Annotated in this window: 70 protein-coding genes (2 of these 70 running past the window's edge); 15 read left to right on the top strand and 55 right to left on the bottom strand. The window is 37.7% G+C overall.

Features of this window, described 5'->3' with window-relative positions; all coding sequences use genetic code 11:
• The 3 genes in view from B5488_RS01800 to mraZ are tightly spaced (at most 12 nt apart) and all read right to left on the bottom strand, a layout consistent with a single transcriptional unit that may run on beyond the window.
• Positions 1-227: the 5' portion of an FtsL-like putative cell division protein gene (locus tag B5488_RS01800; RefSeq protein ID WP_079733714.1), read on the bottom strand. 91 nt of this gene lie to the left of the window's left edge; only the first 227 of its 318 coding nucleotides appear in the window; its start codon is at positions 225-227; its stop codon lies off the left edge, out of view.
• A 12-nt stretch (positions 228-239) separates the two neighbouring features.
• Complete coding sequence (rsmH, locus tag B5488_RS01795; protein WP_079733713.1) at positions 240-1,136, bottom strand: 16S rRNA (cytosine(1402)-N(4))-methyltransferase RsmH; 897 nt, start codon at positions 1,134-1,136, stop codon at positions 240-242.
• Entirely contained in the window at positions 1,123-1,590 is a 468-nt protein-coding gene (gene mraZ / locus B5488_RS01790; protein ID WP_079733712.1) for a division/cell wall cluster transcriptional repressor MraZ, read from the bottom strand. The genes rsmH and mraZ overlap by 14 nt, the downstream gene beginning before the upstream one ends.
• Positions 1,591-1,870: 280 nt before the next feature.
• Here mraZ and B5488_RS01785 point away from each other — a divergent pair, with 280 nt between their 5' ends.
• Together B5488_RS01785 and yihA are read left to right on the top strand one after the other, a co-directional pair.
• Entirely contained in the window at positions 1,871-2,638 is a 768-nt protein-coding gene (locus tag B5488_RS01785) for an alpha/beta fold hydrolase (protein ID WP_079733711.1), read from the top strand.
• Between the two features lie 66 nt (positions 2,639-2,704).
• A complete protein-coding gene (gene yihA, locus B5488_RS01780; RefSeq protein WP_079733710.1) occupies positions 2,705-3,322 on the top strand; it encodes a ribosome biogenesis GTP-binding protein YihA/YsxC in 618 nt (205 codons plus the stop codon).
• A gap of 4 nt (positions 3,323-3,326) precedes the next feature.
• On the opposite strand, the gene B5488_RS01775 is transcribed toward yihA, so the two are convergent.
• From B5488_RS01775 to gldB, 3 genes are all read right to left on the bottom strand, one after another.
• The gene (locus B5488_RS01775) at positions 3,327-3,686 is read right to left on the bottom strand and encodes a GTPase (protein ID WP_079733709.1); all 360 of its coding nucleotides are present in this window, start codon (positions 3,684-3,686) and stop codon (positions 3,327-3,329) included.
• Between the two features lie 74 nt (positions 3,687-3,760).
• Positions 3,761-4,099, bottom strand: a complete 339-nt coding sequence (gene gldC / locus B5488_RS01770; RefSeq protein WP_079733708.1) for a gliding motility protein GldC — start codon at positions 4,097-4,099, stop codon at positions 3,761-3,763.
• Positions 4,099-5,058, bottom strand: a complete 960-nt coding sequence (gene gldB, locus B5488_RS01765; protein WP_079736493.1) for a gliding motility lipoprotein GldB — start codon at positions 5,056-5,058, stop codon at positions 4,099-4,101. The genes gldC and gldB overlap by 1 nt, the downstream gene beginning before the upstream one ends.
• A 105-nt stretch (positions 5,059-5,163) precedes the next feature.
• Between gldB and nadE the strand changes: the two genes are divergently transcribed.
• Positions 5,164-5,955: an NAD(+) synthase gene (gene nadE, locus B5488_RS01760; protein WP_079733707.1), complete on the top strand. Its 792-nt coding sequence runs from the start codon at positions 5,164-5,166 to the stop codon at positions 5,953-5,955.
• 113 nt (positions 5,956-6,068) lie between these two features.
• A complete protein-coding gene (locus B5488_RS01755) occupies positions 6,069-6,707 on the top strand; it encodes a response regulator (RefSeq protein ID WP_079733706.1) in 639 nt (212 codons plus the stop codon).
• Here the strand turns inward: B5488_RS01755 and dnaG are convergent.
• The 4 genes from dnaG to B5488_RS01735 form a co-directional block, all read right to left on the bottom strand.
• Entirely contained in the window at positions 6,700-8,664 is a 1,965-nt protein-coding gene (gene dnaG, locus B5488_RS01750) for a DNA primase (protein WP_079733705.1), read from the bottom strand. The two genes, B5488_RS01755 and dnaG, sit on opposite strands and share 8 nt — an antisense overlap.
• 188 nt (positions 8,665-8,852) lie before the next feature.
• A complete protein-coding gene (locus tag B5488_RS01745) occupies positions 8,853-9,908 on the bottom strand; it encodes a hypothetical protein (RefSeq protein ID WP_079733704.1) in 1,056 nt (351 codons plus the stop codon).
• Between the two features lie 55 nt (positions 9,909-9,963).
• Positions 9,964-10,818 carry a hypothetical protein gene (locus B5488_RS01740; protein WP_079733703.1) on the bottom strand — a complete coding sequence of 285 codons (855 nt, stop codon included), beginning with the start codon at positions 10,816-10,818 and terminating at the stop codon, positions 9,964-9,966.
• Positions 10,796-11,365 (bottom strand): RNA polymerase sigma factor, encoded by a 570-nt coding sequence (locus tag B5488_RS01735; RefSeq protein WP_079733702.1) that lies wholly within the window; start codon positions 11,363-11,365, stop codon positions 10,796-10,798. The genes B5488_RS01740 and B5488_RS01735 overlap by 23 nt, the downstream gene beginning before the upstream one ends.
• Before the next feature lie 133 nt (positions 11,366-11,498).
• Here B5488_RS01735 and rluF point away from each other — a divergent pair, with 133 nt between their 5' ends.
• The 4 genes from rluF to B5488_RS01715 all read left to right on the top strand — a co-directional run bounded on the left by rluF (position 11,499) and on the right by B5488_RS01715 (position 14,275).
• Positions 11,499-12,293: a 23S rRNA pseudouridine(2604) synthase RluF gene (gene rluF, locus B5488_RS01730; RefSeq protein WP_079733701.1), complete on the top strand. Its 795-nt coding sequence runs from the start codon at positions 11,499-11,501 to the stop codon at positions 12,291-12,293.
• Positions 12,294-12,382: 89 nt separating this feature from the next.
• Positions 12,383-12,805, top strand: a complete 423-nt coding sequence (locus B5488_RS01725) for a VOC family protein (protein ID WP_079733700.1) — start codon at positions 12,383-12,385, stop codon at positions 12,803-12,805.
• Between the two features lie 18 nt (positions 12,806-12,823).
• The gene (locus B5488_RS01720; RefSeq protein WP_079733699.1) at positions 12,824-13,843 is read left to right on the top strand and encodes an AI-2E family transporter; all 1,020 of its coding nucleotides are present in this window, start codon (positions 12,824-12,826) and stop codon (positions 13,841-13,843) included.
• Between the two features lie 30 nt (positions 13,844-13,873).
• Positions 13,874-14,275, top strand: coding sequence for a YkvA family protein (locus B5488_RS01715; RefSeq protein ID WP_317041958.1), 402 nt, complete (start codon positions 13,874-13,876; stop codon positions 14,273-14,275).
• Between the two features lie 94 nt (positions 14,276-14,369).
• Here the strand turns inward: B5488_RS01715 and B5488_RS01710 are convergent, their stop codons facing one another.
• The 4 genes from B5488_RS01710 to argS all read right to left on the bottom strand — a co-directional run bounded on the left by B5488_RS01710 (position 14,370) and on the right by argS (position 19,209).
• Positions 14,370-15,281, bottom strand: coding sequence for a bifunctional 5,10-methylenetetrahydrofolate dehydrogenase/5,10-methenyltetrahydrofolate cyclohydrolase (locus B5488_RS01710; protein WP_079733698.1), 912 nt, complete (start codon positions 15,279-15,281; stop codon positions 14,370-14,372).
• 36 nt (positions 15,282-15,317) lie between these two features.
• Positions 15,318-15,689: a four helix bundle protein gene (locus tag B5488_RS01705; protein WP_079733697.1), complete on the bottom strand. Its 372-nt coding sequence runs from the start codon at positions 15,687-15,689 to the stop codon at positions 15,318-15,320.
• 56 nt (positions 15,690-15,745) lie between these two features.
• A complete protein-coding gene (ffh, locus tag B5488_RS01700) occupies positions 15,746-17,074 on the bottom strand; it encodes a signal recognition particle protein (protein ID WP_079733696.1) in 1,329 nt (442 codons plus the stop codon).
• Positions 17,075-17,427: 353 nt separating this feature from the next.
• Entirely contained in the window at positions 17,428-19,209 is a 1,782-nt protein-coding gene (gene argS, locus B5488_RS01695) for an arginine--tRNA ligase (RefSeq protein ID WP_079733695.1), read from the bottom strand.
• Between the two features lie 181 nt (positions 19,210-19,390).
• On the opposite strand from argS, the gene B5488_RS01690 reads away from it, so the two are divergent.
• Positions 19,391-19,816 carry a hypothetical protein gene (locus B5488_RS01690; protein WP_079733694.1) on the top strand — a complete coding sequence of 142 codons (426 nt, stop codon included), beginning with the start codon at positions 19,391-19,393 and terminating at the stop codon, positions 19,814-19,816.
• Between the two features lie 6 nt (positions 19,817-19,822).
• On the opposite strand, the gene B5488_RS01685 is transcribed toward B5488_RS01690, so the two are convergent.
• Entirely contained in the window at positions 19,823-20,026 is a 204-nt protein-coding gene (locus tag B5488_RS01685) for a hypothetical protein (protein ID WP_079733693.1), read from the bottom strand.
• 69 nt (positions 20,027-20,095) lie between these two features.
• Here B5488_RS01685 and B5488_RS01680 point away from each other — a divergent pair, with 69 nt between their 5' ends.
• Together B5488_RS01680 and B5488_RS01675 are read left to right on the top strand one after the other, a co-directional pair.
• Entirely contained in the window at positions 20,096-21,541 is a 1,446-nt protein-coding gene (locus B5488_RS01680) for an SDR family oxidoreductase (RefSeq protein ID WP_079733692.1), read from the top strand.
• A gap of 72 nt (positions 21,542-21,613) precedes the next feature.
• The gene (locus B5488_RS01675; protein ID WP_079733691.1) at positions 21,614-23,104 is read left to right on the top strand and encodes a BCCT family transporter; all 1,491 of its coding nucleotides are present in this window, start codon (positions 21,614-21,616) and stop codon (positions 23,102-23,104) included.
• Positions 23,105-23,204: 100 nt separating this feature from the next.
• Here the strand turns inward: B5488_RS01675 and ctlX are convergent, their stop codons facing one another.
• From ctlX to rpsL, 39 genes are all read right to left on the bottom strand, one after another.
• Complete coding sequence (ctlX, locus tag B5488_RS01670; RefSeq protein ID WP_079733690.1) at positions 23,205-24,131, bottom strand: citrulline utilization hydrolase CtlX; 927 nt, start codon at positions 24,129-24,131, stop codon at positions 23,205-23,207.
• 4 nt (positions 24,132-24,135) lie between these two features.
• Positions 24,136-25,062: a dimethylarginine dimethylaminohydrolase family protein gene (locus tag B5488_RS01665; RefSeq protein WP_231919786.1), complete on the bottom strand. Its 927-nt coding sequence runs from the start codon at positions 25,060-25,062 to the stop codon at positions 24,136-24,138.
• A 68-nt stretch (positions 25,063-25,130) separates the two neighbouring features.
• Positions 25,131-26,414 (bottom strand): citrate synthase, encoded by a 1,284-nt coding sequence (locus tag B5488_RS01660; RefSeq protein ID WP_079733688.1) that lies wholly within the window; start codon positions 26,412-26,414, stop codon positions 25,131-25,133.
• A gap of 199 nt (positions 26,415-26,613) precedes the next feature.
• Positions 26,614-27,900, bottom strand: coding sequence for a phosphopyruvate hydratase (eno, locus tag B5488_RS01655; RefSeq protein ID WP_037319286.1), 1,287 nt, complete (start codon positions 27,898-27,900; stop codon positions 26,614-26,616).
• A gap of 249 nt (positions 27,901-28,149) precedes the next feature.
• Positions 28,150-28,833 (bottom strand): hypothetical protein, encoded by a 684-nt coding sequence (locus B5488_RS01650; RefSeq protein WP_106197118.1) that lies wholly within the window; start codon positions 28,831-28,833, stop codon positions 28,150-28,152.
• Positions 28,815-29,354 carry a DUF3575 domain-containing protein gene (locus tag B5488_RS01645; RefSeq protein WP_079733686.1) on the bottom strand — a complete coding sequence of 180 codons (540 nt, stop codon included), beginning with the start codon at positions 29,352-29,354 and terminating at the stop codon, positions 28,815-28,817. Before B5488_RS01645 ends, B5488_RS01650 begins: the two co-directional genes overlap by 19 nt.
• A 112-nt stretch (positions 29,355-29,466) precedes the next feature.
• A complete protein-coding gene (carA, locus tag B5488_RS01640) occupies positions 29,467-30,579 on the bottom strand; it encodes a glutamine-hydrolyzing carbamoyl-phosphate synthase small subunit (protein WP_079733685.1) in 1,113 nt (370 codons plus the stop codon).
• A gap of 166 nt (positions 30,580-30,745) precedes the next feature.
• On the bottom strand, positions 30,746-31,255 hold the full coding sequence (rplQ, locus tag B5488_RS01635) for a 50S ribosomal protein L17 (RefSeq protein WP_079733684.1): 510 nt from the start codon (positions 31,253-31,255) through the stop codon (positions 30,746-30,748).
• 147 nt (positions 31,256-31,402) lie between these two features.
• Positions 31,403-32,395, bottom strand: a complete 993-nt coding sequence (locus B5488_RS01630; RefSeq protein ID WP_079733683.1) for a DNA-directed RNA polymerase subunit alpha — start codon at positions 32,393-32,395, stop codon at positions 31,403-31,405.
• Between the two features lie 20 nt (positions 32,396-32,415).
• Positions 32,416-33,021, bottom strand: coding sequence for a 30S ribosomal protein S4 (gene rpsD / locus B5488_RS01625; protein WP_079733682.1), 606 nt, complete (start codon positions 33,019-33,021; stop codon positions 32,416-32,418).
• Between the two features lie 87 nt (positions 33,022-33,108).
• Complete coding sequence (rpsK, locus tag B5488_RS01620; RefSeq protein WP_079733681.1) at positions 33,109-33,495, bottom strand: 30S ribosomal protein S11; 387 nt, start codon at positions 33,493-33,495, stop codon at positions 33,109-33,111.
• Positions 33,496-33,503: 8 nt separating this feature from the next.
• The gene (gene rpsM, locus B5488_RS01615) at positions 33,504-33,878 is read right to left on the bottom strand and encodes a 30S ribosomal protein S13 (protein WP_075324938.1); all 375 of its coding nucleotides are present in this window, start codon (positions 33,876-33,878) and stop codon (positions 33,504-33,506) included.
• Between the two features lie 2 nt (positions 33,879-33,880).
• The gene (gene ykgO, locus B5488_RS01610) at positions 33,881-33,997 is read right to left on the bottom strand and encodes a type B 50S ribosomal protein L36 (RefSeq protein ID WP_013305171.1); all 117 of its coding nucleotides are present in this window, start codon (positions 33,995-33,997) and stop codon (positions 33,881-33,883) included.
• A 118-nt stretch (positions 33,998-34,115) separates the two neighbouring features.
• A complete protein-coding gene (infA, locus tag B5488_RS01605; RefSeq protein WP_013073244.1) occupies positions 34,116-34,331 on the bottom strand; it encodes a translation initiation factor IF-1 in 216 nt (71 codons plus the stop codon).
• A gap of 2 nt (positions 34,332-34,333) precedes the next feature.
• The gene (gene secY / locus B5488_RS01600) at positions 34,334-35,671 is read right to left on the bottom strand and encodes a preprotein translocase subunit SecY (RefSeq protein ID WP_075324939.1); all 1,338 of its coding nucleotides are present in this window, start codon (positions 35,669-35,671) and stop codon (positions 34,334-34,336) included.
• A gap of 11 nt (positions 35,672-35,682) precedes the next feature.
• Positions 35,683-36,135: a 50S ribosomal protein L15 gene (rplO, locus tag B5488_RS01595; RefSeq protein ID WP_079733680.1), complete on the bottom strand. Its 453-nt coding sequence runs from the start codon at positions 36,133-36,135 to the stop codon at positions 35,683-35,685.
• A 9-nt stretch (positions 36,136-36,144) separates the two neighbouring features.
• Positions 36,145-36,327, bottom strand: coding sequence for a 50S ribosomal protein L30 (gene rpmD, locus B5488_RS01590; RefSeq protein ID WP_075324941.1), 183 nt, complete (start codon positions 36,325-36,327; stop codon positions 36,145-36,147).
• 13 nt (positions 36,328-36,340) lie between these two features.
• Positions 36,341-36,865, bottom strand: a complete 525-nt coding sequence (gene rpsE / locus B5488_RS01585; RefSeq protein WP_075324942.1) for a 30S ribosomal protein S5 — start codon at positions 36,863-36,865, stop codon at positions 36,341-36,343.
• Between the two features lie 6 nt (positions 36,866-36,871).
• Complete coding sequence (gene rplR / locus B5488_RS01580; protein WP_079733679.1) at positions 36,872-37,225, bottom strand: 50S ribosomal protein L18; 354 nt, start codon at positions 37,223-37,225, stop codon at positions 36,872-36,874.
• A 12-nt stretch (positions 37,226-37,237) separates the two neighbouring features.
• A complete protein-coding gene (rplF, locus tag B5488_RS01575; RefSeq protein ID WP_079733678.1) occupies positions 37,238-37,780 on the bottom strand; it encodes a 50S ribosomal protein L6 in 543 nt (180 codons plus the stop codon).
• Positions 37,781-37,799: 19 nt separating this feature from the next.
• On the bottom strand, positions 37,800-38,198 hold the full coding sequence (rpsH, locus tag B5488_RS01570) for a 30S ribosomal protein S8 (protein ID WP_079733677.1): 399 nt from the start codon (positions 38,196-38,198) through the stop codon (positions 37,800-37,802).
• 66 nt (positions 38,199-38,264) lie between these two features.
• A complete protein-coding gene (gene rpsN / locus B5488_RS01565; RefSeq protein WP_079733676.1) occupies positions 38,265-38,534 on the bottom strand; it encodes a 30S ribosomal protein S14 in 270 nt (89 codons plus the stop codon).
• Positions 38,535-38,536: 2 nt separating this feature from the next.
• Positions 38,537-39,088 carry a 50S ribosomal protein L5 gene (gene rplE, locus B5488_RS01560; protein WP_079733675.1) on the bottom strand — a complete coding sequence of 184 codons (552 nt, stop codon included), beginning with the start codon at positions 39,086-39,088 and terminating at the stop codon, positions 38,537-38,539.
• 2 nt (positions 39,089-39,090) lie between these two features.
• On the bottom strand, positions 39,091-39,402 hold the full coding sequence (rplX, locus tag B5488_RS01555; RefSeq protein ID WP_079721827.1) for a 50S ribosomal protein L24: 312 nt from the start codon (positions 39,400-39,402) through the stop codon (positions 39,091-39,093).
• Between the two features lie 12 nt (positions 39,403-39,414).
• Positions 39,415-39,783 (bottom strand): 50S ribosomal protein L14, encoded by a 369-nt coding sequence (rplN, locus tag B5488_RS01550; protein WP_075324948.1) that lies wholly within the window; start codon positions 39,781-39,783, stop codon positions 39,415-39,417.
• On the bottom strand, positions 39,783-40,040 hold the full coding sequence (gene rpsQ / locus B5488_RS01545; RefSeq protein ID WP_037319236.1) for a 30S ribosomal protein S17: 258 nt from the start codon (positions 40,038-40,040) through the stop codon (positions 39,783-39,785). Before rpsQ ends, rplN begins: the two co-directional genes overlap by 1 nt.
• A gap of 18 nt (positions 40,041-40,058) precedes the next feature.
• On the bottom strand, positions 40,059-40,250 hold the full coding sequence (rpmC, locus tag B5488_RS01540; protein ID WP_037319233.1) for a 50S ribosomal protein L29: 192 nt from the start codon (positions 40,248-40,250) through the stop codon (positions 40,059-40,061).
• Between the two features lie 12 nt (positions 40,251-40,262).
• On the bottom strand, positions 40,263-40,682 hold the full coding sequence (gene rplP, locus B5488_RS01535) for a 50S ribosomal protein L16 (protein WP_079733674.1): 420 nt from the start codon (positions 40,680-40,682) through the stop codon (positions 40,263-40,265).
• A 19-nt stretch (positions 40,683-40,701) separates the two neighbouring features.
• Positions 40,702-41,421 (bottom strand): 30S ribosomal protein S3, encoded by a 720-nt coding sequence (rpsC, locus tag B5488_RS01530; RefSeq protein ID WP_079733673.1) that lies wholly within the window; start codon positions 41,419-41,421, stop codon positions 40,702-40,704.
• A gap of 7 nt (positions 41,422-41,428) precedes the next feature.
• Positions 41,429-41,836 carry a 50S ribosomal protein L22 gene (rplV, locus tag B5488_RS01525; protein ID WP_075324950.1) on the bottom strand — a complete coding sequence of 136 codons (408 nt, stop codon included), beginning with the start codon at positions 41,834-41,836 and terminating at the stop codon, positions 41,429-41,431.
• An 8-nt stretch (positions 41,837-41,844) separates the two neighbouring features.
• Positions 41,845-42,123, bottom strand: coding sequence for a 30S ribosomal protein S19 (rpsS, locus tag B5488_RS01520; protein WP_057482232.1), 279 nt, complete (start codon positions 42,121-42,123; stop codon positions 41,845-41,847).
• A gap of 7 nt (positions 42,124-42,130) precedes the next feature.
• Positions 42,131-42,958, bottom strand: a complete 828-nt coding sequence (gene rplB, locus B5488_RS01515) for a 50S ribosomal protein L2 (RefSeq protein WP_079733672.1) — start codon at positions 42,956-42,958, stop codon at positions 42,131-42,133.
• Positions 42,959-42,967: 9 nt separating this feature from the next.
• A complete protein-coding gene (gene rplW, locus B5488_RS01510) occupies positions 42,968-43,258 on the bottom strand; it encodes a 50S ribosomal protein L23 (RefSeq protein WP_075324952.1) in 291 nt (96 codons plus the stop codon).
• Positions 43,259-43,263: 5 nt separating this feature from the next.
• Positions 43,264-43,893 (bottom strand): 50S ribosomal protein L4, encoded by a 630-nt coding sequence (gene rplD / locus B5488_RS01505; protein WP_079733671.1) that lies wholly within the window; start codon positions 43,891-43,893, stop codon positions 43,264-43,266.
• The gene (gene rplC / locus B5488_RS01500) at positions 43,893-44,504 is read right to left on the bottom strand and encodes a 50S ribosomal protein L3 (protein ID WP_075324954.1); all 612 of its coding nucleotides are present in this window, start codon (positions 44,502-44,504) and stop codon (positions 43,893-43,895) included. Before rplC ends, rplD begins: the two co-directional genes overlap by 1 nt.
• A 162-nt stretch (positions 44,505-44,666) precedes the next feature.
• Positions 44,667-44,972, bottom strand: coding sequence for a 30S ribosomal protein S10 (gene rpsJ / locus B5488_RS01495; RefSeq protein WP_037319211.1), 306 nt, complete (start codon positions 44,970-44,972; stop codon positions 44,667-44,669).
• A 10-nt stretch (positions 44,973-44,982) separates the two neighbouring features.
• The gene (fusA, locus tag B5488_RS01490) at positions 44,983-47,091 is read right to left on the bottom strand and encodes an elongation factor G (protein ID WP_079733670.1); all 2,109 of its coding nucleotides are present in this window, start codon (positions 47,089-47,091) and stop codon (positions 44,983-44,985) included.
• Between the two features lie 5 nt (positions 47,092-47,096).
• Positions 47,097-47,573 (bottom strand): 30S ribosomal protein S7, encoded by a 477-nt coding sequence (gene rpsG, locus B5488_RS01485; protein ID WP_079733669.1) that lies wholly within the window; start codon positions 47,571-47,573, stop codon positions 47,097-47,099.
• A 23-nt stretch (positions 47,574-47,596) separates the two neighbouring features.
• The gene (gene rpsL / locus B5488_RS01480) at positions 47,597-47,971 is read right to left on the bottom strand and encodes a 30S ribosomal protein S12 (RefSeq protein ID WP_037319203.1); all 375 of its coding nucleotides are present in this window, start codon (positions 47,969-47,971) and stop codon (positions 47,597-47,599) included.
• Between the two features lie 417 nt (positions 47,972-48,388).
• Between rpsL and B5488_RS01475 the strand changes: the two genes are divergently transcribed.
• The 3 genes from B5488_RS01475 (at position 48,389) to rlmB (ending at position 53,703) form a co-directional block, all read left to right on the top strand.
• Entirely contained in the window at positions 48,389-51,430 is a 3,042-nt protein-coding gene (locus tag B5488_RS01475; RefSeq protein ID WP_079733668.1) for a TonB-dependent receptor domain-containing protein, read from the top strand.
• A gap of 11 nt (positions 51,431-51,441) precedes the next feature.
• Positions 51,442-52,863, top strand: a complete 1,422-nt coding sequence (locus B5488_RS01470) for a SusD/RagB family nutrient-binding outer membrane lipoprotein (protein ID WP_079733667.1) — start codon at positions 51,442-51,444, stop codon at positions 52,861-52,863.
• A 99-nt stretch (positions 52,864-52,962) separates the two neighbouring features.
• Positions 52,963-53,703, top strand: a complete 741-nt coding sequence (gene rlmB / locus B5488_RS01465) for a 23S rRNA (guanosine(2251)-2'-O)-methyltransferase RlmB (RefSeq protein WP_079733666.1) — start codon at positions 52,963-52,965, stop codon at positions 53,701-53,703.
• Positions 53,704-53,719: 16 nt separating this feature from the next.
• Here rlmB and B5488_RS01460 read toward each other — a convergent pair whose 3' ends face one another.
• The gene (locus B5488_RS01460; protein ID WP_079733665.1) at positions 53,720-54,478 is read right to left on the bottom strand and encodes a rhomboid family intramembrane serine protease; all 759 of its coding nucleotides are present in this window, start codon (positions 54,476-54,478) and stop codon (positions 53,720-53,722) included.
• An 86-nt stretch (positions 54,479-54,564) separates the two neighbouring features.
• On the opposite strand from B5488_RS01460, the gene B5488_RS01455 reads away from it, so the two are divergent.
• On the top strand, positions 54,565-55,792 hold the 5' portion of the coding sequence (locus B5488_RS01455; RefSeq protein ID WP_079733664.1) for a replication-associated recombination protein A. It continues 47 nt past the right edge of the window; the window shows 1,228 of its 1,275 coding nt (coding positions 1-1,228); its start codon is at positions 54,565-54,567; its stop codon lies off the right edge, out of view.

Genomic DNA, 55,792 nt, shown 5'->3' with positions numbered 1-55,792 from the left:
ATTTTAATTCGCATAAGCGCTGAACGACGATCTACAAACTCACTTTTTAGTTCCCTTACTTCGGTATGAAGTTTTGCTATTTTATGCACCTTGCTTTCTGCACTATGCGAACTGGCAATCATAATAATAGCGAGCAGCGTGCAAAAAACTATAAAGCGCCAGTTATTTACCGCATCCCTGCTAATAAGAAAATTAGCCCGTAGTATGTTGTAAAAACCTTTTTTCATAAGACCTGGAAACTATAATTTCTTAGCCACTCTCAACTTAGCACTTCTCGCCCTGTTATTTTCTTTAATCTCTTCAGCCGAAGGCACTATTAGTCCGCCAACTTTTTTAAAGGGAACCGAAATATTTCCGTAGAAATCTTTTTCAGGCTCGCCCTCAAACAAACCGCTTCTTATATATCTTTTCACCAATCTATCTTCCAGAGAGTGATAAGAAATAAGACTAATTCTCCCATTTTTTACCACCAGCTCTTCGGTTTGCTTTAAAAATTCCTTTAAAGCTTCAATTTCCTGGTTCACTTCAATTCTAATTGCCTGGTAAATCTGAGCCAGGATCTTATTTTCTTTTCCTTTAAAAAGGTGCGGTTTCAACAAATCGTTTAATTGTTCACTGCTTTCTACAGGTTTTTCTTTTCGGGCTTCAACAATTAAATTCGCCAGCTTCGGCGCATTCTTTAAATCGGCGTAATCGTAGAACAACATTTTAAGCTGTTCTTCACCATATTCATTAATCACTTCATAAGCACTCAGCTTGCTCCCCTGATTCATTCGCATATCAAGGCGCGCATCAAAACGTGTAGAAAATCCTCTTTCAGCTTCATTAAACTGATGAGAGGAAACCCCAAAATCACCAAGAATTCCGTCAACCCGTTTAATACCGTAAAACCTTAAGAATCTTTTCAGAAATCTAAAATTCTCGTGAATTAGCGTAAAGCGGGAATCCTCAATAGTGTTTTGCAAAGCATCCTGATCCTGATCAAAGCCAAAAAGCTTCCCTTCAGGTCCAAGCCTGCTTAAAATCTCCCGGGAATGACCACCACCACCAAACGTAACATCCACATACACGCCATCTTCCTTAATATTAAGACCGTCTACAGATTCTTTTAATAAAACCGGATTATGATATTGCATCTAAATCATCGTTTCCCATTACTTCTTCAGCCAATTCAGCAAAATCATCTGAAGTTTCATCAATGGTGTTTTCGTATTTATCTTTATCCCAGATCTCTATAATATTTACTGCAGAAGAAAGCACGATCTCTTTGTTGATCCCGGCAAATCCCACAAGATCTTTAGGAATTAAAAGCCTTCCATTAGAATCTACTTCTACCATCTTCACCCCTGCCGTAAACCTTCTAATAAAATCGTTGTTCTTCTTTTTAAAGCGGTTTAGCCCGTTAATTTTCCGCATTAAAACATTCCATTCCTGCATTGGATATAACTCCAAGCAAGGCTGAAAAACCGAACGTTTTAGCACAAAACCATCCTGCAACATAGGTGCAAGCTGCTTTTTTAATGCCGAAGGAACCATTAACCGGCCCTTGGCATCTGCTTTACATTCGTATGTTCCAATGAGGTTTACCACTTGTATACTTTATAGAGTCAAATATATTGAAAATTTTACCACATTTTACCACATTCTACCACTTTGTTGATAAGTTTCTCCACTGTATTTCGCTGAAAGACTATCAAATAGCGCTATTTGTTTATGTTTCAGAGGCTTGGTTTTTATTGTGCTTTTGGTGTTAAAAATTTTAAAATTGAAGGAAGAAATGCATTTCTTAAATGCCTTTGCTATTTCTCAAAAATGATTATACTTGTAATGAAATCGCTATATTTGCGATTGCTAACCGCAAAGCCAATCAATGAAGAATAATTTAAGGCAAGAGGGAAAGTTTACGTACCTGGAGCAAGGAGAAGGAACCCCGATAGTTATTTTACACGGACTCATGGGCGGTTTAAGTAACTTTGATGGGGTTACAGAGTATTTTCCGAAACATGGTTATAAAGTGGTAATTCCAGAACTGCCCCTATATTCCATGTCGCTACTTAAAACCAGCGTACAGACTTTTGCTAAATATTTAAAAGAATTTGTAGATTATAAAGGTTACGATAAAGTAATCCTGCTAGGTAATTCACTTGGCGGGCATATTGCTTTACTGGCCACTAAGTTATATCCTGAAATTGTACAGGGTCTTATAATTACCGGAAGCTCGGGACTTTATGAAAATTCCATGGGCGAGAGTTATCCGCGTCGTGGCGACTATGAATTTATAAAGAAAAAAGCCCAGGATGTTTTTTACGATCCTGAAGTGGCAACTAAAGAAGTGGTAGACGAAGTTTACCAAACGGTAAGCGACCGTAACAAACTGGTAAAAACACTTGCAATTGCAAAAAGTGCCATTAGACATAATATGGCTAAAGATTTACCAAAAATGAAAACCCCAACTTGTATAATTTGGGGAAAAGACGATAATGTTACTCCGCCAGAAGTAGCTGAAGATTTTCAGCGTTTACTTCCCGATGCCGATCTTTATTGGGTAGATAAATGCGGTCATGCTGCGATGATGGAACATCCCATTATTTTTAACGAGTTACTTCACGCCTGGCTAAAAAAACGGGATTTTAAATAAAGTTCTATAGACTTAAAAGAACTTCATTTAGGTCTATTTCAAATATCACTTTTTAAACATTTTAAGATGAAAATCAAGACGGCTGAATTTGTGGTGAGCAATACACGGGTAGATCTTTGCCCCGAGAGCAAACTGCCAGAATACGCTTTTATTGGCCGCAGTAATGTTGGGAAATCTTCTTTAATTAATATGCTTACCGGGAGAAAAACACTTGCAAAAACTTCAGCAAAACCCGGGAAGACTCAACTTATAAATCATTTTTTGATCAACAAGAACTGGCACCTCGTAGATTTACCCGGTTATGGCTATGCGAAAGTTTCAAAAACCACTAAAAGAACATTTCAGAAATTCATCACTAAATATTTTGAGCAGCGAGCGCAAATGATATGTGCTTTTGTACTTATAGATAGCAGGCACGAGCCACAACCTATAGATATGGAATTTATGCAGTGGCTTGGGGAGAATAATGTTCCTTTTTGTATCATCTTCACCAAAGCCGATAAAATGAAACCAAAGGCTCTGGAAAGAAATATCAATTTTTACCAGGAAAAAATGCTGGAAAGCTGGGAAGAAATGCCTGAATTCTTTATTAGCTCGGCAACTTCAAAATTGGGACAGGAAGAGATTTTAGATTATATTGAAGCAATAAATATTGAATTAAATTCTTCTAATTCGCCCCGTTAAACAATTAAAGCCTTTCTTCAACAAGTTTTATAAGATCTTCTTCGTTTTGAATTCGTTCTAATTCATCAGTAGCAATAAAAATCCCCATTTCGCCTTCATCTTCCCATAAAACTATTGGGAAAGTATATTTATAACCGAATTTTGAAGCATATCGCTTCTGAAATTCGTCTATATGCAAAAACTCCATTTCTGCTTCTGCAGTCTGCCTGTATTTTTTCCACTGCGAATTTTCAGAAAAGACTCCGTGAGTTACTTTACAAATACTACAGGCATAAGAATTGGGCCTAATTAATTTATGCAGCGCATCCAGCACCACGTGGCGAGTCCCGGAATACGCGTTATATACAAAAATGAGTTTCTCCACTCGATCGAGATTTAATATTCTGTTTCTAAATTAATTTTTTTCCTATGTATGTCCCGTGAACTCACTCAAGGTAATTATTTTTGAGTAATTTCTAATTTCTCAGCAAAATAATCGCAAAAATCTTTCATGGTGGCGGTCATTTTTTCATCTTGAGTGGCGCGGTTAAAAGTATCGCTCATAGAAACCAGGGTTTGATGAAAGAATTTCTTCATCTCATCTACCGGCATATCTTTGGTCCAAAGGTCTATACGCAGCGTTTCCTGCGATTTGCTATCCCAAACCGAAAGCATTAAAGCTTTGGCATCTTCTTTATAAATATTCCCGTCTTCGGCACTCCAGGTTATTCCTTCGGGAACACGATTTTCATCGGTTACCACTTCTATATTTATTTCTGATTTTTTAAATTCTGACATTACTTTCTTGGTTTAAAATTCGCTTTATTAAATATTGTTTCGGCATCTGTTTTTATCATTTCCTTTAGAGATGCATCGGTTTTTTCCATATAGCTGCGCACTATTTGCCAACCAATATACTGGCCAAGTCTTGCAGGAGATTCGGCATCAAGTTCCAGGTAAAATTTAGAAAAAGGTGCAGGATATAGAAACCGGGAATAAAGTTCGGTGTTGGTATCAAAAAACAATTCATTTTCTACAAAATACCGCCACATTTGTGCTTCGTTGTTTTGGGCCCAGTTAAATTCGCCTTTAGTATAACCCATTTTTTCAGCATCGGCAGTTTCAGGAATAAACCTGTCTTTTAAGTACAGCAACTTTCCGTAGTAAATCATATGCGCAAGAAAAGTCCTTGACTCTGGCCTGTCTACATATTTTTCGGCATAAGCGTTTGCAACATCAGGGATTATTTGATCTTTTCTAAAATTCTTCTTTAGAAATTCCTGGATCCCAACATAAAAATGATGCCCTTCCCCTAAATAAGTATCCAGGGAAATAAAAAGATAATCATCCTGCAGAATCACCTTGTTTTTATAGTCAACTTCAGAAGTTACGGTAAATACTTTTGGTGCTTTAAACTGCGGAAAATAATATTTTATATGTTGAAAAAGACTGTGAAGTTGTGTTTCCTTATTTTCAAAAGAAGGAAAGGCTTTGCCAACTTCAGTATTAATTTCCTGCTGAATCGTGTCGTTAAGTTTTTCAATCCAAACGCTATCTGGAAATTGCTGCGGAAACAAAAACGGATATTCCTGCTTTAAATCCATAAGTTTTTGCGGCATGGCTTCGGCAAATTCCCGGTCAAAGCGCACCACTTCAAAATCTACCGGCACTGCTGCGATCTCCTTTTCAATTTTAGCATCTTCGTTACAGGAAGCAAAAGCAATTGTACAAAGCAGGAAAATTATTTTCTTATACATAGGCATTCTTTATGAAGGCTTTAACGCCCTGCCCTTTTAATAATTATGTTTAAATAGTAGATTTGTGTGCAAAGGTATTATTTACAAACTTAATCACCCAAAATTATGCAAACTGAAAAAGTGGTAGATCACATAGTTAACTGGTTAAAAGAATACGCTACAAACGCCCAAATGAATGGATTTGTGCTGGGAGTAAGCGGCGGAATTGACTCTGCAGTAACCTCTGCACTCTGTGCAAAAACCGGTTTGCGTACACTTTGTATTGAAATGCCAATTCACCAGCATACAGACCAGGTAACGAGGGCACAAAAGCATATAGATTGGTTAAAGCAGCATTATGCCAATGTAACCAACCTGGAAGTTAACCTGACACCTGTTTTTGATGAGTTTAAAAAAACCGCTCCACAGGTTGAAGCCTCTGGCACTTTAGATCTCACTTTGGCAAATACCCGGGCAAGATTAAGAATGTCTACTTTATATTATTTTGCCGGCTTACATAACTACCTGGTAGCAGGAACCGGAAATAAAGTGGAAGATTTTGGAGTTGGATTTTATACAAAATATGGCGACGGAGGTGTAGATCTAAGCCCTATCGCCGATCTTATGAAAACTGAAGTTACAGAGATCGCCAAGTTCCTGGGAATTGTTCCCGAAATTGTAAGTGCTGCACCAACCGACGGACTTTTTGGAGACAGCCGTACCGATGAAGATCAAATTGGCGCCTCTTATCCAGAACTGGAATGGGCGATGAAAGAAGCTGAAAACGGAAAAACCGCTGAAGATTTTGAGGGAAGAAAACAAGAAGTCTTCAAAATATATAAAAGTAAGCACGCCGCTAATTTACACAAAATGAAACCTATACCTGTGTGCAATATTCCCGTTAGTCTTAAAAATTAATCCTTTTATCGATTATTGTGCTCAAAAAACTGAAGTAGAGGGAAAATCGGTTATTTTTAATAGTATAGACGCGCTTGTCCTACCCCGGCGTGTTTTTTAACCAACCTTTTATTATGAGTACAGTATTAATTGCAGATCACCACCCTGTGGTGCATGAGGGTATTAGATGTATCCTTAGAAACAACCCGGCGCTTGAAGTAGTAGGTAGCGTGCATAGCGGGATAGAGCTGTACGGGTTTTTAAGCGAAAGCCTACCAGATGTGTTGATTATAGAAATAGACTTGCCTGAAATTAACGGGATTAATGCGCTTCGTACTATTAAAACCGATTATTCAAAAGTAAAAATTCTTGTTTGTACAGGTCATCCTGAAGAAGTTTATGCATTAAGTGCAATAAAGGCAGGTGCTGCAGGATATATCTCTAAACTTGCAAAACCAGATGAATTAGAAAAAGCAATTTACCAGGTAGCAAGAGGTGGAATTTATCTCAATAAAAAAATTACCGAAAAACTCAATGCGGGAATGTCTCCCGGAAGAAATTTAATCGCAAAATTTAAGAAACTTTCTACCCGCGAATCTGAAGTATTAAACCTCATCGCATCTGGAAAACGCAATAAGGATATTGCTGAAGCCCTCGCTATAAACGAGAAAACAGTAAGCACTTATAAAACAAGGCTGCTTAAAAAACTACAGGTAGACAATATTGCCGATCTTATTACCAGATCTCGATTATTACAAATAAACACTACATAACACGATTAAGCTTCTCTGAAAGTACTTTTTTCAAACTGAGGTAATCCTTTACATCCTCCAACACATGTTGGGTGTTTTGCTCTTCATCGGGGGTTTTTACTTTTTCGGAAAGTTCGTTGATCTTCTCATTTATTAAAAACCTACGTAAAGAAAGAATGGTTTCGCTAACGTGCCGGGAAATGGTTTCGGTTTTTGCTTTAACAAAAATATTTTGCCGGTCCCACTCGTGTAGTTTATACTGCTCCTCTTCCATTAAAATCGAAGTAATTTCAGAAGCCTGTTCAGGGTCTATATCGTTAATAAAGTTCTTAACTTCAAATTTTTCTTCACTGTTTAAGCGGGAAATCAATTCGGCGTAAATATCTCTGAATTTAGGATTGGTAAAAGCAATTTCATCTTCCTGAAGGTCTAAAAATATCTTTTCAAAAACTCTTGTCTTTTGTATTTCCTTTTCTAAACCCAGCTCCCCGTCTTCCTTTTCTTTTAGCACCAAATCTTCAAATTCTTCTTCTACGGTTCCATATTGAAGAAGCAAACTAATAATTTTTTTCTCCAACTCGTATTGCTCGTCAACCTTCGCAGTTTTTGGTTGCGACTCTTCCTTAACAACATCAAAAGATTTTTTTTGCTGCTGTTGTTGGGGAGAAGTTCTTCCACTTTTAGCATTAAGTTGTGCCAGGCTGGAAAACAGCACATTTTCAGAAATATCCATAATTCGTGAACATTCCTGTAAATAAACTTCCTGCTGAATAGTATCGGGAATCTTTGAAATACTATTTACAATATCCCTAATCAATTCAGCCTTTTTTACCGGATCTTTCTTCGCGTCTTCCATTAAAAGCGAAGCCTTGAAACTGATAAAATCCTGTGTGTTTTCCTGTAAATATTCGGCTAAAGCTTCATCCGAATTATTTTTGGCAAAACTATCGGGATCTTCTCCTGCTGGAAACGTGCAAACCCGCACGTTCATTCCCTGCTCCAGGATTAAGTCTATTCCGCGAAGCGATGCTCTAATTCCCGCTGCATCACCATCAAAAAGTACAGTAATATTTTTTGTTAGTCGGTTGATTAACCGAATCTGATCGGGTGTCAGTGCCGTTCCTGAAGAAGAAACTACATTTTCAACCCCACTTTGATGAAACTGGATAACATCGGTATAGCCTTCTACCAGAAAACAATTATCTTCTTTCGCAATGGCCTGCTTTGCAAAATTGATTCCGTATAAAACTTTGCTCTTGTGGTAAATATCACTTTCGGGTGAATTAAGGTATTTGGCCGCCTTTTTTTCGTTGGTAAGAATCCTTCCACCAAACCCTAAAACCCTGCCAGACATAGAGTGAATGGGAAACATTACCCTTCCTTTAAACCTGTCAAACTGCTTTTCGCCTTTTACAATCGTGAGCCCAGTTTTTTCCAGGTACTCGAGTTTATAAGCTTCAGCTAAAGCTTCTTTTGTAAAATCATCCCACTCGTCTAAAGAATAGCCAAGTTCGAATTTTTTGATGGTTTCCAGCGTAAAGCCCCGCTCTTTAAAATAGCTTAGACCAATAGCTTTTCCAAAATCGGTTTTATGAAGATTTTTCTGAAAATGTTTATTTGCAAATTCAGAAACCAGGTACATACTTTCCCGCTCATCGGCTTGCTGCTTTTGCTCGTCGCTTTGCTGAGTTTCTTCAATCTCAATTCCGTATTTTTTGGCGAGGTATTTTATAGCTTCCGGATAGGTAAAATGTTCGTGTTCCATAAGAAAAGCCACGACGTTCCCTCCTTTTCCGCTTGAAAAATCCTTCCAAATTTGCTTTACAGGAGAAACCATAAAACTCGGTGTTCGTTCATCGCTAAACGGACTCAAACCTTTAAAATTCGATCCTGATTTTTTCAGGTTCACAAAATCACCAATAACCTCCTCTACCCGGGCGGTTTCAAATACATTATCTATGGTGGTTTTTGAGATCAAATTGGTCTTGTTTAAGCCTTTAAAGAGGAAGTCTGAAAAGTCTAGTTCCGTCAAGCTGAACTTGTTTCAGCTTCTAACATGATTTGATTATCAACATTTTAGATCCTAAAATAAATTCAGGATGACGATTTTAACAACTTTTCAGACCACCTCTTTGCTGGGAGAACAAAATTACAATTTAAAATTGGCTAATCTACATCAAACCGAAGTCCTAAAGAAAAGTTGTGTAATTCCCTGTTGGGATCCTGAAATATTGGGTTTAAATCGTATTTACCATAGAGCGTGGCACCGCCCCAACCCAGGTAGGCACTCACCCCGTACACCAAATCATTGGTGTTATAATTATTCTTTAATTTCTCTTTTACTTTATCGCCATCCTCTTTGTACTTCAGTTTTTGACGTTCTCCAATATTAAAACCGGCATAACCACCAAATCCAATTTTTAGCATTTTATAGGTAGAAAAATGCAAACGATCTTCGGTTTCGGTTTTTGTAGAAGGACCAATTTCAAAATGAACAGGAACCACCAGGTTATCCATTCTAAATTTAGATTTATCAAGATCTAATGTGAATTCCTGCAGGTAAGTTTCGTCTCCATCTTCTACAAAAATGCGATTATCGGTAGGTTTTAAGCCATTAAACTGAAATGAAACCCCATATCGCAAACGCAACCAGTTTGTCTCTTTAAAAACTCGTGTTTTCCACGCCCAGCCAAGTTCAAAAAATCGGCTACCTCCTAATTTAAAATCTGAATCGTTTAAAGACTGGCCTTCTTCCAGGGCATTATTAAAACCGGCGGCGATTACCAAATCGCTCGTAGTGCGTTTATCGTATTTGCGCTCACGCTCTTCGTTTACCCTAAAAGTTAATAATTTTCCATCTTCACCAATGCCTATGTATCCCTGAACATCATTATTTCTATCCCTGAGTTCCATTTCATTTTCTAAAATGCTTATTTTATTTTCAATATTTTTAGCGTGCTTTTCGGCGTATTCCTTTTTTTGTTTCGCGGCTTCTTCTTTGGTGATTTCACCTCTTTCCAATTCCTCGTTTATCCGCTCGATCTGGTATTTTAGTTTTTCCTTTTCTTTTTCAATAATTTCAGCTTTTTGCTTTTCAAAAAATTCTTTAGCCTTATCTTCAGAAGATATTTCTGTTTCTACAGAAGCAACTTCCTGCGCCGAAACCTGTTGATGCGCAAAACTGAATATTAAAAGTGTGACGTAAAAAGTAAGTGTTTTCATAATAATTGATTTTGATGTTTGATGAATGACCCGTGGGTGGGATTTTTATTATCTATTAATAATTTCTATTGGCAACCGCAGTTTTAGCTTTTAGATATCCTTCTTTTAAAACCTCAAAAACCTTTGCTTTAAAAGATTGGTAAATCTCGTCTTCCACTTCAGCCAAAAGTGCATTGGCACTAATCTCGTAATTTGAACTATAAAACTGTGATTTTCTTCCTCTACTAATTTCTGATGCAGCCTGGGCTAATAATGCGTCTACTTCGTCTTCAGAAATTTCTTTGTTTTTAGCAGTTGCCGCAATTACTTCTTCAAGTTTAGATTGTATTAATTTTTCTTCGGAAACTGGCGGTTCCAGGCTAATTGTTTCTAAAGCAATGGCTTCTTCATACTTATTTTCTTCGGAAATTGGTGTTTCAGCAATTTCTTCTTTTACAAACGTTTCAGGCTTTGCTGCAATTTCATTTTTCGCATTCTTTTCAACTGAAACTTCATCCTCATTTTTATTTTCTTCAGAAGCTATTTGTGTCATATTTTCCTGCATAAATTCTTGTTTTCTTTCCGGTTTTTCTATAATCTCGTTTACCGGTTCTTCAACAACCTGCGGGTTTTCTGAAAAATTATCATTCCACATAAAAGTTCCTGCAATTAGTAACACTGCGACTGCCGCCGCGATGTATTTCCAGGGTTTTTGAGAAGTTTTGTTTTCTTCAGCATTTAACTTTTCGTCTAATTTTTCCCAACTTCCGGCAGAAGGCTTAATTCGCCTTTCTTCCAGTTTTTCCCTTGCCTCTTTTTCGAATTTATTCCCACCAGTGGGTTTAATATCTTTAGACTTACCCTTATTTTCAGAAGTATTTCGTGACTTCGCTTTCCCGGACTTCTTCCTATATTCTTGATTCGATTCCATAATCCGATGTATTTTGTGTTTTTAACTGCTCCTGCAACATTTTTCTCGCTTTAGACAATTGCGATTTTGAAGTCCCTTCAGAGATTTTCAGCATTTTCGCAATCTCGGCGTGCTTATATCCTTCTATCGCATACATAACAAAAACCATCCTGTAGCCTTCTGGCAAATTGTCTATGATCTTTTGAATATGCGCAACATTGAGTTCCGTTTTCATTTCAGCCGAAAAACCAGGGTCCGCAATTTCTTCCTCACTAAAAACAATTTTCTTTTGTGATCTTAAAAAAGAAATTGATTCCCGTACCATAATTTTTCTTATCCAGCCTTCAAAACTTCCTTTAGATTCAAAATCCTTAAGGTGGGTAAACACTTTTAGAAATCCGTTTAGCATAACTTCTTCAGCGTGGTGCATATCTTTTATATACTGCCGGCAAACGCTAAGCATTTTTCCTGAATGTAACTCATATAATTCCCGTTGCGCCTTACGGTCTTTTTTAGCCGCACGCTTTATTAATTGAGTTTCATTTTTAAAAAGTTGAATTACTTTCACCCGGTTTTCTAATTAAAAGGCCTTCTATTTACATAGACGCAGGAAAGTTACAAAAGGTTGCCTGTACCTTGATTATTTTTTAAAAAATTAGTTTCGCGCTGAATTCTTGTATCTTTGCAGCACAATCTTTTTTATGTCTGAACAGAAGCTTACCCGAATAAACAAATACCTAAGTGAAATTGGTTATTGTTCCCGCCGTGCCGCCGACAAACTCATAGATCAGGGCCGGGTGACCATTAACGGAGTCGTACCTGAGATGGGCACTAAAATTGGCCCCGATGATGTGGTAAAAGTTGACGGAAAAGCAGTTTCTGAAGCAGAAAAAAAAGAACCTAATGTTTATCTCGCTTTCAACAAACCGGTAGGCATTGTTTGTACTACTGATACCCGCGTGGAAAAGGATAACATTATTGATTACATAAATTATCCAAAACGGATTTTTCCTATTGGCCGGCTCGACAAACCCAGCGAAGGACTTATTTTTCTTACCAACGATGGCGATATTGTTAATAAGATCTTACGCGCCAGGAACAACCACGAGAAGGAATATATAGTTTCCGTTAATAAACCCATCACTCCAGATTTTATTCGCAGAATGGGTAATGGCGTTCCTATTCTAGGGACTACCACTAAAAAATGCGAAGTGGAGAAATTGGGAAGAAACGATTTTAGAATTGTGCTAACCCAGGGACTAAACCGTCAAATTCGTAGAATGTGCGAATTTTTAGGTTTTGAAGTTGCCGCGCTAAAACGGATTAGAATCATGAATGTGAGCCTGGATGTTCCCGTAGGCACATACCGCGACCTTACTCAAGAAGAGCTCGCAACCATTAACAGGATGCTAGATGAATCTAGCAAAACAGAAGAAGCTTCCAGATTAAAAAATTCAGAAAAAAAAGCCACGGGATCCCGTGGAAATAAATCTTAACACATTATTAGCGCAATGCCTTGCCGGCATGTTAAGATTACATGTTAATTTTAATTGCGTAGAATTTTAGATTAACTAAGTTAAGATTTATGAAGGTACAGCCATTTCATTTAGCCATACCGGTTTCAGATTTACAAAAAGCCAGAAAATTTTATAAAGAAATCCTGGGTTGTGGCGAAGGCCGCAGCAGCGATCACTGGGTAGATTTTAATTTTTTTGGTCACCAATTGGTAATTCATTATAAACCGGCTAACGAAACCGAAAAAGCGCACAGCAACCCTGTAGATGGCAAAGATGTGCCCGTACCTCATTTTGGAGTAGTTCTAGAATGGGAAGTATTCCAGGAATTTGCTAATTTATTAAGATCAAAAAATATTGAGTTTGAAATAGAACCTTACATCCGTTTTGAGGGTCAGGTAGGCGAGCAGGCCACCATGTTTTTTAAAGACCCCAGCGGAAACGCATTAGAATTTAAAGCTTTTAAAAATAAAGAACAGCTATTTGCAAAATAACCAACCAAGCGCAAAAATATGGATAGATTAAAACCGGCACTGGTACGGCAGATTTTCGTACTAATGCTCATTCTCTTTTTAACGGTTTTAATTTTTAAAGAAATTATCCCATACCTCTCGGGGGTTTTAGGGGCAATTACTTTATATGTTCTTTTGCGTAATTGGATGAAAAAATTACTGGCCAGGGGCTGGAAACCTCCGGTAGCAGCAGCGCTTTTAATGGCAGGATCTTTTGTAGGCATCCTGGTGCCCATTATTCTAATTGTAATTATGCTTACTTCAAAAATAAGTAAAGCAGTTGCAAATTCTGAACGTGTAATTAGAGCCGTAAAAGAGCAGCTCAATGAAGCCGAAACGTATATAGGCTATAGCGTGAGTGAATCTATAGACACTTCTTCGGTTGCAAACTGGATGTCTGGAAACCTGCAAAGCCTGGCAGGCGGCACGTTTGACGCTTTTATAGCTATTGGTATTATGTATTTTATGCTTTACTATATGCTGGTAAAAAGAGATTCTATGAAATCGTCTCTTATCTCCTATATCCCGCTGGGAAATGACAACCTGGAGATAATAGCAAAAGAGAGTGATCAACTTGTAAAATCTAATGCATTGGGTATTCCGCTGGTCGCAATTTTTCAGGGAATAATAGCACTTATTGGGTATTTAATTTTTGGTGTGCCAGATCCTTTCTTTTGGTTTGTAATAACCGCTATAGGATCTATGATACCTTTTATTGGAACAGCCATAGGGATTCTCCCAGTAGTGATACTCCTAATTGCCCAGGGCGATAACTGGCAGGCCATTGCCATGTTAATCTACGGGTTTGTGGTTGTTGGCTCTACAGATAATATTATTAGACTTTATATTTTAGATAGACTTGCAGCAGTTCACCCACTTATCACCCTTTTTGGTGTAATTGTAGGGGTTCAGCTTTTCGGGTTTATAGGATTAATTTTTGGGCCTTTGCTTATTTCGCTGTTTTTATTAATACTGAAAATTTATAAAAAGGAATACGGTAATGCCCACGACCGACTTTAAAAATAAATACTAATCAAAAAATGAAGAATTATGAATATGTTTAGTAAAAAGAAAGAAGAAATTGATGAGAAATACCTTAAAAAAGGAGCTACTCAGGTTAAAGATGGTGATATTGATATTGCCATGAATAATCAAAAAGAAATTGATGACAAGATTAATAATTCAGGTGCCTTAAGAAAATATACTGAACTGGGTAAAGTGATGTTTGGTATGTTAAAAGACTACCGAAAGGGCGTTTATACCAATGTACCCTGGTTTTCTATAGCAGCAGTTGCATTTGTATTGCTATATGTATTGAACCCATTAGATATTGTTCCCGATTTTCTTCCCGGAATTGGTTATGTAGATGATTTTGCCCTGCTCACAGTAACTTTAAGGTTTATTGAAACTGATCTACATAAATATTTAGACTGGAAATTAGAAGAAGATTAAACCTCTATTTTTCCCTGAATTATAATAAATAAAAAAGTCCTGTCAAATCCTTCTAATTGTAAGATTTGGAAGGACTTTTTTTTTACTGAAAACTTTAAGCAGTTCTGGTTTTGCTATTTTCTTTTACTCTTTTTTTATGGCGTTCCGTTGCTAGCAATGTATTTTTGAGCAACATAGAAACCGTCATTGGCCCTACTCCACCCGGAACAGGCGTAATGTATGATGCTCGTTTGCTTACATTTTCAAAATCAACATCACCTTTAATCACATAGCCTTTTTCGGCTTCATCATTAGGCACCCTGGTAATTCCAACGTCGATAATTACTGCATCATCTTTAATCATCTCTGCTTTAAGAAAATCTGGAATTCCAACCGCGATAATGATGATATCGGCCTGGGAGGTTATTTGTGTAATGTTTTTAGTGAATTCGTGAGTCAGGGTTACGGTTGAGTTCCCCGGGAAACCACTTCTTCCCATCAAAATACTCATTGGCCTTCCTACGATATAACTTCTCCCAATTACCACGGTATGTTTTCCTTTAGTAGGAATATCATAACGCTCCAATAATTCTAGAATCCCAAACGGCGTCGCCGGAATAAAAGACGTCATATCCAACGCCATTTTTCCAAAATTAGTAGGATGAAATCCATCTACATCTTTATCTGGATCTACAGCATTTAAAACTTTTTGAGTATCAATTTGTGGTGGTAAAGGCAACTGAACAATAAATCCGTCTATATCGTTATTCTGGTTTAGTTCTTCAATCTTGTCCAGAAGTTCCAGTTCACTTACCGTATTGGGCAATCTATACAAAGAAGATTCGAAACCTACACGTTTACAGGATTTTACTTTTGCATTTACGTAGGTTAAGCTAGCGCCGTCGTTACCAACAATTATCGCAGCCAAATGAGGTACTTTCTCACCTCTATTTTTAATTTTTTCAACTTCAGCAGCAATCTCATCTTTAATATCGTTGCTGGTTTTTTTTCCGTCTAAAATATTCATGGTCAGTTTTCAGTTGGCAGTTGCAGTTGGCAGTTTTTAATTTACACCCACTCCAAATCTCCCGGGATTATTAATCATAAAGTTCAGAAGCTTTCCTACTTCGTGACTTTTCTTAATCAATTTATCTTTTGTATCTAAATCTATGTACTTACAAGCAAAAGCAAACTCTAACCAGCTTTGAGTTTCGGCGTTCTCAGCATCACTATCAGTTAATTTACTTATAAAATGCTTCTCGTATCTTCTCTTTCTATAAGCTTCAGCAACATTTACACAAACCGATCTTGAACTTCTTCTTATTTGATCGGTAAGTGAATAAGTTTCCTCTTTGGGAAATCCCCTGGAAACTTCGAATATCCCCATAGCAAGTTCAAAGCCAATCTCATAAGCGCGTAGCGACTTAAAATCCATATTTAAAACGTTAATTTTAACTGCCAACTGAGACTGCAATAACTGCCTACTGAGTTCTACTTCATTCCCTTCATCATCTGCATCATCTTCTGGCCACCGCCACCTTGCATCATCTTCATCATTTTACCCATCTGGTTGAATTGCTTTAACAATTGGTTCACTTCCTGAACTGTAGTTCCTGAACCTTTACTAATTCGTTTCTTACGGCTTGAATTTATAACTTTTGGATTGCTTCGTTCTTCGGGAGTCATCGAGTGGATTATTGCTTCAATTCCTTTAAAGGCATCATCATCAATATCTACATCTTTCAGCATTTTCCCCGCTCCCGGAATCATTCCCATAAGGTCTTTCATAGACCCCATCTTTTTTATCTGCTGTAATTGCTTGAGGAAATCGTCAAAACCAAACTGGTTCTTGGCAATTTTCTTCTGAAGTTTTCTTGCTTCTTCTTCATCATATTGTTCCTGGGCACGTTCTACAAGTGAAACAACATCTCCCATCCCAAGAATCCTATCGGCCATACGGTCTGGATAGAACACATCTAACGCGTCCATTTTCTCCCCGGTACCAATAAATTTAATAGGCTTGTTAACTACAGATTTAATAGAAATAGCCGCACCACCACGAGTATCACCATCTAATTTTGTAAGGATTACTCCGTCAAAATTCAATCTTTCATTAAAGGTCTTTGCTGTATTCACCGCATCCTGACCCGTCATAGAATCTACCACGAATAAAGTCTCGTGCGGTTGGATAGCTTCGTGGATATTTGAAATTTCGGCCATCATCGCCTCATCTACAGCTAAACGACCGGCGGTATCTATAATCACTACATTATGTCCGTTTTGTTTGGCGTGGGCAATGGCAGCTTTGGAAATAGCCACCGGATCCTGGTTGCCTTCATCTGAAAACACCTCAACACCAACCTGGTCACCAACTACGTGCAACTGGTTGATCGCCGCAGGACGATAAACATCACAAGCAACCAAAAGTGGTTTTTTAGACTTCTTTGTTTTTAGAAAATTAGCAAGTTTTCCGGAAAAAGTAGTTTTACCACTACCCTGCAATCCAGACATAAGAATAATAGAAGGGTCGCCGGAAAGGTTAATTCCTTCGGCTTCTCCACCCATTAACTGGGTAAGTTCATCTTTCACCAATTTCACCATCATCTGGCCTGGTTTCAGGGCGGTCAAAACGTCCTGTCCCAATGCCTTTTCCTTTACAATATTGGTAAAGTCTTTGGCTATTTTATAGTTCACATCGGCATCCACCAAAGCACGTCTCACTTCCTTTAAAGTTTCGGCAACGTTTACCTCGGTAATCTGGCCGTGCCCTTTTAAAACGTGTAAGGCATTATCTAACTTATCACTTAAACTATCAAACATAATTTTTCCTATGGTTTAATCCTTCCCAAAGCTATCGGGAAAGAGTATAATTTTGTTGAGGCAAGCCTCGATATTTTAAACTTAAAATTCAACTTCCTGCGAGATTTTTTTACAACTCGTAGGTCTAAAAATCAGCAATACCTCCAAGGATTTATAAACCCTGCAGGAGATATAAAACTCCTTATATTTCAATAAGCTTTATACATTTCGCTTTTTCAACGAATTGCAAATTTAATGATTTGAGCCTGAAGTGAAAACTTTTATTTCAGTTCTCAGTTGTCGGTTCTCTGTTTTCCGTTTTGTTCAAATCTAAAATTAAAATCATCAGCCTTTATTCCCCACTAGGGGGCTTTCTACATTCTTTCAGGCACCTGGATTCCCAATAAGCCGAAGGAAGATTTTATAACATTCCCCACACTATTGGCCAATTGCACTCTTAATGTTTTTTCGGTAATATCTTCGGTTCCCAGGATTGTTACATTTTGATAAAATGAATTGAATTCTTTTACCAGCTCGTAAGTGTAATTAGCAATAAGCGCCGGACTATGATTTTCGGCCGCCAACTGAATTGTTTCAGGATATAGCTGAAGCTGCTTGATTAACGAACGTTCTTTTTCGTGAAATTCATAACCATCTTCAACCGGTTTCTTAAAATCGAAATCGGCTTTCCTAATTATAGATTGAATTCTCGCGTAAGTATATTGAATAAACGGACCGGTGTTCCCCTGGAAATCTACCGATTCTTCCGGATTAAATAAGATTCGTTTTTTAGGATCTACTTTTAAAATATAATATTTCAAAGCTCCCAACCCGATCATCCGGTAGAGCTCTTCTTTTTCAACTTCGGTATAACCGTCTAATTTCCCTAATTCTTCAGAAATATTTCGGGCAGTTTCGGTCATTTCAGCGATAAGATCATCGGCATCTACAACGGTTCCTTCCCTACTTTTCATTTTTCCGCTAGGCAAATCTACCATTCCGTAACTTAAATGATACAGGTAATCTGCCCAGTCAAATCCGAGTTTTTTCAGAATTAAAAATAGAACTTTAAAGTGGTAATCCTGTTCGTTCCCTACGGTGTAAACCATCCCGTTAATATCGAAATCCTTTACCCGTTGGATGGCGGTACCAATATCCTGGGTCATATATACCGCGGTACCATCGCTTCGTAAAACGATTTTTTCATCCAGACCTTCATCGGTAAGATCTATCCAAACACTACCATCTTCTTTTTTATAAAAAACGCCTTTTTCAAGTCCCTGGTTCACTACATCTTTTCCTAAAAGATAAGTATCACTTTCGTAATAATTTTTATCGAAATCTACGCCTAAAGCATCGTAGGTTTTCTCAAAACCATCATAAACCCATTGATTCATTTTCTCCCAAAGCGCAACCACTTCTGGATCGCCGGCTTCCCATTTTAGCAACATTTGCTTGGCTTCAACTAAAATTGGAGCTTCAGCTTTCGCGGCTTGTTCAGAAATTCCTTTGGTTTCCATTAATTCGGAAATTTCCTTTTTGTATTCCTGGTCAAATTTTACGTAGTAATTCCCCACCAGTTTATCGCCTTTCAACCCGGTAGACTCTGGAGTTTCTCCGTTTCCGAAGCGCTCCCAGGCGAGCATAGATTTACAAATATGAATTCCCCGATCGTTAATAATCTGGGTTTTATAGGCTTTATTTCCGGCAGCATTTAAAATTTCTGCAACGGAAAAGCCTAAAAGAATATTTCTAATATGCCCTAAGTGCAAAGGTTTATTGGTATTTGGCGAAGAATATTCAACCATAATCCCTTTAGCATCTTCCGCAGCGGGAAGTATCCCAAAATTTTCTCTGTCTTTCATTTCACTGAAAAAATCGAGAAAATAGGCATCGCTTAAAACAATGTTCAAAAAGCCTTTCACCACATTAAATCCGGAAACTTCAGCAACATTTTCAGTTAAATAAGTTCCAATCTCTTCTCCAAGTTTTACGGGATTTGTTTTAAGAGCCTTCAGCATTGGGAAAGTCACCAAAGTAATATCGCCTTCAAAATCCTTACGCGTAGGCTGAAATTCTAAGTTATCAATTTCAACACCATAGGTCTTTTTAACAGCATCTTTTACGTGGGTAGCGAGGGTACTTTGGAGTTTCATTTCTTACTTCTATTTATTGTTTTAAGCCCTGCAAAGATAACAGAAAATAGGCTTTTGCCTATAATTTACTCGATAATCGAGATTAAATGCACCGAGACTTGTCTCGAAATTGTAAATTATTTTTTCTTAATACTTCATGAGCATGTCCCGATGTAATTTACTTATCTTTAAACAAAAAGCTATGTTATTGAATATCTCCTATAACCGCAGCAAAACCAAAGAGAAAATTGACAAGGAAGTTGGCAAGCCTTTTACGCTACTTGCGCGAATGAAATTAAACGGAACAGGATCGCCAAAACTACATATTACCGATACCAGTATTGATATTCACAATCTCCTGGTTCTAGATAATAATGCCAACACCTGTAATGTTGAAATGCGGCCCAACGGAATTATCGTGATGTTTAGGTCTTTACTGGAAACTTACGCGCTGGTTATCCCCTATTACAAACTCCATCTTTATAAGGGCAAAGCTGAAGAATATTCTATATACAGGGATCATTCTAAAATTAAGGTAAGAGCCGATACGCCTGCGATACATAAATATTTTAAAAAGATTCTGGACTATAAAGCAGATAACGCACTTACCCAAATAGGAGATCTTTAGACTTGTTTAGCGCTTCCCAAATGCAAGTCCGCCAATAAGGGCTAAAATGCCAAAACCTATCATGGCATAAGATTGCGTGTTATCGCCGTGAGCTTCAATTTGCAGAGGCCCGGCATCAAGGACGAATTCGGGTGTAATTAGCCGGTATAATCCGTAAGCAATCATTCCTATTCCAATTAATAAAAGCACTATTTTCAGGACGTTATTCATTTTATAAAGTTTTACTAATCGAGATGAAAAGTACTAATTTAATTGGTACTTTAAGCTTAAAATCTTTCTATGAGAATTCTCTTAACGGGTGCCAATGGTTATATAGGAATGCGTATGCTTCCCGAACTTCTTCAAAAGGGGCACGAAGTAATATGTGCGGTTCGAAACAAAAACCGTTTTACCTCTAACGAAGAATTACTGGAAAAAGTAGAGGTCGTAGAACTCGATTTTTTAAAAGATGATGAAGCTCCTGAAAAAATAAAGAATATTGATGTAGCCTACTATCTTATTCATTCTATGAGTGGCTCTACCGATAATTTTGACACCCAGGAATCTGAGGCCGCAGAGAACTTTAATAAAATTATGGCCGGCACCTCGGTAAAGCAGGTAATCTATTTAAGCGGAATCATTAACGAAGAAGAGCTTTCCAAACATTTAAAATCAAGAAAAAAAGTAGAAAAAATACTTTATAAAGGACAATTTAATCTTACCGTTTTACGTGCGGCCATTATTGTAGGTTCAGGAAGTTCTTCTTTTGAAATTATAAGGGATTTATGCGAAAAATTGCCGGTGATGATCACCCCTAGCTGGGTAGAAACCAAATGCCAGCCAATTTCTATTCGTGACATCATTAAATTTCTAACAGGCGTTATTGGAAAAGAAGAATGCTATAATCAATCTTTTGATGTTGGCGGGCCAGATGTACTTACTTATAAGCAAATGATGCTGAAATATGCCGAAGTTCGAAATCTAAAACTATGGATCTTGAGCGTCCCGATTATGTCTCCCAAGCTTTCTTCTTACTGGCTTTATTTTGTAACCTCAACATCATATAAACTTGCCCAAAACCTGGTAGATAGTATGCGGGTTGAAGTAATTACCAATGACACCCGTTTACAGGAAATTCTAAATATCGAACCAATATCCTATACCGAAGCTATTGAACTTGCGTTCTATAAAATTGAACAAAACCAGGTAATTTCCAGCTGGAAAGATTCTTTGAGCAGTGGCCGTTTCCGTAAAGAACTAAATAAATATATACAGGTACCAAAATATGGATGCCTGCAGGACAAGCAATCGGCTAAAGTGGAAAATCCCGAAGAAGTTCTGGAACGCATCTGGGCTATTGGCGGATTAAACGGCTGGTATTATGGAAATTGGTTATGGAAATTTCGTGGGTATATCGATAAGTTTTTTGGCGGGGTTGGTTTACGCCGCGGAAGAACACATCCTAATAAAATTGCCTCGGGAGATTCTTTAGATTTCTGGCGTGTACTTTTAGCCGATAAAGAAGAAAAAAGATTACTGCTATTTGCTGAAATGAAAGTTCCCGGCGAGGCCTGGTTAGAGTTTTGTATCGATAAAGAAAATGTGCTGCACCAAACCGCCACGTTTAGACCTAAAGGTATTTGGGGACGATTATATTGGTATGCTATGTATCCCTTTCATTATTTTATTTTTGAAGGTATGCTGAATAAAATTGCCAAAGGCGAACCAAAAAAGCAAATTGCCTGATTCTTTCGAGATTTGTTTAAATTTGAAATACTTCTTTTGACAAACAAAATACAACCTGAAAAGCAATAAATTTTGACACAACTTTTTCAAGCTTTTCTTAGAAATCCCTTGCTATATATCGCTTCGGGGGTTTTATTTTTTCTCGCGCTTTTTATCTTTTTCTTTACTGAATTTTTCTATGAATTAATCGAAAACGGATCCATTTGGGTAAGGGAGTTTTTTGGTGGATTCTATTTATGGCTAGGTTTGTTATGCGTTTTCTTTCTCATTTTTATCGCATTTTCCAGGTTTGGAAAAATAAGACTGGGAAATTCTCCGCCAGAATTTGACCGACCCTCCTGGATCGCGATGTTATACAGTGCTGGGATGGGCGCCGGTATTTTGCTAAGAGCGGTACAGGAACCGGTTTTTATGTTTTTAAATTCACCCATTAAAACAAGTTCTACTCCTGAAGTAGTCGCACTGGAATACACTTTTTATCAATGGGGCTTTACCGCCTGGGCTTTCTATGGAATTTTCGCACTGCTTATCGCTTACGCACTTTTTGTAAGAAAGTCTGATATTTTTTTAGGAACCAGCTTACCTCAACTTAAAAGAATAAAATACCTGCCAGAAGGAGTAAATTTACTTACTATTCTCACTACTGTTTTTGGATTGGTTGCAGCAATTGGGTTGGGCACTACGCAAATTGAAGGAGGCATTAGCCACCTGACTTCTACAACTCCAGGAACACTTTGGCTTACAATTTTATTGGTTTTTATAATTTGTTTGGTAGCTTTTATTTCGGCCTTCGCCGGAATAAAAAAAGGAATAAAACGCATCTCTAACTGGAATATTTATATCACGTTAATTCTAATGTTTTTTGTCTTTTTTCAAGTAGATGTCCTGAATGTTTTTTCCCGGTTTTCTGAATCTATATACAGCTACATTATAGATTTTGTTCCGCTTAGTTTAGCACTGGGCAAATACAACCCCGGAAAAGAATTTCTAACCGACTGGACGTATTATTACTGGGCGTTCTGGTTAGCATGGGCGCCATTCACCGGAATTTTTATCGCCAGAATTTCTAAAGGAAGAAGTATTCGAGAAATGATCTTGGGAGTTTTACTAATCCCCTCGCTGGGAAGTTTCTTTTGGTTTAGCGTTTTTGGCTCTGCTTCTTTTGATCTTATTGGAAGTATGGAAACTTATAATGGCGAATTTGATAATGTTTTCACTTCATTATTTCGCTTTTTTGAAGCTTTTCCGATTTCAGACTTCACTAATATCGTGACGATAGTTCTACTAGTTAGTTTTTTAGTCACCTCGGTAGATTCAGCTATTTATGTATTGAGTATGTTTAGCGATAAAGGTAAGGAACATCCACGTAAGAAATTCCGATTTATCTGGGCAATCTTGATTTTGATATTTTCAGAAGCAATTATTCTGCTAGGAAATATAAAACCTCAAAGCGATGTACTTACTGCCATGCAAAAGTTTCTCATTATTAGCTCTCTCCCTTTTGCATTTTTTACCGCCGGGATAATGGTCTTGTTTTTAAAGGAGTTGTTTAAGAAGCATTAGGTTCTTAGCTTCGTCAAGCTGAACTTGGTTCAGCTTCTAACCTTTTTTTGTATTTTCAACATCTTAGATCCTGAACCAAGTTCAGGATGACGATTGATAACTAAGCTTTTGGTAAGAAAACTTCAGCCATCATGCAGCGGGCGCTTCCGCCGCCACAGGTTTCTATCACATCCAGGTCACTGCTTAAAATCTCGCAATGTTTTTCAATTTTACTAATTTGCTCTTGGTTTAAACTGCCATGAGCTCGAGCACTCATTACCAAGTATTTTTTATCAAATGCACCCTGAACCTGGAGCATATTTCCTGCAAATTCATGCATTTGTGCTTCAGTAATTGTAATTACTTCCTTACCGTCATTTTTTAAATGTTTCAGTACATTTTTACGTTCCTTGCTGTCGTCTATAGTATCTAAACAGATCACTGTAAAATTTTCAGCCAGGCACATCATTACGTTGGTATGATAAATGGCTTTTCTTTTTCCGCCTACACTTTGATTAGCATTAAAAATAACCGGAGTGAATTCAAAATCTTCGCAAAATTCTATTAGAAGATCTTCGTCTGCCCTGGGTGATAAAGCGCAATAAGCTTTTTGGTTTTGTCGGTCTAATAAAAGACTCCCAGTGCCTTCCAGAAATAAATCGTGTTCTTCAGCCGAGGTATAATCTATTATTTGAGTAATCTTGAAACCGTTTTCTTCTAATTTTGCGAAATATTCCATTCGGCGCTCTTTCCTCCTGTTTTCAGCAAACATAGGGTATAAAGCGATGTGCCCATTTTCGTGAAAAGAAACCCAGTTATTAGGAAAAATAGAATCTGGCGTATCGTCTTCCTGTTTATCGTCTACCACAATTACATTTACCCCAACTTTTTTAAGTTTTGAAGCAAATTCATCAAATTCTGCCTGGGCGCGTTCATTAACATTATCGGCCGTAAGATCTTTTTGAAAATAGTTGTTTACCGCCGTTTGCTCGTTCATTCTAAACGCCACCGGGCGTACCATTAAAATTGTATCTGTGATTTGTCTCATAATTCTATTCTCTAATTAACGGCAAGGTTGAACAACGCAAAAGCCCTTCCTGCTTGGAAATTTCAGCATAAGGCACTTCTTCTACGGTAATGCCATGTTCCCTTAACCAGGTGTTTAATCTCGTAAAATTCTTCTCTGAAATCACCACATCTTCATCAATAGAAAAGATATTGGAATTCATATAATACATCTCATCACGGGAAATTTCAAAAACATTTTCTCTCCCGAAAAGATTTACCAACCAATTATATTCTTCCTCTTCCAAAAAACCATTTCTATGAATAATTGCCTTGCCATTCCCCACAGGTTGAAAACAACAATCCAGGTGTAAAGCATTATCCCGAGGTTCTGTATTTGATTTTCTTAAATTGAAAGAAATCACTTTTTTATGCGGAAATAATTCCTGCAAAGCCTCTACCGCTTCCAAATTTGTACGCGCCGTGATATAATCTTTGTAATCTGCACCGCGGTATGTTCCCACCAGAATATAATCACCTAAAGGCATAACATCGCCTCCTTCTATATGGGCTTCTTCGGGCAACTGAAGTATTTTTGAAGGGTCTATCTGCTCTATAACGTGGCTAATAGCTTCAATTTCCTGTTCCCGATCTGGTAAAATGTTAGATCTTATAAACTTATCCTCTATCACGAAAGCGATATCACGAGTAAAAATCTGGTTGTAATCTTTTATAACTTTTGGTCTAAAAACCTGCACTTTATATTTCTCCAGTATTTTGGCAACGGCTTCCATTTCCTCTATCATATCTTCCTCTTTGGGATAAGACCCCATCCTGATGAATTCGGCCGACTTGGGATCGTATGCCTCTTCAAGAGATGGAACGGGACCGTTACTTTCTGCTGTACCTAAAACCACCGCTTTTAGGCGGGAAGTCTCATTATTGATATTCAATTTCACAAGTAAAATTTTCATCAAATATAGAAAAAGCTTCATACGATGATGAAGCTTTTTCCGAATTTATTAATATGTAAGAGATATTCTTATCTTTTCTCAACTTCTTTAAAGTCACGCAGGTTTGCACCGGTGTAAATTTGACGTGGTCGCCCAATTGGTTCTTTCATCAACCTCATTTCTCTCCATTGAGCAATCCAACCCGGAAGCCTACCAAGTGCGAACATTACGGTAAACATTTCTACCGGAATACCCAATGCACGGTAAATAATTCCTGAATAGAAATCTACGTTTGGATATAATTTTCTATCTACGAAATATTGATCTTCTAAAGCTTCTTTTTCAAGTCCTTTAGCAATGTCCAATACTGGATCGTCTACACCAAGTTGCCCAAGCACGTCATCTGCAGATTTTTTGATGATCTTAGCACGTGGATCGAAGTTTTTATACACACGGTGACCAAAGCCCATCAGACGGAAAGGATCTTCCTTGTCTTTAGCTTTTGCCATAAATTTCTTGGTATCGCCACCATCTTCTTTAATTCTTTCCAGCATTTCTATCACTGCCTGGTTTGCACCACCGTGAAGTGGCCCCCAAAGTGCAGAAATTCCTGCAGAAATTGAGGCAAAAAGCCCCGCGTGAGAAGAACCTACCATTCTTACCGTAGAAGTAGAACAGTTCTGCTCATGATCTGCGTGAAGTATTAATAATTTATCTAAAGCTTCAATAACTTCTTTATCTACCTTATAGCTTTTGCCCGGTTTTTCGAACATCATTTTATGAAGGTTCTCTACATAACCAAGGGAATCGTCGCCATAGTTTAGCGGAAGGCTGTTTTTCTTTCTAAGTGTCCAGGCCGCAAGAACCGGGAATTTCCCAAGAATCTTCACAATAGCCTTATACATTTCCTCTTCAGAATCTACATTTACAGAAGAAGGGTTAAATGCAATAAGTGCACTGGTTAAAGAAGAAAGCACGCCCATTGGGTGAGCCGATTTTGGAAAACCATCAAGGATTTTCTTCATTTCTTCATCTACCGTAGACTCTTCTTTAATATCGGCATAGAATTTATCTAACTGAGTTTTTGTTGGTAATTCTCCAAATATAAGCAGGTAAGCTACTTCAAGAAAGTCAGCTTTTTCTGCCAGAGCTTCTATTGAATAACCACGATATCTTAGAATTCCCTCTTCCCCGTTAAGAAAAGTAATGGCACTCTCACAGCTTCCAGTATTTTTATAACCACGATCCAGGGTAATAACACCTGCTTCAGCTCGCAGTTTTTTAATATTTATCCCCAGTTCGTTTTCAGTTCCTTCTACAACAGGAAATTCGTATTTTTTCCCATCTATTTCAATCGTCGCAACTTTTGACATATCTTAATTTTATATACTTGATTCAACTTATTTTCGAGAGTTGCTAATTTAAGAAATCTACTGTTAATTTTGCGTTAAGCAGCGATAAGATTTTCACTGAAACAAGGGATTTTAAAAGGTTTTTTGCTGAATTATCTCAAAAAAAAATCCCTTTTGAAATTTCTTCAAAAGGGATTTGATTTTTATTAGAATTCTCTAATTAGATTTTAAAAGCTTTACGCTTTGGAAAATAAGCCACTTCGCCTAGTTCCTCTTCAATTCTAATTAGCTGATTGTATTTTGCCATACGGTCACTTCTTGAAGCTGAACCGGTTTTAATCTGCCCGGTATTTAGAGCTACAGCAAGATCGGCAATAGTATTATCTTCGGTCTCTCCAGAACGGTGAGACATTACCGAAGTAAAGCCGGCATTATGTGCCATATTTACTGCTGCAATAGTTTCAGTTAGCGTACCAATTTGATTTACTTTAATAAGGATTGAATTTGCAATTCCTTCTTCAATTCCTCTTGAAAGTCTTTCAACATTAGTCACGAAAAGGTCGTCTCCAACCAATTGAACTTTGTCTCCAATTTTATCGGTTAAGGCTTTCCAACCATCCCAGTCGTTTTCATCCATACCATCTTCAATAGAAATGATTGGATATTTAGAAGAAAGTTCGGCAAGATACTCAGCTTGTTCTTCGCTAGATCTTATTTTCCCGCCTTCACCTTCAAATTTCTTATAATCGTATTTTCCATTTTCATAGAATTCAGCGGCAGCACAATCTAATGCGATCATTACATCGTCACCACCCTTATAACCGGCGTTTTTAATAGCTTTAAGAATTGTTTCTAAAGCATCTTCAGTTCCGTCTAACTTTGGCGCGAAACCACCTTCATCTCCAACAGCTGTACTTAAGCCACGATCGTGAAGTACTTTTTTTAGATGATGAAAAATTTCAGTTCCCATTTTTAAGGCGTGAGAAAAACTTTCGGCTTTTACCGGCATCACCATAAATTCCTGAAATGCGATAGGAGCATCACTATGCGAACCACCATTAATGATATTCATCATAGGAACCGGAAGTGTATTAGCACTTACCCCACCTATATAACGGTATAATGGCAAACCAAGTTCGTTAGCCGCAGCTTTGGCCACAGCAAGAGAAACACCCAAAATTGCATTGGCACCCAGTTTTGCTTTATTTGGAGTACCATCTATCTCTATCATTGCTTTATCTATCAGGTTTTGTTCAAAAACAGAATAACCCAATAATTCTTCAGCAATTATATCATTTACATTCTCAACAGCTTTAGTAACGCCTTTCCCCATATAATCATCGCCACCATCACGAAGTTCTACAGCTTCGTGCTCACCGGTAGAAGCTCCAGAAGGCACTGCTGCTCTTCCCAGAATTCCATTTTCGGTTAAAACATCTACTTCTACGGTTGGATTTCCTCTTGAGTCGAAAATCTGACGGGCGTGAATATTTATTATTACACTCATAATCTTTTTTAATTAGTTAATTGATTTGAATGCAAGATACAAATTGAAGCCTAAAAAATCGAGGGAAACAGGTAGTTTTAAAGCATTTATAACATTATGGAAACACGAAATGGTTTTCTAAAAGAAAGTATCTAAAAGAATCTCATGAAATAGTATGATTTTTTACGGATTTACCGAAAACCAAAACAGAATGGCATTTTATGAAATTCGGAAGATTTTTAAATGCTGAAATTATTAGAAAACATAATTTTAGTCATTTTTTGAAGCAAATGGATTATAATAAAAACGAAAACCTAGCCCTATGGTAGAAGTTGAAGCTGACTGCATAAACGCATCTTCTGCTGAAAACTCCATGGTATTCCAAACTTCGTTGGCATCAACCAATGTATAATGCAGAGAAAGAGCAAACCAGTACTTTGCAGTAATCTGTAAACCTTCAAAACCAATAGCGAAACTCCAGAAGGAGGTGTTGAATTTAGCTTCCTCACTTTCTTTCACACCTATGTATCTATTATTATCACCACGGTACTCAAGATAAGCTGCTTCTCCTTTTAATCTTCCTATATGATATTTTGGAGAAAAGGTGATATAAGCATCTTCTTCCCCAAATTTTAATTTTGGATTAAAAGTCAAGACAGAATAAGTAAAGCGTTGCCTTAAAAGTCCTTTTCTTGGGTCTTGAATATTAAAATTGTCACCAAAAACAGTTCTTTCTGAAAGCGAGCCTCCCCCATAATCAAAACCAATTTCGGGGGCAAAAAACTTAATTTGATAGATTTGAGATCCTACCGAAAATTTACCGAAGCTATTATTTTCAAAATCGGTATGCCTGTAGCCTTCAAAACCTGCATAGAAAACAGGATGCTTTTGTGCCTGAATTTTAGAAATCCCAAGCAACAAAAGACTGAAAAGAATTAGTTTGATAAACGCCATCCTAATCTAATCCCAATAAGTAACGACAAAAAAGAATCACCAGACTCATTAAAACCGTAACCCGCTCCTAAATTAAGGTCTAATTTAAAGCCGCTACCATAATAACGCTGTAAACCCCAAACCGGTCCAACAGTTCCAAAATAACCTTCACTATATTCTAGGTCTCCAATTATAGGCTTGCCAGATTGGACACTCCCGCTTAAAGCGATATAATTAGCACTATTATTCTTTATATTTTTTCCTTTATTCAGGCGTTTTTCTAGATTATAATAATAGCGATATTGAACATTAAATGTTGGATAAATACCAAAATCTTCTCCAAAGTAGCTGTTATCTCTATAACCGAAAGCCGATCCTGCCCGTAAATCTAAGGTAGTAGAATTTGTAAGGCCGTATTCGTATTCTAAACCAGGTGTTAAGATGTTTATTGACAAAAGACCGTCTTCAACCGAAGCTTGATCCTGGGCGTTGATAGATGAAAATGTAAAAAGACAAAAGCTGAGTAGTAGTAATTTTTTCATTGATGAGTTTTGATGAATTTGAGGCTGCAATTTAGAATAATTTCGGTTTTGACAAAAGAAAAGCCCAAAATGTTTATTTTTTGGGCTTTTTCATTAGTTTTAATAAAAAATTTTAAGCTTTCGCTCCTTTTATTCTATCCATAAATTCATCAAACAAGTAACTGGCATCGTGAGGCCCCGGACTTGCCTCTGGGTGATATTGAACTGAAAAACAGTTTTTATTTTTCATCGAGATTCCACCAACAGTATCGTCATTTAAGCAAATATGAGTGATTTCCACTTCGCTGTTTGCCTCAGTTTCTGCTTTATCTACCGAGAAACCGTGATTTTGAGAAGTAATTTCACCTTTTCCGGTCTTAAGATTTTTTACCGGGTGATTTATTCCGCGGTGACCGTGGTGCATTTTATAGGTTTTAATCCCGTTAGCAATGGCGATGATCTGGTGCCCCAAACAAATACCAAATAACGGATGATCCTTTTCTAAAATAGCTTTAGTAAGATTGATAGCACTTTCCAAAGGCTGTGGATCTCCAGGCCCATTTGAAAGAAAATAGCCATCTGGATTCCATTCCTTCATCTCTTCGTAAGTGGCATTGTAAGGAAAAACCTTTACGTACACATCACGTTTTTCAAAATTGCGAAGAATGTTCTTTTTAATTCCAACGTCCAGTGCAGCTATTTTATAAGTGGCATTTTCGTTACCGAAATAATATGGCTCTTTGGTAGAAACTTTAGAAGCAAGTTCCAACCCATTCATATCTGGTACTTCGGCAAGTTCTTTTTTAAGACCTTCTATATTATCTACATCTGTTGAGATAATAGCGTTCATTGCTCCATTTTCTCTAATGTAAGTTACCAGCGCACGAGTATCTACATCAGAAATAGCAAATAAGTTACTATCATCTAAAAACTCCTGCAGTGAAGAATCGGCAGCCGGGCGGGAATAGGTGTAACTGAAGTTCTTACAGATAAGCCCAGAGATCTTAGCTTTATCGGCTTCACTTTCTTCGGCTAAAGTTCCGTAATTACCAATATGGGCATTAGTGGTAACCATAAGCTGGCCGTAATAAGAAGGATCTGTAAAGATCTCCTGGTAACCGGTCATTCCGGTATTAAAACAAACTTCACCAACGGCTTTACCGTCTTTGTCTCCTACAGCCTTACCGTGAAAGATAGTGCCATCTTCCAGTAAGATAATCGCTTTTTTTCGGGTTTGATATTTCATTCTTATTAATTTGTTGTGTTGCTGGGATTTCCGTCTTCACGGAAATGGACTTTACTATTTGGATTTCCGCCTACGCGGAAATGACAATTTCAATTTAATATATAAAAAAAGGATAAACCCTGAGAGTTTATCCTTTTTAAAAATTAGAACTTTAAAAGATTCATTTCTATTCCTCTTTTTTGTCTTCTTTATTTTCTGAAGATTTATCTTCTGTTTTTCCTTCTGCGTTTGGAGCATCTGGAGTAGCTTCAGTAGATTTCTTTCTACCCGCTCTACGTGTAGATTTCTTCTTCTCTGTTTTACTTAAATTGTAAGTTTCGTTGTAATCAACTAACTCGATAAGGGCCATATCGGCATTATCTCCAAGACGGTTACCTAATTTAATTACCCTTGTGTATCCACCCGGGCGGTCACCAACTTTAGGAGCTACCTCACGAAACAATTCGGCTACAGCTTCCTTTTGGCGAAGTTTACTAAATACTAACCTACGATTGTGAGTAGTATCTTCTTTAGACTTAGTTACCAAAGGCTCTACAAAAACTTTTAAAGCTTTTGCTTTAGCTACGGTGGTATTGATTCTCTTGTGCTCTATAAGAGAGCAGGCCATATTGGCTAGCATAGACTTCCTGTGAGCGGTCTTTCTACCTAAATGGTTTGTTTTCTTTCCGTGTCTCATTGTTTTGTTCTTAATTCATTTTCCCAAAGCGCGATCTTTTGCCGGCTTTTATGGAAAACTACTTATCAATTAGTATTCAGTATTTGGTAATGAGTATATAGTAAGGTGAAAAACTGAATTCTCTATACTAATATCTCAAGACTATTTTTAGTCCTTATCTAATTTGTATTTTGAAAGGTCCATACCAAAGTTAAGTCCTTTGTTACTTACCAATTCTTCAAGCTCTGTCAAAGATTTCTTTCCGAAGTTTCTAAACTTCATCAAGTCATTTTTATTGTAAGAAACAAGGTCTCCCAGGGTATCAACTTCAGCCGCTTTTAAGCAATTTAAAGCTCTTACTGAAAGATCCATATCTACCAACTTGGTTTTTAGCAACTGTCTCATATGAAGGGATTCTTCATCATAAGTTTCAGTTTGTGCTATTTCATCAGCTTCAAGCGTGATACGCTCGTCTGAGAATAACATAAAGTGGTGAATAAGTGTTTTTGCAGCTTCAGTAAGTGCATCTTTTGGGTGAATAGAACCATCGCTTACGATTTCAAAAACCAATTTTTCATAATCGGTCTTTTGCTCTACACGATAGTTTTCAATGCTATACTTAACGTTCTTTATTGGTGTATAAATAGAATCGGTAAATATAGTTCCAAGAGGTGCGTTGGCTTTTTTGTTTTCTTCGGCTGGAACATAACCTCTACCTTTTTCTATGGTCATTTCCATATTCAGGTTTACTTTCTTATCTGCAGTACAAACCACTTGATCTGGGTTTAGCACCTGAAAGCCTGAAATGAATTTTTGAAAGTGACCGGCAGTAATTTGTTCTTCTCCAGATATAGAAATGGTAACGGCTTCGTTATCTATTTCATCAATTTGCCTTTTGAACCTTACTTGTTTAAGATTCAGGATAATTTCTGTTACGTCTTCCACAACTCCAGGAATAGCGGAGAATTCGTGATCTACGCCTTCTATACGAATTGAAGTGATTGCATAACCTTCTAACGAAGATAAAAGCACTCTCCTTAAAGCGTTACCAACGGTTAATCCATAGCCAGGTTCCAAAGGGCGAAATTCAAATTTCCCTTCGAAATCGGTTGAATCAATCATTATAACTTTATCGGGCTTCTGAAAATTTAGTATTGCCATATTACGACTTCTGTGAATTATTATTTCGAATATAATTCGACGATGAATTGTTCATTTATGTTTTCCGGAATCTGAATACGTCCGGGTACTGAAACAAAAGTTCCTTGTTTTGTCTCGTTATTCCAGGTAATCCATTCGTAAACACTGCTAGAGTTAGCTAGTGAATCCTGGATAGCCTGTAAAGATTTTGATTTTTCACGAACACTTACTACATCACCAGCTTTCATTTGGTAAGAAGGTATGTTAACCAACTCGCCATTTACTGTAATGTGCCTGTGAGATACAAATTGTCTTGCAGCGCTTCTAGTTGGAGCAATACCCATTCTATAAACTACGTTATCAAGACGTGATTCACAAAGTTGAAGTAGCACTTCACCAGTAATTCCTTGCGCTCTAGTAGCTTTTTTAAACATATTACTAAACTGACGCTCAAGGATACCGTAAGTATACTTTGCTTTTTGCTTCTCCATTAACTGGATTGCATATTCAGATTTCTTACCGCGACGACGGTTGTTACCGTGTTGTCCCGGAGGATAATTTCTTTTTTCAAAAGATTTATCGTCTCCAAAAATAGCTTCACCGAATTTACGGGCTATTTTAGTCTTTGGACCAGTATATCTTGCCATTAACTTTAAATTTAGAAGAAAGGGATTATGAATTAAGGTCTCTGTCCTTCGATAATCTTAACTCCTCTCTTATTATTATACTTTTTATTAAACTCTACGTCTCTTAGGAGGACGACATCCGTTGTGTGGTAATGGAGTAACATCAATAATTTCAGTTACTTCAATCCCGTTGTTATGAAGCGAACGAATAGCAGATTCTCTACCATTCCCCGGCCCTTTAACGTAAACTTTAACTTTGCGCAAACCAGCTTCGTGAGCTACTTTAGACGCGTCTTCTGCAGCTAACTGGGCAGCATAAGGAGTATTCTTTTTAGAACCTCTAAAACCCATTTTTCCTGCAGATGACCAAGCAATAACGTCTCCCTTTTTATTGGTAAGGGAAACAATAATGTTATTGAAAGAAGCCGTAACGTGTGCTTGCCCTACGGACTCCACGATTACTTTACGCTTTTTTTGAACTGTCTTCTTTGCCATATTACTTACTATTTAGTCGCTTTCTTCTTGTTAGCAACTGTTTTTCTTCTACCTTTTCTGGTTCTTGAGTTATTCTTGGTTCTTTGACCTCTAAGTGGCAAACCACTTCTGTGGCGAATACCCCTATAGCATCCAATATCCATTAGACGCTTAATACTCATTTGAACTTCTGTACGTAATTCTCCTTCGATTGTAAATTCACCAACAGCTTCACGAATACGACCAATTTCTTCATCGTCCCAATCTGAAACTTTTTTGCTTTCATCTACTTTGGCCTGGCTAAGGATCTTTTGAGCCCTGCTTCTACCAATTCCGAAGATATAGGTCAATGCTATAACTCCTCGCTTTTGTTTAGGTATATCTACCCCTGCAATTCTTGCCATAATTAGCCTTGTCTTTGTTTAAATCTAGGATTCTTTTTGTTAATTACGTAAAGGCGCCCTTTTCTGCGTACAATTTTGCAGTCGGCACTTCTTTTTTTTACTGATGCTCTAACTTTCATCTCTTTAGTTTTTTTCAATTCACTGATTTCGAAATAGGCTCAAAATCAGGATTTCAGCATTCATAATTTTTTCAGGTTGCAAAAGTACTGAAAATTTTATAAATAGCTCAAATTACTTTTAGTATCTGTATGTTATACGAGCCTTACTTAAATCGTAAGGGCTCATTTCCAGTTTTACTTTATCTCCAGGTAACAATTTAATGTAGTGCATACGCATCTTCCCAGAGATATGAGCTGTCACAACGTGACCATTTTCCAATTCTACACGAAACATTGCATTAGATAATGCTTCTATAATTGTTCCGTCTTGTTCTATTGCCGGTTGTTTTGCCATAATTAAGCTACTGCTTTTCTGTTTTTACCTGTTTTCATTAATCCGTCGTAATGTCTATTCAGCAAGTAAGAGTTTACTTGTTGCATAGTATCTATTGCAACTCCAACCATAATTAAAAGCGAGGTTCCTCCAAAAAACAATGCCCATCCTTGTTGCACACCTAAGAGTTGCACTACAATTGCAGGGAACACAGCAATAAGCGCAAGGAAAATAGATCCTGGCAAGGTAATTTGAGACATAATTCTATCTAAAAACTCGGCGGTTTCAGTTCCTGGACGAATGCCGGGAATAAATCCTCCACTTCGTTTTAGATCATCAGCCATTTTATTGGTAGGTACAGTAATCGCGGTATAGAAGTAGGTAAATACGATAATTAATAGCGCAAATACTACATTATACCAAAATCCAAATATATCGCTAAAGGCCGCGGTAACCCCTTGTGCAGCATCAGAATCTGATAATCCTGCTACAGCAGCCGGGATAAACATAATAGCCTGCGCAAATATAATTGGCATTACACCTGAAGCATTAAGCTTAAGTGGAATGTACTGTCTAGATCCAAATACGTTTTTCTCGTAACCTCCAGAGGCGGTTCTTCTGGCATATTGTACCGGGATTTGGCGTACGGCCATTACCAACATTACCGAAGCAAGAATAATAGCGAACCAAATTACTAATTCAATAAGAATCATAATAAGTCCACCATTAGATTCAAATACCCTGGAAGCGAATTCCTGAATAAATGCTTGTGGTAAGGTAGCAATAATACCTACCATAATTAATAGCGAAATACCATTACCAATACCTTTGTCGGTTATCTTTTCACCCAGCCACATTGCGAAAATGGTTCCGGTAGTAAGAATTACTACCGCAGAGGCTACAAACGTCACGGTATCGCCTAATAAAAAGGCTTGCTGTGGTAATGTAGCAAAAAGGTTATAGATATAACCGGGTCCCTGTACCAATGTAATTGCAATAGTTAACCAACGGGTGATCTGATTGATCTTACGTCTACCGCTCTCTCCTTCTTTTTGTAGTTTTTGCAAATAAGGTATCGCAATACCCATTAACTGCACTACAATAGAGGCCGAGATATATGGCATAATTCCCAATGCAAAAACAGAGGCGTTAGAAAAAGCACCACCTGTAAATGCGTTTAAGAGGCCAAGAAGACCCCCATCTGTTTGGGATGCCAGGTTAGATAGCTGTGAAGCATCTATCCCGGGAAGCACAACTTGTGCCCCAAAACGATAAACTAATAATAGACCGAGGGTTACTAAAATTCTATTTTTTAGTTCCTCGATCTTCCAAATATTTTTAATAGTATTGATGAATTTCATTTGGCTATCTATTATAAAGTAACAACTTCACCTCCAGCAGCTTCTATAGCTTCTTTTGCTGTGGCCGTATATTTATGAACAGATATTTTCAACTTTGCCTTTAATTCACCTCTACCTAATATCTTTACTGGTTTGTTTTTACTCACAAGACCGTTTTCGATCAAAGCATCAACATCTACAGTATCTTTAATTTTACCTTCATCAACTAAACGCTGTAAAGTATCAAGATTTACACCCTGGTAAGCTACACGATTTCTGTTAGTGAAACCAAATTTTGGAACACGACGTTGAAGTGGCATTTGCCCACCTTCAAAACCAATCTTCTTGGAGTAACCAGAACGAGATTTAGCCCCTTTGTGACCACGGGTGGCAGTACCACCTTTACCTGATCCTTCTCCACGGCCAACACGCTTGTTGTTACTCTTAACTGAACCTTTTGCAGGTTTTAAGTTATTTAATTCCATGTGAATCTATTATTTTGTTTCCTCAATGGAAACTAAATGTTTAACTTTATTTACCATACCAAGGATGTTTGGCGTATCGTTGTGCTCTACCGTTTGGCCAATTTTCTTAAGACCAAGAGACTCCAAAACCAGTTTTTGATTTTTAGATCGGTTAATTGCACTCTTTACTTTTGTAACTTTTATCTTTCCCATCTTTCTCCTTGATTTATCCTTTAAAAACCTTTTCTAATGAAATACCACGTTGTTTAGCAACAGTATCTGCACTTCTTAATTGAAGTAGCGCATCAAAAGTAGCTTTTACTACGTTGTGTGGGTTTGAAGACCCCTGGTTTTTAGAAAGTACGTCGTGTACTCCAACAGCTTCCAGTACGGCACGAATTGCACCACCGGCAATAATCCCGGTACCAGTTGCAGCAGGTAGCAAAAGAACTCTTGCGCCACCATACTTACCTTTTTGCTCGTGAGGAAGGCTTCCTTTATGTAAAGGAATACGCACTAAATTCTTCTTTGCATCTTCCACAGCTTTAGAGATAGCGTCAGCAACTTCTTTAGATTTACCTAAACCTTGCCCTACAACACCATTCTCATCTCCTACTACAACAATAGCAGAAAATCCAAAAGCTCTACCACCTTTGGTTACTTTGGTCACACGTTGTACTCCTACCAAACGGTCTTTTAATTCAAGCCCGCCCGGTTTTACATGTTCTACGTTTTTATAATCTTGATACATAATTTTCTAGAATTTTAGTCCTCCTTCTCGAGCACCTTCTGCTAATGATTTAACTCTTCCGTGATACAGGTAACCACCTCTGTCAAAAGAAATGGTTTCTACACCGGCTTTCAAAGCTTTTTCAGCAAGGGTTTTACCAACCAATTCTGCTTGTTTGGATTTATCACCTTCTCCTGACACGCCTTTATCTCTCGAAGAGGCTGCAGCTAGTGTTTTTCCTTCTACATCATCTATAATTTGAGCATAAATTTCTTTATTACTTCTAAATACAGATAATCTTGGACGGCTAGCGGTACCCGTAATTGACTTACGAACACGCTTTCTTATCTTATTTCGTCTATCTTGTTTTGAAACTGCCATATCTAAACTTTATTAAGCTGATTTACCTGCTTTTCTACGTAATTGTTCTCCAACGTACTTGATACCTTTACCTTTATAAGGTTCTGGTGCTCTAAAGGAGCGTATCTTAGCAGCTACCTGGCCCACAAGTTGTTTATCGTAAGAAGTTAATTTCACGATTGGATTTTTCCCTTTCTCTGAAATTGCTTCCACTTTAACTTCTGGCGCCAAATCTATTACAATATTATGGGAAAACCCAACGGCTAAATCTAATTTTTGTCCCTGGTTAGAAGCTCTATATCCAACTCCTACCAATTCTAAAGATTTTGTATATCCGTTTGTAACCCCTTCAATCATATTGTTAATCAAAGCACGATAAAGACCGTGTTTTGCTTTTTGATCACTTTTCTCTGAAGAACGTTCAAAAGTAATTACGCCATCTTCAATTTTCACATCAATGTCGCTAACTTCCTGATTAAGTTCTCCTAATTTTCCTTTTACCGTTACAACGCCATCTTTAAGGTCTACATTTACACCTTCTGGAATTGTAATTGGGCTTTTACCTATTCTTGACATTTCTTTAGTCTTTTAAGTATTAGTAAACGTAACACAATACTTCACCACCAACTTTCTCGGCTTTAGCCTGCTTCCCGGTCATTACACCGTGAGAAGTAGAAACTATAGCGATACCAAGACCGTTTAAGATACGTGGTAATCCATCAGCGCCGGAATACTTACGTAAACCAGGTTTACTTATTCTCTGGATATCTTTAATTACAGGTTCTTTCGTGATTTTGTCATACTTAAGGGCAATTTTAATTGTTCCCTGAGCAGTAGCATCATCAAACTTGTAACTAAGAATATATCCCTGATCGAATAATATTTTTGTAATCTCCTTTTTAAGGTTAGAAGCCGGTATTTCTACCACCCTGTGGTTTGCAGCCACAGCGTTCCTAACTCTTGTCAAATAATCTGCAATAGGATCTGTATTCATCTATTTCAATTTGCGGATGTGGTTTTCGTCCCGACACTCAGGAGAACCTGCAACCAATTTATAATTTTACCAACTAGCTTTTCTAACTCCAGGAATTAAACCCTGGTTAGCCATTTCTCTAAACATTACACGAGAAAGACCAAATTGTCTCATATAACCTTTTGGCCTACCAGTTAGTTTACAACGGTTATGCAAACGTACAGGAGAAGCATTTTTTGGTAATTTTTGCAAACCTTCAAAATCGCCAGCCTCTTTAAGAGCAGCGCGTTTTTCAGCATACTTTTTCACCATTTTTTGTCTCTTCACCTCACGGGCTTTCATTGATTCTTTAGCCATAATTAATTCTTTTTAAAAGGTAATCCTAGTTCGGTTAACAATGATTTCGCTTCCTTATCGGTCTTTGCAGTGGTTACGAAGGTGATATCCATACCATTAATTCGGTTTACTTTATCAATATCAATCTCCGGAAAGATGATTTGTTCAGTAACACCTAAATTATAGTTTCCTCTACCATCAAAACCATTTGCCTTAATCCCGCTAAAGTCACGAACACGTGGAAGTGCTGATGTTATTAAACGATCTAAGAATTCGTACATTCTATATCCTCGCAAAGTAACTTTTGCCCCAATTAGCATTCCTTTACGAAGTTTGAATGAAGCAACATCCTTTTTAGAAATGGTTTGCACCGCTTTTTGACCTGTTATTGTAGATAATTCATCTACAGCGTGGTCAATTAGCTTTTTATCTGCTACAGCTGCACCAACGCCACGGCTCAAAACTATTTTCTCTAGTTTTGGGATCTCCATTACGTTAGCATAGCTAAATTCTTCTCTTAATGCAGGCTTTACTCGCTCTGCATATTCTGCTCTAAGTCTTGGTACGTATGCCATAACTAAATTACTTCATTAGATTTTTTGGAAAATCTTACTTTCTTTCCATCCTCTTCTTTATATCCAACTCTGGTAGTGTTACCATCTTTGTCTAACAAAGAAAGGTTAGAAATATGAATAGGAGCTTCTTTCTTTACAATACCACCTTGAGGGTTGGATGCACTAGGTTTCTCATGTTTTGAGATAGTGTTCACACCTTCTACGATGGCTTTATTCTTTTCTATGAGAACTTTTTGAACTTTACCTTCCTGACCTTTATGGTCACCGGCAACAACTCTTACAGTATCTCCAGTTTTTATTTTAAGCTTTCTCATCTTGTTAATGTATTAAAGCACCTCTGGTGCCAATGATACAATTTTCATGAATTGCTTATCACGAAGTTCTCTCGCAACCGGGCCAAATACACGAGTTCCGCGCATTTCTCCGGTAGGGTTCAGCAATACACAGGCATTATCATCAAAACGGATATAAGACCCGTCTGCTCTGCGTACTTCTTTCTTGGTACGAACAACAACTGCTGTTGAAACTGCACCTTTTTTGATATTTCCGTTAGGTGTAGCTTCTTTAACGCTGACAACTATTTTGTCCCCAACAGAAGCGTATCTTTTCTTTGTACCGCCCAATACACGTATGGTCAAAACTTCTTTTGCCCCGGTATTGTCTGCTACTCTTAGTCTAGACTCTTGTTGTACCATTACTTCGCTCTTTCAATTATTTCTACTAATCTCCAACATTTAGATTTACTTAAAGGTCTTGTCTCCATGATCCTTACAGTATCTCCTTCGTTGCAGTCGTTTGTTTCGTCGTGCGCTACGTATTTTTTCGTTTTTAAAACGAATTTTCCATACATAGGGTGTTTTACTTTCTTAACTTCAGAAACCACGATTGATTTCTGCATTTTATTACTTGTAACAACGCCTATACGCTCTTTTCTTAAATTTCTTTTTTCCATCTTTCAGCAGAATAACACTTATTGTTGTTCTCTTTTAGTTAACTCTGTAGCAAGTCTCGCTATAGTTCTTCGTACAGCTCTAAGCTGTATTGGGTTCTCTAATGGCGAAACTGCGTGAGCCATTTTCAAATCTGAATATGCTTTTCTAGATTTCCCAAGCTCTTCTTGTAATTCTGCCACAGACAGTTCTTTTACTTCTGATTGTTTCATAATTTTATAATATTAAGCTTGATAATCTCTAGCTACAATAAATTTGGTTCTTACCGGAAGTTTTTGTGCTGCAAGCCTTAAAGCTTCTTTAGCAATATCCATTGGTACTCCACCAATTTCAAACATAATTCTTCCTGGTTTTACAACAGCAGCCCAATATTCTACAGCACCTTTACCTTTACCCATACGAACCTCTAGAGGTTTCTTAGTGATAGGCTTGTCTGGAAATATTTTAATCCAGATAGAACCTTCCCTTTTCATATATCGGGTAGCAGCAATACGTGCAGCTTCAATTTGGCGGGCAGTAATGAAACTAGAATCCATAGATTTTATTCCAAAGGTTCCGTTAGAGAGTCTATGCCCTCTTCCGGCATTGCCTTTCATACGGCCCTTCTGCTGTTTACGGTATTTTGTTCTTTTAGGTTGTAACATTTTTCTTTACTTTAAAAAATTACTTTCTACGACGTGATTTGTTACCACCTCGCCCGGCTCCAGGTTTTCCTCCTTGCTTCTTGGACATTCCAACAAGCGGAGAAAGATCTCTTTTACCATAAACTTCGCCTTTCATGATCCATACTTTAATACCCAACCTACCATAAGTAGTGTGAGCTTCAACTAAAGCATAGTCAATATCGGCCCTAAAAGTAGACAGAGGAATTCTACCATCTTTGTATGCTTCTGAACGTGCCATTTCAGCACCATTTAAACGTCCGGAAATCTGTATTTTGATTCCTTCAGCATTCATTCTCATAGCAGCCGCGATAGCCATTTTAATTGCACGACGGTAAGAGATACGATTCTCAACTTGTCTTGCAACACTAGATGCAACTAAATGCGCATCAAGTTCTGGCCTCTTAATCTCAAAGATGTTAATTTGAACTTCCTTGTCGGTAATTTTCTTAAGTTCTTCTTTAAGCTTGTCTACCTCCTGGCCGCCTTTACCAATAATAATACCTGGTCTGGCAGTGGTGATAGTAACGGTTACAAGCTTAAGCGTACGCTCAATAATTACCCTAGATACACTCGCTTTTGAAAGACGAGCATGGATGTACTTTCTAATCTTATCGTCTTCGGCTAATTTATCGCCGTAGTCATTTCCTCCGTACCAGTTGGATTCCCATCCTCTTACGATACCAAGGCGATTCCCGATTGGATTTGTTTTTTGTCCCATACTCTACTTAGCTTTGTGTATTATTGTTTTCTCCAAGCACCAAAGTAACGTGGTTGGATCTCTTTCTAATTCTATGTGCGCGACCCTGTGGTGCAGGACGTAGCCTCTTAAGCATCGCTCCTCCATCTACACGGATTTCTTTTACAAACAATTCAGCATCTTCAATACTTGCATCTTCGTTTTTAGATTGCCAGTTGGCTATTGCTGAAAGCAATAATTTCTCTAAACGTCCAGAAGCTTCTTTTGAACTGAATTTTAATATTTGAAGCGCCTTTTCTACTTTCTCACCTCTTACTAAATCCGCAACTAAGCGCATTTTTCTAGGTGAAGTAGGGCAGTTATTCAACTTTGCAAAAGCTACCTGTTTTTTGGCTTCTTTTATTTGCTCTGCTCTTTCTCTTTTACGAACTCCCATAGCTTCAATTATCTTTTACCTTTATTTTTTGCACCAGAATGCCCTCTAAAGGAACGTGTTGGTGAAAATTCTCCTAATTTATGCCCTACCATGTTCTCTGTTACATATACAGGTACAAATTGTTTCCCGTTGTGAACAGCGATAGTTTGCCCAACAAAATCTGGAGTAATCATTGAAGCTCTAGACCAGGTTTTGATCACGGCTTTTTTTCCAGACTCAACATTTTGAGCAACCTTCTTATCTAACTTATAGTGAACGTAAGGTCCTTTTTTTAATGAACGTGCCATATCTTAATTATTTCTTTCTACGTTCTACAATATATTTATTACTCGCTTTTGTTCTTGAACGGGTTTTGAAACCTTTAGCAGGTAAACCTTTTCTTGAACGTGGGTGACCACCGGAAGCTCTTCCTTCACCACCACCCATTGGGTGATCTACAGGGTTCATCGCAACTGGTCTTGTTCTTGGTCTTATACCCAACCAACGTTTTCTACCAGCTTTACCAGAAACCTGAAGTTGATGATCACTATTTGATACAGCTCCAATTGTTGCCATACAAGTAGATAACACCCTTCTAATTTCTCCTGAAGGTAGTTTTACGGTTGCATATTTTCCTTCTCTTGCCAATAATTGAGCAAAAGCTCCAGCACTTCTTGCCATAACAGCACCTTGCCCGGCTCTTAACTCTATACAAGAAACTACCGTACCAAGCGGGATGCTAGACAACGGCATTGCATTTCCAATTTCTGGAGCAGCCGAATCTGTGCTTGATACAATATTTTGACCTACCTGCAACCCATTTTGAGCAATAACATATCGTTTCTCACCATCCTGGTAATTCAACAATGCGATAAAGGCAGTTCGGTTAGGATCATATTCTATACTCGCAACTGTAGCAGGAATCCCATGCTTGTCGCGTTTAAAGTCTACAATTCTGTAACGTCTTTTATGACCTCCACCTTTGTAGCGGATCGTCATTTTTCCCTGACTGTTTCTCCCACCTGACTTTTTTATCGGAGCCAAAAGGCTTTTTTCCGGCTTATCAGTAGTTACGGCGTCATACCCGTTTACTACTCTAAATCGCTGGCCAGGGGTGATTGGTTTTAATTTTCTAACTGACATTTTTTAATCTTAAAGATTACTGTATAAATCAATAGTTTCACCTTCCGTCACCTGTACCAATGCTTTTTTGAAAGCTTTGGTTTTACCAGTAATCATACCAGATTTTGTATATCTGGTTTTGCGATCTGGACGGACATTTATAGTACGAACTTTTTCAACTGAAACTCCATAAGCAGCTTCTACTGCATTCTTAATTTCAATCTTATTCGCCTTATTGTCTACCACAAAAGAAAAACGGTTATTCAACTCGCTATCTCCGGTGGCTTTTTCTGTAATAATTGGTTTTATCAAGATACTCATAAGGCTTATTTACTTAAATTCGACACAATTCCTTCTAAAGAACCTTCAAGTAGCACAATATTCTTAGCATTAAGAATTCCGTAAGTACTTAATTCTGAGGAATTTACAACCTCAAGTCCTTTTAAATTACGTGACGACAAATATACATTTTTATTTGAGTCACCCAACACTATAAGTGATTTTTTGTCCTGAATACCAAGGGCTTTCAAAACATCTATCATACTTTTTGTCTTCGGCGCATCAAAAGAAAAGTCTTCAACTACAAAAATTGATTCTCCTTTTGCTTTTATTGATAATGCCGATTTTCTAGCCAAACGTTTTAAATTTTTATTCAATTTAAAACCATAGTTTCTTGGTCTTGGTCCAAAAACACGTCCACCACCTTTAAAAATTGGCGACTTAATGCTACCTGCACGTGCAGTACCGGTACCTTTTTGTTTCTTGATCTTACGAGTACTTCCAACAATCTCAGCTCTTTCTTTAGCTTTGTGGGTTCCCTGTCGCTGATTAGCTAAATATTGTTTAACATCTAGATAAACCGCGTGATCGTTTGGCTCTATAGCGAAAACAGCGTCAGAAAGCTTTGCTTTTCTGCCTGTTTCTTTTCCTTTTACATCTAAAACTGCTACTTCCATTACTTGCTAATGATTACGTATGAGTTTTTGTGACCTGGCACACATCCTTTTACTACTAAAAGGTTTTTATCTGCCACCACTTTTAAAACTCTCAGGTTTTCTACTTTAACTCTCTCTCCACCCATTCTACCGGCCATTTTCATTCCTTTGAAAACCCGTGCAGGGTAAGACGCTGCACCAATAGAACCCGGAGCTCTTAATCGGTTATGCTGACCGTGAGTCGCCTGACCCACACCACCAAAGTTGTGTCTTTTTACAACACCCTGAAAGCCTTTACCTTTAGAAGTACCTGCAATATCTACAAATTCCCCCTCGTTAAAGTGCTCTACCGTGATAGCATCACCTAATTTATAATCTGCTTCATAGCCCTGGAATTCAACGACTTTACGTTTTGCAACGCTTCCTGCTTTTTTTGCGTGCCCTTCGGCAGCTTTGTTTGCAGTCTTTTTGTCATCGAAACCAACTTGAAGTGCCTCATACCCGTCAACCTCTTTGGTTCTGACTTGGGTAACTACGCATGGACCTGCTTCTATTACGGTACAGGGAATGTTTTTCCCGTTCTCGTCAAAAATACTGGTCATGCCTATTTTTTTTCCTATTAACCCAGACATAATTAATTATTGATTATTACTTATTTATTTAAAAAAATTCAGGGCAGAAAAATACTTTCGCCCTGAATGTATCTTTCTTCCGTTTTTCCCTCGCCAACTGCTCGGGACATGTATTTCTCACAACGGTGAGAATCTTGAGATCTCCGCCTTCGCGGAGATGACTTATACCTTGATCTCTACTTCAACCCCACTTGGTAATTCTAACTTCATTAACGCATCAATAGTTTTTGAAGAAGAACTGTAGATATCCAAAAGCCTTTTATAAGAGCTTAATTGAAATTGCTCTCTGGCTTTCTTGTTCACGTGCGGAGAACGTAAAACAGTAAAAAGTTTTTTGTGTGTAGGTAATGGAATTGGTCCTGTTACCACCGCACCTGTAGTTTTTACAGTTTTCACGATCTTCTCTGCAGATTTATCTACCAGGTTATGATCGTAGGATTTTAGTTTTATTCTTATTTTTTGACTCATTTTCCTAATATTATTCGTTTGTACCTTTTGCTGCTTTAATAACTTCTTCTGAAATATTAGAAGGAGTTTCAGCATAGTGAGAAAATTCCATAGTTGAAGTTGCTCTACCAGAAGACAATGTTCTTAATGTGGTTACATATCCAAACATTTCAGACAAAGGCACTTCCGCCTTAATAATCTTAGCTCCAGATCTATCGGACATGCTGTTTACCTGACCTCTTCTACGGTTCAAGTCACCAACAATATCTCCCATGTTTTCTTCTGGAGTTACTACTTCAATTTTCATAATTGGCTCAAGAACTACAGCACCGGCTTTTTTAGCAGCGGCTTTGTAACCCATTTTTGCAGCCAATTCGAAAGAAAGTTGATCGGAATCTACAGGGTGGAAAGATCCATCCTTAAGGGTTACTTTTAAAGTATCCATTTGGAAACCGGCCATTGGCCCGTTTTTCATAGCCTCTTTAAATCCTTTTTCTACCGAAGGAACAAACTCTTTAGGAATACGTCCACCTTTAATAGTATCTACAAACTGAAGTCCTTTTCCTTCAAAGTCTTTGTCTACAGGTCCCATTTCGAATACAATATCAGCAAATTTACCACGACCACCAGATTGCTTTTTATAAACCTCTCTGTGTTCAGCGTTTTTAGTTACTGTTTCTTTGTACTCAACCTGAGGCTGACCTTCGTTTACTTCAACTTTAAATTCTCTCTTTAAACGATCTACAAGAATTTCAATATGAAGCTCTCCCATACCAGAGATAATGGTTTGTCCTGAAATTTCATCAGTCTTCACCTGGAAAGTTGGATCTTCTTCAGCTAATTTAGCTAAAGCCATACCCATTTTATCAACATCGGCTTTTGTCTTAGGCTCTACCGCGATTCCAATTACAGGCTCAGGGAAAGTCATAGATTCAAGAACGATTGGGTGTTTTTCATCGGTAAGCGTATCTCCGGTTTTAATATCTTTAAAACCAACAGCGGCACCAATATCACCAGCTTCAATTCTATTTATAGGCTCCTGCTTATTAGAATGCATCTGGTAAATACGAGAAATACGTTCTTTTTTACCTGATCTATTGTTCAATACATAAGATCCTGCATCTAAAGCTCCCGAGTAAACACGGAAGAATGCCAAACGACCCACAAAAGGATCAGTAGCAATTTTAAATGCTAATGCAGAGAAAGGAGAGTCAACGTGTGGCTTTCTGCTTTCGTCTTCACCAGTATCAGGATTTGTTCCTACAATAGCTTCTACATCTACTGGAGAAGGCATATATCTCATAACTGCATCAAGCATTGCCTGTACACCTTTGTTTTTAAAGGCAGAACCACACATCATAGGTATGATAGACATATCTATAGTTGCAGCTCTAAGCGCAGCAATAATCTCATCTTCAGTAATTGAATTTTCATCTTCAAAGAACTTTTCCATCAATGCCTCATCATACTCGGCTACAGCTTCTACAAGCTCAGTTCGGTATTTATTCACATCCTCCATAAGTTCTTCAGGAATATCTATGGTTTCATAGGTCATCCCGTGATCTTCATCATTCCAAATAACTGCTTTTTTGGAAATAAGATCAACAACTCCTTTAAAGTCTATTTCGTCACCAATAGGAACTTGTAATGGCACTGGGTTTCCACCTAGCATTTCTCTAACCTGCTTACACACATTAAAGAAGTCAGCTCCCTGACGGTCCATTTTATTTACAAATCCTAAACGTGGTACTTTATATTTATCTGCCTGTCTCCAAACAGTTTCAGATTGTGGCTCAACACCATCTACAGCACTAAACAATGCAACCACACCATCAAGAACACGTAAAGAACGCTCTACCTCTACAGTAAAGTCTACGTGACCAGGAGTATCGATAATATTTACCGTAAATTCCTGATCTCTATACATCCACTTACAATGTGTTGCAGCAGAAGTAATTGTAATACCTCTTTCCTGCTCCTGCTCCATCCAGTCCATAGTAGCCGCACCATCGTGCACCTCACCTATTTTGTGGCTTATCCCTGTATAATATAGAATACGCTCTGTTGTAGTGGTTTTACCCGCATCAATATGAGCTGCAATTCCTATATTTCTGGTAAATTTTAAATCTCTTTGTGCCATTTTTCTTAGAATCTAAAGTGAGAGAATGCTTTATTAGCTTCAGCCATTTTATGAGTATCAACCCTTCTCTTAACTGCAGCGCCTTCTTCTTTGGCAGCAGCAAGAACTTCAGAAGCTAATTTCTGCGCCATAGATTTTTCGTTTCTCTTACGCGCAAATGAAATTAACCACTTCATAGCAGTTGCTACTTTTCTATCTGGTCTTATTTGCATTGGGATTTGAAAGGTTGCACCTCCAACTCGTCTACTTCTAACTTCAACGTGAGGCATAACATTAGAAAGAGCATCTTTCCAAATTTCCAAACCTGTTTTTTCTTCGTCTTGTTTCTTCTCTTCTATAATCGCGATTGTATCATAGAAAATTTTAAAGGCTACCGATTTTTTTCCATCCCACATCATCATGTTCACGAAACGTGTAACAAGTTGATCGTTAAATTTTGGATCTGGTAAAAGCGGTCTTTTTTTGGCCTGTCTTCTTCTCATTTCTTTACATTAAAAGTTTTTAATTACTTTTTAGGGCGTTTGGCTCCGTATTTAGACCTACGCTGGCTTCTACCTTCAACACCCGCAGTATCTAATGCACCGCGAACAATGTGGTATCTTACACCTGGTAAATCTTTTACCCTTCCACCTCTAACCAATACTATCGAGTGCTCTTGTAGATTGTGACCCTCACCTGGAATATAAGCGTTAACTTCTTTTCCGTTAGTTAACCTCACCCTAGCAACTTTACGCATCGCCGAGTTTGGTTTCTTAGGTGTAGTAGTATACACACGTGTGCACACTCCTCTTCTTTGAGGGCACGAATCTAAAGCAGCCGATTTACTCTTCTTGGTTATCTGGGCTCTTCCTTTTCGTACTAATTGTGAAATTGTTGGCATAATTTCTTTTACCTAATTATTAATAAATTTAATCCCCTGTTTTTTAGGGTTTGCAAATGTAGAAATAAAAACAAATTTATCAAACTATAATGAATTAATTTTCAGAAGGATAATCTGAGAGACAGAAATCCCATATAATAAATAGGTATTTATCTAAGAAAATGCATCCAACTAAAACCGGGGAGGCTCTTCTTACAAATGGGTTTTTTAGATTTTAATGATAGTTTGAGACTAAATCTCAATAATTTTCTAATTTTTTAACATTTAGCCTATTTCTCTTTAGCGCCTGACTCTAACCGTTCTATGCACAAATATTAACATTTACTTAAAATAGAACGCTATTTTTAAAATCAAAAGTTTGTTTTATTAACCATTTATTAGCACTTTTGGCCTTGGCTAATTCAAACAAATTTAAAAATGAGAACAAAGTTTAGTAGTATTCTAACACTTTTATTAGTGTTAGTTGTGCAAATTACTTTTGCACAAGAACGAACGATTACCGGTACGGTAGTCGATGAAGACGGGTTACCCCTTCCAGGTGTAACCGTTTTAATTCAGGGAACCAACACTGGTACCCAAACAGATTTTGACGGAAATTACTCAATACCAGCTACACAAGGCGATGTATTGGTTTACTCTTTCGTTGGAATGCAAACTGCAGAGTATACGGTAGCAAACAATGACACGATAGATGTGACATTAACTACAGATTCAGCTCAATTAGATGCAGTAGTAGTAACTGCCCTTGGTATTAAAAGAGAAAAAAAATCTCTTGGTTACGCTACACAGGAAGTAGATGGTAGTGAAGTATCTGATGTTCCGACACAGAACTTCGTAAACTCTCTTTCTGGTAAAGTTGCGGGTCTTAAGGTATCATCTTCTGGTACTATGGGAGGTTCGTCTAACGTAGTAATTCGTGGTAGTTCCTCATTAACAGGAAACAACCAGGCATTATTCGTTATTGATGGTACTCCGGTAAGTAACGCGAATACCAACAGAACAGGCCAGGACGCAGGTAGAGGTGGTTACGATTATGGTAACGCTGCTTCTGACATTAACCCAAATGACATTGCTTCTATTAACGTACTTAAAGGTGCTGCTGCAACCGCACTTTACGGTGCCAGGGCTGCAAACGGGGCAATTATTATCGAAACTAAAAAAGGTAGCAAAGGAAAAGGAATTGGAGTTTCTGTTAGCTCTACCCTTATGACTTCTCACGCAGACATGAACACCCTTCCAGAATATCAAGACGAATACGGCGCTGGTTACCTAAGAGGTTATGGACCCGATGGTGATGAATACTTTAATCTGTATGATGTAGACGGCGATGGAAATCTTGATCAAGTAACTCCTTTTACAGAAGATGCTTCTTTTGGTGCGAGATTTGAAGGACAACCAATTTACCAGTGGAATTCAATTTACCCACAGTTAGAAGGAACAGATTATGATTTCTACCAACAAGCAACTCCCTGGGAAGCCGGAGAAAATAATCCTAACGCTATTTGGGAGACAGGTTACACGATGATTAACTCTGTTGCTTTAGATGGCGGAACCGATAAAAGTTCGTTTAGGATAAGTGGCACGAACTTTAATCAACAAGGTAACTTACCAAACAGCCAGATAAAAAGAAATACTTTAAAGTTTAGCGGTGAACATGAATTTACTGATAAATTTTCTGCACAAGCCAACATTACCTACACTAAAACAGACGGTAAAGGTAGATATGGTACTGGTTACAGTGAGCTAAACATTATGCAATCTTTTAGACAGTGGAATCAGGCTAACGTGGATATTTACGATCAAAGAGCAGCTTATTTTGCTACAGGAGAAAACATTACCTGGAACGCTAATGGCCCAGATAACCTTACTCCTATTTATACAGATAACCCATATTGGACACTTTACGAAAACTATTCAACAGATACTCGTAACAGATATTTTGGTAACATTAACCTTAATTACGAGATCAATGATGTATTTAGTGTTTTAGGTAGATTCTCTTTTGATACTTTTGACGAGTTGCAAGAGGAAAGAAAAAATAAAGGAAGTGTTGGTGTAGGTTATTTAGACACTTATTTCTTAGAAGGTACTATAAGAAGAGACCGTTCTTCTACCCTTCCAAAAGAAAACAATACTTTTTACTACCCATCAATTTCTACCAGTGTACTTCTTTCTAATGTGATAGATGCTAACTGGTTAAGTTTTGCTAAGTTAAGAGCTAACTACGCAGAGGTAGGTAATGATACAGACCCTTATAGAGTTTTTAATACTTACCAAATCTCAGCTCCTTTTGGATCTGCTGGATGGGCAAGTAACAACTCTCAATTGGCTAACCTGGCTCTTGATCCTGAGCGTATGAAATCTTACGAAGTAGGTATTGAAGCGAACTTCTTTGATAGAAGAGTAGGTTTTGATGTATCTTACTACAACTCTCAAACAGAGAACCAAATTACTCCGGTACCGGTATCTACCGCAACTGGTTTCGCTACTAAGCTTTTAAATGCTGGTACAATTGAAAATAAAGGGTTTGAAGTCTCTTTAAACTTAAACCCAATTAGAACTGAAGACTTTAACTGGAACATGAACATTAACTGGGCAAGAAACAGAAGTGAGGTTCTTGAACTTGAAGACGGTATTGATGTATTACAGCTAGCTAATCCTCAAGGTGGGATTTCAATTAATGCCGTTCCTGGAGAGCCTTATGGCGCCATTAGAGGTTCAGCTTATGTTTATGATGATAATGGGAACCAGGTAATTACCTCTGGAGGTTATTACGCTAGAACACCAAATGCTAACTATACAATCGGTAATATCCAACCAGATTGGACAGGTGGTGTATCTAATTCTATCTCTTACAAAAACCTTACCTTAAACTTCCTTGTAGACGTTCAACAAGGTGGAGATATTTTCTCTTTAGACACCTGGTATGGACGTGCAACTGGAGTGTATGAAAGCAGTGTAGGCCTTAATGAGCTTGGTAACCCAAAACGAAATCCATTATTTAATCCAGATTTAGAACCTGGAGATCCAGGTTATATTCCTGAAGCTGAACAAGGTGGAGTTATACTTAACGGTGTTCAGGGAGATATCGAGTATGACTCTAATGGTGATTACACAGTGACCAACACTTCTGAAAACACTACAAGAGCAAGAACCGATTACTTTGGTAACCCTTTTGGTTACGGTAGAGATGCTAACGAAGGTCATATTTATGACGCTTCTTTCGTAAAGCTAAGAGAAGCTAGTTTAACCTATAACTTTGGATCTCAATTTATAGATGCTACGCCATTCACCAATGCTTCTATATCTTTAATAGGTAGAAACCTTTGGATAATTCACAAGAATATTCCATATTCTGATCCAGAAGCTGGACTTAGTTCAGGAAACATTCAAGGTTATCAGTCTGGTGCTTACCCATCAATGAGGGAAATTGGTGCTAGCCTTAAATTTAACTTTTAATAAAAATAATTATGAAGAAATATATTGTAGCGCTAACAGCACTCGTAACACTATGGTCTTGCCAGAGTGACGAGCAATATGAGGATCTTAACAGAGATCCCAAAAACCCTACGCAGGTTGCTTCTGATTTCTTATTTACCGCAGCAACGGTAAGTTTATCAGATAATATGGCATCGCCTAACGTAAATGATGGATTGTACAGGTTTCTTGCGCAGTACTTTACTACAACCACGTATGTAGATGAGACAAATTATAACTTTACTGCAAGAACAAATCCAGATAATGTATGGTCAGAAATCTATAGAGATGTAATTCTTGACATTCAGGATGCAAAAGCAATTGTTGAAGCAAATGGCGAACTTGAACAAGCGGAAAAAGATGCTCGCATGGGGCAATTAGAAGTAATTGAAGTTTATGCGTGGCACGTACTTGTAGATAGTTTTGGAGATATTCCTTACTCTCAAGCAGGGAAGGCTGACGAATTTCCATTACCCGCTTATGATGATGATATGGTGATTTACGAAGATCTAATCTCTAGATTAGACAACGTAGGCACAATGTTATCTGCAGGACAGGGATACGTTGGCGCCGATGTTGTTTACGGTGGAGATATGAGCAAATGGATGATGTTCGCTAACTCTCTTAAATTGAGATTAGGTATGAGAATTTCAGATGCTAATCCAGGTCTTTCGCAATCAACTGTAGAATCCGCAGTTACAGATGGTGTATTTATGGCTAATGCCGATAATGCTACTGTTGAATACCAGGGTAACGATCCTTATGGTAACCCACTTTGGGAAGATCTTGTACTTAGTGGACGTTCTGACTTCCTGGCTGCTAATACCATCGTAGATTATATGAATGATCTTAATGATCCAAGAAGAATGGTCTATTTTGATGAAAACATTGAAGGATATAATGGAGGTATCTACGGAGGACTTAACAATTTTAGCTCATTTACCCAAATTGGTGATCCATTTTTACAGCCAACTCGTGAAGGTATCTTATTAGACTATGCTGAAGTTCGCTTCAACCAGTCTAGAGCTGCCGAACTTGGTTATAACGTACCTGGTGATGCTGAAACTCATTACAACGCTGCAATCACTGCTTCTATGGAATACTGGGGAATAACTGATGAAGCTGCAATTTCATCTTACCTTTCTCAGGGTGATGTAGCATATGATGGTTCTGAAGAGCAATTTGCTACTCAGTACTGGATCGCTATGTTTGACAATCCTTTCCAGGGATGGTCAGTATGGAGAAAATATGATGCTCCAGAATTAAACATTCCTTCGGAATTTGAAACTGAAGTACCATTAAGATATACTTATCCAGTAGATGAGACTAACCTTAATGAAACCAATTACGAGGCAGCTGCCGAGGCAATTGGAGGTGACTCTGCTCAAACTCCTATTTTCTGGGATGTTCAGTAATCAAGAGTTCAATTAATACTTATAAAACCACCCTTAACCGGGTGGTTTTTTTATTTCCAGTAATTCCATAATTTTAAAAACAAAACCTACCTTTGCGCTATGGAAGAAACTACACGTATTTTTGGAATTAGAGCGGTTATTGAAGCAATTCAGGGAGGAAAGAGTATAGATAAGGTTTATATTCAAAAAGGCCTCTCAGGCCCTTTATTTCAGGAATTGAATCATCTTATCCAAAAAGGCAGTTATAATATTTCCTTTGTGCCAGAAGAAAAACTTTATAAACTTTCCAAAGGAAATCACCAGGGTGTGGTAGCAACAATTTCTCCAATTAAATTTGGAAACCTTGAAGAAACAATTGAAAAAATTCTTACAGAAAAAACCACTCCCCTTTTCCTTCTTTTAGATCAAATTACCGATGTCCGTAATTTTGGAGCTATTATTAGAACCGCAGAATGCACCGGAGTTGACGCCATAATTATTCCTGAAAAAGGTGGTGCTCCTTTAAATGCCGATACCGTTAAAACTTCGGCTGGCGGAGTTTTTAACCTCCCTATTGTAAAAGTGAATCATATAAAAGATGCCGTTTTCTACCTCCAATCTTCGGGAGTGCAAATTGTGGCTGCTACCGAGAAAACCGATGATACTGTTTACGATGTAGATTTCAACCAGGCTTCAGCTATTGTGATGGGAAACGAAGCCAAAGGAGTTTCCAATTCAATTTTAAAAAGTGTAGATAAGAAGGCCAAACTTCCTATGTTTGGGAAAATTGAATCCTTAAATGTTTCCGTGGCCTGTGGTGTATTTTTATATGAAGCGATAAGGCAGCGGCAAACTTCTTAGGAACTCCAAAAGATTCTTATTCCTTACTCTTAGATTCTGATTTCTTATAGAAATAGCGATAAGTTATTCCTGATTCATCTTCAGGCTCTTCTTCTTCTTCATTTGTTTCAAAGCGTCTTTCAATAAAATTTCCATTTTCATCAAAATGCTGCATAAATAAATCTTCCTTTTCGCTGTATTCAGGTTTTTCCCATTCGTATTTAGGACTTTTAATAGAATTCTTTCTATAAATAACAGATAATGCGAAACCCGAAATTAATCCCGAAAGATGCCCTTCCCAGGAAATTTCAGGATTAATTGGAGTAACATACCATAACATTCCGCCGTAAAGAAAAACCACGATTAAAGAAAGCGCAACCAACCTATAATATTTCGAAAAAATTCCTTTAAAAAATAAGAAAGTAGCAAGCATGTAAATTATACCACTTGCCCCAATATGGTTCGCAGGCCGCCCAATGCTCCAGGTTAGAATGCCTGTAAGAAGTAAACCAATAATTAGAACCGGCCAGCTAATCTTTCTGTAGAAATAAAAAAGCGACATGGAAAGCACAAAAAGTGGGATGGTATTATTGAACAAATGTTTTATATCACCGTGAATAAATGGCGAAAATAAAATACCTCGCAAACCTTTTACTTCTCCCGGGCGTACGCCAAAATTGTTAAAACTAATCCCAAAGCGAATTTCAAACCAAAAAACTATCCAAATAAGCAGCACAAAGAGGATGGGATATCCCAGGACGCCGGTAGTAAAAACAAATGGATTAGACTGTTTCAAAAGAATAAGTTTTAATTTAATATTACAAAAAAGAATCCATTTGTTAATAGATGACAAAGTGTTATTCAAATTACTAATTTTGTCAGATGAGCAAACCATTAGCAGAACGATTACGACCACAAACATTAGACGATTATTTAAGTCAGCAGCATCTTATTGGCCCAAAAGGAGCATTACGGCAGCAGATTAAGCAAGGGATTATCCCATCAATTATATTCTGGGGACCTCCTGGAGTAGGAAAAACCACTTTAGCCAATATCATCGCTTCTACTTCAGATCGGCCATTCTTTACGCTGAGTGCTATTAGCAGTGGCGTAAAAGATGTGCGTGAAGTAATAGAAAAGGCAAAAAAAAGTGATGGTTTGTTTACTACTAAAAATCCCATCTTGTTTATTGATGAAATTCATCGTTTCAGCAAATCACAGCAGGATTCTCTTTTAGGCGCCGTAGAAAAAGGATGGGTCACTTTAATTGGCGCTACGACAGAAAATCCGAGTTTTGAAGTGATCTCTGCCCTACTTTCTCGTTGCCAGGTTTATATTTTAAAACCTTTTAGTAAGGAAGATCTGGTAGCACTTTTGGAAAGAGCGATGCGGGAAGATAAAATTATCGCCTCAAAAAATATAAAACTAAAGGAAACCGAAGCATTATTGCGTTTAAGCGGCGGCGATGCCCGAAAATTACTTAATATTTTTGAACTTTTAGTTACTTCTTCCCAGGGTAACGTTGAAATTACTAATGAATTGGTCTTTAACAGCGTTCAGCAAAATACGGTACTTTATGATAAAGCCGGCGAACAGCATTACGACATCATTTCAGCATTTATTAAATCTATTCGTGGGAGTGATCCCAACGCTTCAGTTTACTGGCTCGCAAGAATGATTGAAGGTGGCGAAGATGTAAAATTTATTGCCCGCAGATTATTAATTTTAGCTAGTGAAGATATCGGAAACGCGAATCCAACTGCATTGGTTATCGCAAATAATACGTTCCAGGCGGTAACAACAATCGGTTTTCCCGAAGCTCGAATAGTATTAAGTCAATGTGTTACTTACCTGGCAACTTCCCCAAAAAGCAACGCTGCCTATATGGCGATTAACCAGGCACAAAGCGCTGTAAAGCAAACCGGAAATTTATCGGTGCCGCTTTCCATTCGGAATGCCCCAACTAAACTAATGAAAGATATTGGCTACGGAAAAGATTATAAATATGCCCATAACCACGAAAACAATTTTGTTGAGGCTGAATTTCTACCCGATGAATTAAAGAGCACAAAGTTTTATGATCCCGGAAATAATCCTCGGGAAAATGCGC

The organism is Salegentibacter salegens, from assembly GCF_900142975.1.
In the GTDB taxonomy this organism is placed as follows: Bacteria; Bacteroidota; Bacteroidia; order Flavobacteriales; family Flavobacteriaceae; genus Salegentibacter; species Salegentibacter salegens.
This window is presented reverse-complemented; position numbering and strand designations above follow the sequence as displayed.

Coding starts and splice junctions, on each gene's coding strand:
- rsmH (WP_079733713.1), bottom strand. CDS start 1,136: ATGCAATATCATAATCCGGTTTTATTAAAAGAATCTGTAGACGGTCTT.
- B5488_RS01785 (WP_079733711.1), top strand. CDS start 1,871: ATGAAGAATAATTTAAGGCAAGAGGGAAAGTTTACGTACCTGGAGCAA.
- yihA (WP_079733710.1), top strand. CDS start 2,705: ATGAAAATCAAGACGGCTGAATTTGTGGTGAGCAATACACGGGTAGAT.
- gldC (WP_079733708.1), bottom strand. CDS start 4,099: ATGTCAGAATTTAAAAAATCAGAAATAAATATAGAAGTGGTAACCGAT.
- gldB (WP_079736493.1), bottom strand. CDS start 5,058: ATGTATAAGAAAATAATTTTCCTGCTTTGTACAATTGCTTTTGCTTCC.
- nadE (WP_079733707.1), top strand. CDS start 5,164: ATGCAAACTGAAAAAGTGGTAGATCACATAGTTAACTGGTTAAAAGAA.
- B5488_RS01755 (WP_079733706.1), top strand. CDS start 6,069: ATGAGTACAGTATTAATTGCAGATCACCACCCTGTGGTGCATGAGGGT.
- B5488_RS01745 (WP_079733704.1), bottom strand. CDS start 9,908: ATGAAAACACTTACTTTTTACGTCACACTTTTAATATTCAGTTTTGCG.
- B5488_RS01740 (WP_079733703.1), bottom strand. CDS start 10,818: ATGGAATCGAATCAAGAATATAGGAAGAAGTCCGGGAAAGCGAAGTCA.
- rluF (WP_079733701.1), top strand. CDS start 11,499: ATGTCTGAACAGAAGCTTACCCGAATAAACAAATACCTAAGTGAAATT.
- B5488_RS01725 (WP_079733700.1), top strand. CDS start 12,383: ATGAAGGTACAGCCATTTCATTTAGCCATACCGGTTTCAGATTTACAA.
- B5488_RS01720 (WP_079733699.1), top strand. CDS start 12,824: ATGGATAGATTAAAACCGGCACTGGTACGGCAGATTTTCGTACTAATG.
- B5488_RS01715 (WP_317041958.1), top strand. CDS start 13,874: ATGAATATGTTTAGTAAAAAGAAAGAAGAAATTGATGAGAAATACCTT.
- B5488_RS01710 (WP_079733698.1), bottom strand. CDS start 15,281: ATGAATATTTTAGACGGAAAAAAAACCAGCAACGATATTAAAGATGAG.
- B5488_RS01705 (WP_079733697.1), bottom strand. CDS start 15,689: ATGGATTTTAAGTCGCTACGCGCTTATGAGATTGGCTTTGAACTTGCT.
- ffh (WP_079733696.1), bottom strand. CDS start 17,074: ATGTTTGATAGTTTAAGTGATAAGTTAGATAATGCCTTACACGTTTTA.
- argS (WP_079733695.1), bottom strand. CDS start 19,209: ATGAAACTCCAAAGTACCCTCGCTACCCACGTAAAAGATGCTGTTAAA.
- B5488_RS01690 (WP_079733694.1), top strand. CDS start 19,391: ATGTTATTGAATATCTCCTATAACCGCAGCAAAACCAAAGAGAAAATT.
- B5488_RS01685 (WP_079733693.1), bottom strand. CDS start 20,026: ATGAATAACGTCCTGAAAATAGTGCTTTTATTAATTGGAATAGGAATG.
- B5488_RS01680 (WP_079733692.1), top strand. CDS start 20,096: ATGAGAATTCTCTTAACGGGTGCCAATGGTTATATAGGAATGCGTATG.
- ctlX (WP_079733690.1), bottom strand. CDS start 24,131: ATGAGACAAATCACAGATACAATTTTAATGGTACGCCCGGTGGCGTTT.
- B5488_RS01665 (WP_231919786.1), bottom strand. CDS start 25,062: ATGAAAATTTTACTTGTGAAATTGAATATCAATAATGAGACTTCCCGC.
- B5488_RS01660 (WP_079733688.1), bottom strand. CDS start 26,414: ATGTCAAAAGTTGCGACGATTGAAATAGATGGGAAAAAATACGAATTT.
- eno (WP_037319286.1), bottom strand. CDS start 27,900: ATGAGTGTAATAATAAATATTCACGCCCGTCAGATTTTCGACTCAAGA.
- B5488_RS01650 (WP_106197118.1), bottom strand. CDS start 28,833: ATGGCGTTTATCAAACTAATTCTTTTCAGTCTTTTGTTGCTTGGGATT.
- B5488_RS01645 (WP_079733686.1), bottom strand. CDS start 29,354: ATGAAAAAATTACTACTACTCAGCTTTTGTCTTTTTACATTTTCATCT.
- carA (WP_079733685.1), bottom strand. CDS start 30,579: ATGAAATATCAAACCCGAAAAAAAGCGATTATCTTACTGGAAGATGGC.
- rplQ (WP_079733684.1), bottom strand. CDS start 31,255: ATGAGACACGGAAAGAAAACAAACCATTTAGGTAGAAAGACCGCTCAC.
- B5488_RS01630 (WP_079733683.1), bottom strand. CDS start 32,395: ATGGCAATACTAAATTTTCAGAAGCCCGATAAAGTTATAATGATTGAT.
- rpsD (WP_079733682.1), bottom strand. CDS start 33,021: ATGGCAAGATATACTGGTCCAAAGACTAAAATAGCCCGTAAATTCGGT.
- rpsK (WP_079733681.1), bottom strand. CDS start 33,495: ATGGCAAAGAAGACAGTTCAAAAAAAGCGTAAAGTAATCGTGGAGTCC.
- rpsM (WP_075324938.1), bottom strand. CDS start 33,878: ATGGCAAGAATTGCAGGGGTAGATATACCTAAACAAAAGCGAGGAGTT.
- ykgO (WP_013305171.1), bottom strand. CDS start 33,997: ATGAAAGTTAGAGCATCAGTAAAAAAAAGAAGTGCCGACTGCAAAATT.
- infA (WP_013073244.1), bottom strand. CDS start 34,331: ATGGCAAAACAACCGGCAATAGAACAAGACGGAACAATTATAGAAGCA.
- secY (WP_075324939.1), bottom strand. CDS start 35,671: ATGAAATTCATCAATACTATTAAAAATATTTGGAAGATCGAGGAACTA.
- rplO (WP_079733680.1), bottom strand. CDS start 36,135: ATGGAATTAAATAACTTAAAACCTGCAAAAGGTTCAGTTAAGAGTAAC.
- rpmD (WP_075324941.1), bottom strand. CDS start 36,327: ATGGGAAAGATAAAAGTTACAAAAGTAAAGAGTGCAATTAACCGATCT.
- rpsE (WP_075324942.1), bottom strand. CDS start 36,865: ATGTATCAAGATTATAAAAACGTAGAACATGTAAAACCGGGCGGGCTT.
- rplR (WP_079733679.1), bottom strand. CDS start 37,225: ATGGCAGTTTCAAAACAAGATAGACGAAATAAGATAAGAAAGCGTGTT.
- rplF (WP_079733678.1), bottom strand. CDS start 37,780: ATGTCAAGAATAGGTAAAAGCCCAATTACAATTCCAGAAGGTGTAAAT.
- rpsH (WP_079733677.1), bottom strand. CDS start 38,198: ATGAATACAGATCCTATTGCAGATTATTTGACAAGAGTTAGGAACGCT.
- rpsN (WP_079733676.1), bottom strand. CDS start 38,534: ATGGCTAAAGAATCAATGAAAGCCCGTGAGGTGAAGAGACAAAAAATG.
- rplE (WP_079733675.1), bottom strand. CDS start 39,088: ATGGCATACGTACCAAGACTTAGAGCAGAATATGCAGAGCGAGTAAAG.
- rplX (WP_079721827.1), bottom strand. CDS start 39,402: ATGAGAAAGCTTAAAATAAAAACTGGAGATACTGTAAGAGTTGTTGCC.
- rplN (WP_075324948.1), bottom strand. CDS start 39,783: ATGGTACAACAAGAGTCTAGACTAAGAGTAGCAGACAATACCGGGGCA.
- rpsQ (WP_037319236.1), bottom strand. CDS start 40,040: ATGGAAAAAAGAAATTTAAGAAAAGAGCGTATAGGCGTTGTTACAAGT.
- rpmC (WP_037319233.1), bottom strand. CDS start 40,250: ATGAAACAATCAGAAGTAAAAGAACTGTCTGTGGCAGAATTACAAGAA.
- rplP (WP_079733674.1), bottom strand. CDS start 40,682: ATGTTACAACCTAAAAGAACAAAATACCGTAAACAGCAGAAGGGCCGT.
- rpsC (WP_079733673.1), bottom strand. CDS start 41,421: ATGGGACAAAAAACAAATCCAATCGGGAATCGCCTTGGTATCGTAAGA.
- rplV (WP_075324950.1), bottom strand. CDS start 41,836: ATGGGAGTTCGTAAAAGAGAAAGAGCAGAGCAAATAAAAGAAGCCAAA.
- rpsS (WP_057482232.1), bottom strand. CDS start 42,123: ATGGCACGTTCATTAAAAAAAGGACCTTACGTTCACTATAAGTTAGAT.
- rplB (WP_079733672.1), bottom strand. CDS start 42,958: ATGTCAGTTAGAAAATTAAAACCAATCACCCCTGGCCAGCGATTTAGA.
- rplW (WP_075324952.1), bottom strand. CDS start 43,258: ATGAGTATCTTGATAAAACCAATTATTACAGAAAAAGCCACCGGAGAT.
- rplD (WP_079733671.1), bottom strand. CDS start 43,893: ATGGAAGTAGCAGTTTTAGATGTAAAAGGAAAAGAAACAGGCAGAAAA.
- rplC (WP_075324954.1), bottom strand. CDS start 44,504: ATGTCTGGGTTAATAGGAAAAAAAATAGGCATGACCAGTATTTTTGAC.
- rpsJ (WP_037319211.1), bottom strand. CDS start 44,972: ATGAGTCAAAAAATAAGAATAAAACTAAAATCCTACGATCATAACCTG.
- fusA (WP_079733670.1), bottom strand. CDS start 47,091: ATGGCACAAAGAGATTTAAAATTTACCAGAAATATAGGAATTGCAGCT.
- rpsG (WP_079733669.1), bottom strand. CDS start 47,573: ATGAGAAGAAGACAGGCCAAAAAAAGACCGCTTTTACCAGATCCAAAA.
- rpsL (WP_037319203.1), bottom strand. CDS start 47,971: ATGCCAACAATTTCACAATTAGTACGAAAAGGAAGAGCCCAGATAACC.
- B5488_RS01475 (WP_079733668.1), top strand. CDS start 48,389: ATGAGAACAAAGTTTAGTAGTATTCTAACACTTTTATTAGTGTTAGTT.
- B5488_RS01470 (WP_079733667.1), top strand. CDS start 51,442: ATGAAGAAATATATTGTAGCGCTAACAGCACTCGTAACACTATGGTCT.
- rlmB (WP_079733666.1), top strand. CDS start 52,963: ATGGAAGAAACTACACGTATTTTTGGAATTAGAGCGGTTATTGAAGCA.